General features: G+C 73.2%; 49 protein-coding genes, 3 tRNA genes and 1 pseudogene. 28 read left to right on the top strand and 25 right to left on the bottom strand.

Annotation, left to right across the window (positions count from 1 at the left end; translation table 11 throughout):
- Window positions 1–153: 153 nt before the first annotated feature.
- Entirely contained in the window at window positions 154–558 is a 405-nt protein-coding gene (locus ACFWWQ_RS04080; RefSeq protein ID WP_384589707.1) for a peptidase inhibitor family I36 protein, read from the bottom strand.
- 554 nt (window positions 559–1,112) lie between these two features.
- On the bottom strand, window positions 1,113–2,714 hold the full coding sequence (locus ACFWWQ_RS04075) for an MFS transporter (protein ID WP_384589704.1): 1,602 nt from the start codon (window positions 2,712–2,714) through the stop codon (window positions 1,113–1,115).
- A 115-nt stretch (window positions 2,715–2,829) separates the two neighbouring features.
- On the opposite strand from ACFWWQ_RS04075, the gene ACFWWQ_RS04070 reads away from it, so the two are divergent.
- The 6 genes from ACFWWQ_RS04070 to ACFWWQ_RS04045 all read left to right on the top strand — a co-directional run bounded on the left by ACFWWQ_RS04070 (window position 2,830) and on the right by ACFWWQ_RS04045 (window position 9,587).
- Complete coding sequence (locus tag ACFWWQ_RS04070; protein ID WP_384589701.1) at window positions 2,830–3,489, top strand: TetR family transcriptional regulator; 660 nt, start codon at window positions 2,830–2,832, stop codon at window positions 3,487–3,489.
- A 241-nt stretch (window positions 3,490–3,730) separates the two neighbouring features.
- Complete coding sequence (locus ACFWWQ_RS04065; protein ID WP_384589698.1) at window positions 3,731–4,954, top strand: alpha/beta hydrolase; 1,224 nt, start codon at window positions 3,731–3,733, stop codon at window positions 4,952–4,954.
- Between the two features lie 91 nt (window positions 4,955–5,045).
- Window positions 5,046–5,924 carry a DUF4429 domain-containing protein gene (locus ACFWWQ_RS04060; protein ID WP_384589695.1) on the top strand — a complete coding sequence of 293 codons (879 nt, stop codon included), beginning with the start codon at window positions 5,046–5,048 and terminating at the stop codon, window positions 5,922–5,924.
- A 114-nt stretch (window positions 5,925–6,038) separates the two neighbouring features.
- A complete protein-coding gene (locus ACFWWQ_RS04055; RefSeq protein WP_384589692.1) occupies window positions 6,039–7,394 on the top strand; it encodes a sensor histidine kinase in 1,356 nt (451 codons plus the stop codon).
- On the top strand, window positions 7,391–8,071 hold the full coding sequence (locus ACFWWQ_RS04050; protein ID WP_384589689.1) for a response regulator: 681 nt from the start codon (window positions 7,391–7,393) through the stop codon (window positions 8,069–8,071). Before ACFWWQ_RS04055 ends, ACFWWQ_RS04050 begins: the two co-directional genes overlap by 4 nt.
- Window positions 8,072–8,423: 352 nt before the next feature.
- Window positions 8,424–9,587: an alpha/beta hydrolase gene (locus ACFWWQ_RS04045; RefSeq protein WP_384589686.1), complete on the top strand. Its 1,164-nt coding sequence runs from the start codon at window positions 8,424–8,426 to the stop codon at window positions 9,585–9,587.
- Between the two features lie 72 nt (window positions 9,588–9,659).
- On the opposite strand, the gene ACFWWQ_RS04040 is transcribed toward ACFWWQ_RS04045, so the two are convergent.
- A complete protein-coding gene (locus ACFWWQ_RS04040) occupies window positions 9,660–10,676 on the bottom strand; it encodes an aldo/keto reductase (protein WP_384589683.1) in 1,017 nt (338 codons plus the stop codon).
- Between the two features lie 6 nt (window positions 10,677–10,682).
- Window positions 10,683–11,207 (bottom strand): MerR family transcriptional regulator, encoded by a 525-nt coding sequence (locus tag ACFWWQ_RS04035; protein WP_384589680.1) that lies wholly within the window; start codon window positions 11,205–11,207, stop codon window positions 10,683–10,685.
- Between the two features lie 286 nt (window positions 11,208–11,493).
- Here ACFWWQ_RS04035 and ACFWWQ_RS04030 point away from each other — a divergent pair, with 286 nt between their 5' ends.
- On the top strand, window positions 11,494–12,324 hold the full coding sequence (locus ACFWWQ_RS04030) for a serine hydrolase domain-containing protein (RefSeq protein ID WP_384589677.1): 831 nt from the start codon (window positions 11,494–11,496) through the stop codon (window positions 12,322–12,324).
- Window positions 12,325–12,431: 107 nt separating this feature from the next.
- On the opposite strand, the gene ACFWWQ_RS04025 is transcribed toward ACFWWQ_RS04030, so the two are convergent.
- Window positions 12,432–13,103 carry a pirin family protein gene (locus ACFWWQ_RS04025; RefSeq protein WP_384589674.1) on the bottom strand — a complete coding sequence of 224 codons (672 nt, stop codon included), beginning with the start codon at window positions 13,101–13,103 and terminating at the stop codon, window positions 12,432–12,434.
- Between the two features lie 57 nt (window positions 13,104–13,160).
- Here ACFWWQ_RS04025 and ACFWWQ_RS04020 point away from each other — a divergent pair, with 57 nt between their 5' ends.
- From ACFWWQ_RS04020 to fabF, 5 genes are all read left to right on the top strand, one after another.
- Window positions 13,161–14,345, top strand: a complete 1,185-nt coding sequence (locus ACFWWQ_RS04020) for a PucR family transcriptional regulator (protein ID WP_384589671.1) — start codon at window positions 13,161–13,163, stop codon at window positions 14,343–14,345.
- Between the two features lie 89 nt (window positions 14,346–14,434).
- Window positions 14,435–15,406, top strand: coding sequence for an ACP S-malonyltransferase (locus ACFWWQ_RS04015; protein WP_384590280.1), 972 nt, complete (start codon window positions 14,435–14,437; stop codon window positions 15,404–15,406).
- Window positions 15,403–16,449, top strand: coding sequence for a ketoacyl-ACP synthase III (locus tag ACFWWQ_RS04010; RefSeq protein ID WP_384589668.1), 1,047 nt, complete (start codon window positions 15,403–15,405; stop codon window positions 16,447–16,449). The genes ACFWWQ_RS04015 and ACFWWQ_RS04010 overlap by 4 nt, the downstream gene beginning before the upstream one ends.
- 99 nt (window positions 16,450–16,548) lie before the next feature.
- A complete protein-coding gene (locus ACFWWQ_RS04005) occupies window positions 16,549–16,797 on the top strand; it encodes an acyl carrier protein (RefSeq protein WP_384589665.1) in 249 nt (82 codons plus the stop codon).
- A gap of 75 nt (window positions 16,798–16,872) precedes the next feature.
- Window positions 16,873–18,138 carry a beta-ketoacyl-ACP synthase II gene (gene fabF, locus ACFWWQ_RS04000; RefSeq protein WP_384589663.1) on the top strand — a complete coding sequence of 422 codons (1,266 nt, stop codon included), beginning with the start codon at window positions 16,873–16,875 and terminating at the stop codon, window positions 18,136–18,138.
- A 70-nt stretch (window positions 18,139–18,208) separates the two neighbouring features.
- On the opposite strand, the gene ACFWWQ_RS03995 is transcribed toward fabF, so the two are convergent.
- The gene (locus ACFWWQ_RS03995; RefSeq protein WP_384589659.1) at window positions 18,209–19,084 is read right to left on the bottom strand and encodes an NAD(P)-dependent oxidoreductase; all 876 of its coding nucleotides are present in this window, start codon (window positions 19,082–19,084) and stop codon (window positions 18,209–18,211) included.
- 52 nt (window positions 19,085–19,136) lie between these two features.
- Window positions 19,137–19,631 (bottom strand): DUF3145 domain-containing protein, encoded by a 495-nt coding sequence (locus ACFWWQ_RS03990; protein ID WP_384589654.1) that lies wholly within the window; start codon window positions 19,629–19,631, stop codon window positions 19,137–19,139.
- A 335-nt stretch (window positions 19,632–19,966) separates the two neighbouring features.
- Here ACFWWQ_RS03990 and ACFWWQ_RS03985 point away from each other — a divergent pair, with 335 nt between their 5' ends.
- The 4 genes from ACFWWQ_RS03985 (at window position 19,967) to ACFWWQ_RS03970 (ending at window position 23,973) form a co-directional block, all read left to right on the top strand.
- Entirely contained in the window at window positions 19,967–20,950 is a 984-nt protein-coding gene (locus ACFWWQ_RS03985; RefSeq protein WP_384589651.1) for an SGNH/GDSL hydrolase family protein, read from the top strand.
- A gap of 74 nt (window positions 20,951–21,024) precedes the next feature.
- A complete protein-coding gene (locus ACFWWQ_RS03980) occupies window positions 21,025–21,765 on the top strand; it encodes a DUF4097 family beta strand repeat-containing protein (protein WP_384589648.1) in 741 nt (246 codons plus the stop codon).
- A 145-nt stretch (window positions 21,766–21,910) separates the two neighbouring features.
- Window positions 21,911–23,311: a nitrilase-related carbon-nitrogen hydrolase gene (locus tag ACFWWQ_RS03975; RefSeq protein WP_384589645.1), complete on the top strand. Its 1,401-nt coding sequence runs from the start codon at window positions 21,911–21,913 to the stop codon at window positions 23,309–23,311.
- Window positions 23,308–23,973 carry a hypothetical protein gene (locus ACFWWQ_RS03970; RefSeq protein WP_384589642.1) on the top strand — a complete coding sequence of 222 codons (666 nt, stop codon included), beginning with the start codon at window positions 23,308–23,310 and terminating at the stop codon, window positions 23,971–23,973. The genes ACFWWQ_RS03975 and ACFWWQ_RS03970 overlap by 4 nt, the downstream gene beginning before the upstream one ends.
- On the opposite strand, the gene ACFWWQ_RS03965 is transcribed toward ACFWWQ_RS03970, so the two are convergent.
- From ACFWWQ_RS03965 to ACFWWQ_RS03950, 4 genes are all read right to left on the bottom strand, one after another.
- Window positions 23,906–24,832 (bottom strand): ribokinase, encoded by a 927-nt coding sequence (locus ACFWWQ_RS03965; protein ID WP_384589639.1) that lies wholly within the window; start codon window positions 24,830–24,832, stop codon window positions 23,906–23,908. The genes ACFWWQ_RS03970 and ACFWWQ_RS03965 overlap by 68 nt on opposite strands.
- A gap of 154 nt (window positions 24,833–24,986) precedes the next feature.
- Entirely contained in the window at window positions 24,987–25,817 is an 831-nt protein-coding gene (locus tag ACFWWQ_RS03960) for a substrate-binding domain-containing protein (RefSeq protein ID WP_384590277.1), read from the bottom strand.
- Between the two features lie 233 nt (window positions 25,818–26,050).
- Window positions 26,051–26,509: an organic hydroperoxide resistance protein gene (locus ACFWWQ_RS03955; RefSeq protein WP_384589636.1), complete on the bottom strand. Its 459-nt coding sequence runs from the start codon at window positions 26,507–26,509 to the stop codon at window positions 26,051–26,053.
- Window positions 26,510–26,822: 313 nt separating this feature from the next.
- On the bottom strand, window positions 26,823–27,842 hold the full coding sequence (locus tag ACFWWQ_RS03950) for an NADP-dependent oxidoreductase (RefSeq protein WP_384589633.1): 1,020 nt from the start codon (window positions 27,840–27,842) through the stop codon (window positions 26,823–26,825).
- 88 nt (window positions 27,843–27,930) lie between these two features.
- Between ACFWWQ_RS03950 and ACFWWQ_RS03945 the strand changes: the two genes are divergently transcribed.
- The 4 genes from ACFWWQ_RS03945 (at window position 27,931) to ACFWWQ_RS03930 (ending at window position 31,034) form a co-directional block, all read left to right on the top strand.
- Window positions 27,931–28,362 carry a MarR family winged helix-turn-helix transcriptional regulator gene (locus ACFWWQ_RS03945; protein ID WP_384589630.1) on the top strand — a complete coding sequence of 144 codons (432 nt, stop codon included), beginning with the start codon at window positions 27,931–27,933 and terminating at the stop codon, window positions 28,360–28,362.
- A 110-nt stretch (window positions 28,363–28,472) separates the two neighbouring features.
- The gene (locus ACFWWQ_RS03940; RefSeq protein WP_384589627.1) at window positions 28,473–29,126 is read left to right on the top strand and encodes a disulfide bond formation protein DsbA; all 654 of its coding nucleotides are present in this window, start codon (window positions 28,473–28,475) and stop codon (window positions 29,124–29,126) included.
- A gap of 132 nt (window positions 29,127–29,258) precedes the next feature.
- Complete coding sequence (locus ACFWWQ_RS03935) at window positions 29,259–29,852, top strand: hypothetical protein (RefSeq protein WP_384589624.1); 594 nt, start codon at window positions 29,259–29,261, stop codon at window positions 29,850–29,852.
- Window positions 29,853–30,002: 150 nt separating this feature from the next.
- On the top strand, window positions 30,003–31,034 hold the full coding sequence (locus tag ACFWWQ_RS03930; protein WP_384589620.1) for a rod shape-determining protein: 1,032 nt from the start codon (window positions 30,003–30,005) through the stop codon (window positions 31,032–31,034).
- A gap of 83 nt (window positions 31,035–31,117) precedes the next feature.
- Here ACFWWQ_RS03930 and ACFWWQ_RS03925 read toward each other — a convergent pair whose 3' ends face one another.
- The 5 genes from ACFWWQ_RS03925 to ACFWWQ_RS03905 form a co-directional block, all read right to left on the bottom strand.
- The gene (locus ACFWWQ_RS03925) at window positions 31,118–31,708 is read right to left on the bottom strand and encodes a histidine phosphatase family protein (protein WP_384589617.1); all 591 of its coding nucleotides are present in this window, start codon (window positions 31,706–31,708) and stop codon (window positions 31,118–31,120) included.
- Complete coding sequence (gene trxA, locus ACFWWQ_RS03920) at window positions 31,705–32,088, bottom strand: thioredoxin (RefSeq protein WP_384589614.1); 384 nt, start codon at window positions 32,086–32,088, stop codon at window positions 31,705–31,707. Before trxA ends, ACFWWQ_RS03925 begins: the two co-directional genes overlap by 4 nt.
- A 377-nt stretch (window positions 32,089–32,465) precedes the next feature.
- Window positions 32,466–32,539, bottom strand: a tRNA-Ile gene (locus ACFWWQ_RS03915).
- 179 nt (window positions 32,540–32,718) lie between these two features.
- Window positions 32,719–32,791 (bottom strand) — tRNA-Asn (locus ACFWWQ_RS03910).
- Between the two features lie 5 nt (window positions 32,792–32,796).
- Window positions 32,797–32,869, bottom strand: a tRNA-Asn gene (locus ACFWWQ_RS03905).
- A 273-nt stretch (window positions 32,870–33,142) separates the two neighbouring features.
- On the opposite strand from ACFWWQ_RS03905, the gene ACFWWQ_RS03900 reads away from it, so the two are divergent.
- Window positions 33,143–33,442: a YtxH domain-containing protein gene (locus ACFWWQ_RS03900; RefSeq protein WP_384589611.1), complete on the top strand. Its 300-nt coding sequence runs from the start codon at window positions 33,143–33,145 to the stop codon at window positions 33,440–33,442.
- An 81-nt stretch (window positions 33,443–33,523) separates the two neighbouring features.
- Entirely contained in the window at window positions 33,524–35,008 is a 1,485-nt protein-coding gene (locus tag ACFWWQ_RS03895; protein WP_384589608.1) for an FGGY family carbohydrate kinase, read from the top strand.
- 5 nt (window positions 35,009–35,013) lie between these two features.
- Here the strand turns inward: ACFWWQ_RS03895 and ACFWWQ_RS03890 are convergent, their stop codons facing one another.
- The 8 genes from ACFWWQ_RS03890 to cutA form a co-directional block, all read right to left on the bottom strand.
- Window positions 35,014–36,345, bottom strand: a complete 1,332-nt coding sequence (locus tag ACFWWQ_RS03890; protein ID WP_384589605.1) for an RNA polymerase sigma factor — start codon at window positions 36,343–36,345, stop codon at window positions 35,014–35,016.
- 395 nt (window positions 36,346–36,740) lie between these two features.
- Window positions 36,741–38,645, bottom strand: a complete 1,905-nt coding sequence (gene dnaG, locus ACFWWQ_RS03885; RefSeq protein WP_384589602.1) for a DNA primase — start codon at window positions 38,643–38,645, stop codon at window positions 36,741–36,743.
- A 48-nt stretch (window positions 38,646–38,693) separates the two neighbouring features.
- Window positions 38,694–39,719, bottom strand: coding sequence for a pyridoxal-phosphate dependent enzyme (locus ACFWWQ_RS03880; protein WP_384589599.1), 1,026 nt, complete (start codon window positions 39,717–39,719; stop codon window positions 38,694–38,696).
- 9 nt (window positions 39,720–39,728) lie between these two features.
- Entirely contained in the window at window positions 39,729–40,991 is a 1,263-nt protein-coding gene (locus ACFWWQ_RS03875) for an NAD(P)/FAD-dependent oxidoreductase (protein ID WP_384589596.1), read from the bottom strand.
- A gap of 275 nt (window positions 40,992–41,266) precedes the next feature.
- Window positions 41,267–42,658 (bottom strand): deoxyguanosinetriphosphate triphosphohydrolase, encoded by a 1,392-nt coding sequence (locus tag ACFWWQ_RS03870; RefSeq protein WP_384589593.1) that lies wholly within the window; start codon window positions 42,656–42,658, stop codon window positions 41,267–41,269.
- Between the two features lie 303 nt (window positions 42,659–42,961).
- Complete coding sequence (locus ACFWWQ_RS03865; RefSeq protein WP_384589590.1) at window positions 42,962–43,972, bottom strand: adenosine deaminase; 1,011 nt, start codon at window positions 43,970–43,972, stop codon at window positions 42,962–42,964.
- A 235-nt stretch (window positions 43,973–44,207) separates the two neighbouring features.
- Window positions 44,208–45,266, bottom strand: a complete 1,059-nt coding sequence (locus tag ACFWWQ_RS03860) for a hypothetical protein (RefSeq protein WP_384589587.1) — start codon at window positions 45,264–45,266, stop codon at window positions 44,208–44,210.
- 1 nt (window position 45,267) lies between these two features.
- Window positions 45,268–45,624 carry a divalent-cation tolerance protein CutA gene (gene cutA / locus ACFWWQ_RS03855; RefSeq protein ID WP_384589584.1) on the bottom strand — a complete coding sequence of 119 codons (357 nt, stop codon included), beginning with the start codon at window positions 45,622–45,624 and terminating at the stop codon, window positions 45,268–45,270.
- Window positions 45,625–46,120: 496 nt separating this feature from the next.
- On the opposite strand from cutA, the gene ACFWWQ_RS03850 reads away from it, so the two are divergent.
- On the top strand, window positions 46,121–46,501 hold the full coding sequence (locus ACFWWQ_RS03850; RefSeq protein WP_384589581.1) for a cupin: 381 nt from the start codon (window positions 46,121–46,123) through the stop codon (window positions 46,499–46,501).
- Between the two features lie 29 nt (window positions 46,502–46,530).
- On the opposite strand, the gene ACFWWQ_RS03845 is transcribed toward ACFWWQ_RS03850, so the two are convergent.
- Window positions 46,531–47,319 (bottom strand): sulfite exporter TauE/SafE family protein, encoded by a 789-nt coding sequence (locus tag ACFWWQ_RS03845; protein ID WP_384589578.1) that lies wholly within the window; start codon window positions 47,317–47,319, stop codon window positions 46,531–46,533.
- Window positions 47,320–47,554: 235 nt separating this feature from the next.
- Here ACFWWQ_RS03845 and nirB point away from each other — a divergent pair, with 235 nt between their 5' ends.
- From nirB to ACFWWQ_RS03820, 5 genes and pseudogenes are all read left to right on the top strand, one after another.
- The gene (nirB, locus tag ACFWWQ_RS03840; RefSeq protein WP_384589575.1) at window positions 47,555–50,182 is read left to right on the top strand and encodes a nitrite reductase large subunit NirB; all 2,628 of its coding nucleotides are present in this window, start codon (window positions 47,555–47,557) and stop codon (window positions 50,180–50,182) included.
- A 5-nt stretch (window positions 50,183–50,187) separates the two neighbouring features.
- Entirely contained in the window at window positions 50,188–50,604 is a 417-nt protein-coding gene (nirD, locus tag ACFWWQ_RS03835) for a nitrite reductase small subunit NirD (protein WP_384589571.1), read from the top strand.
- Window positions 50,605–50,773: 169 nt separating this feature from the next.
- Complete coding sequence (locus ACFWWQ_RS03830) at window positions 50,774–51,724, top strand: oxidoreductase (protein ID WP_384589568.1); 951 nt, start codon at window positions 50,774–50,776, stop codon at window positions 51,722–51,724.
- 235 nt (window positions 51,725–51,959) lie between these two features.
- Window positions 51,960–52,778: a putative protein N(5)-glutamine methyltransferase gene (locus ACFWWQ_RS03825; RefSeq protein WP_384589565.1), complete on the top strand. Its 819-nt coding sequence runs from the start codon at window positions 51,960–51,962 to the stop codon at window positions 52,776–52,778.
- A gap of 222 nt (window positions 52,779–53,000) precedes the next feature.
- A pseudogene (locus ACFWWQ_RS03820) lies at window positions 53,001–53,429 on the top strand (hypothetical protein); the annotation flags it as partial.

Below are 53,429 nucleotides of genomic sequence, written 5' to 3'. Positions count from 1 at the left end.
CGGCGGGCGCCCCGCGCGGCGGCGGGGGGGGGGGGGGGGGCGGCCCCCCCGCCCCCCCCCCCGCCCCGCCCCCCCCCCCCGGCCGGGGGGCGGGGGGGGGCGGGCGCCGCGTTTCCGGGCACGGCCGTGTCCGATGCGCGGGTCATCGGCCGGTCAGTGCTCCCAGATCTTCACGGCCCGGAAGCGGTACGGCGAGCTGGGCACCCAGCTGCCGCCGCCCGGGTAGGTGTCGAACTCGCCGGTCTCGGCGCATTCGGCGCTCTGGTACGTGGTGACCGGGCGGCCGGTGCGGTTGGCGAGCGAGGCGGCCGTGGTGCCCTTGGGCAGCGGGATACAGCTGTCGATGTCGGTGTCGGCCAGTTCGAAGGTCCGGCGCTTGCCGCCGAACTCTGCCGCGGGCCAGACGCAGAGCTGGCCGTTGGAACAGTCGCCGGAGGTGGCGCTCTTCCCGCCGGGCGCCGCGTGGGCGGCGGGTGCGGTGAGGACGGCGGGTGCGGCGAGCGTGGCGGCCAGCGCGGCGAGGCCGGTGACGAGCGCGGTGCTGCGGTGCGTACGCATAAGGAATCTCCCCCGTGGATACGGTGATGGGTCCGCCGTCGGCCGGTTGCCCGCGGCGGTTCACTGCCGAGCTTCGGCGTCGGCCGGGGCGGCTGCCAAGGCCCTGGCGGCAGCACCACCCGGTGGGGCGATGTGGACGGAGCGTAGGGCTCGGGGCCAAACTTCGCGGCGTCGGGTTGACGCACCGACAGCGGCCGCGCGGGGCCGCAGAAACCGTTCCTCCCGCCTGTGCCAAGGGGCCCGCACGCAGACCGTGCGGGAGGCGCCGTGGTGAGTTCCCCTGCGGGACTCATCCGAAGGAGCGAAACGGGGCGGAAGCCGGGGCCGGGCGCGGCAAGGCGTCGACGGTTGCGGCCCGAAGTGGCGCGTACGGCGGGGAGTTGACGCGTAAGGCGGGGGGAAATGCGCGGGGCGGCCCCCGTAGCCACGGGGCCGCCCGGCACAGGCGTGGCGCGGGGCCGGTGAGGGGCGACCATGGGCCCGGGCAGCGCAACGGCGCGCGGCCGGACCGGAGTTGACCGGTCCGGCCGCGCGCCGTCGGGGGTGCGAGCGGCTCAGATGTGGCCGACGCCCGCGCCCGCCTCCGCGTTCTCGCCGCGCTTGGTGAACAGCGCGACCACGGCGGCGACGACCGCGACACCGCAGGCCACGGTGAAGGCGAGGCCCATGCCGGAGACGAAGGTGTCATGGGCGACGGCGACGATCTTCTGGCCGATCGCCGGCGGGGTGTGCGGCGGCACCGGCGCGAAGCCCGCCGAGACCGCGTCGGACGCCTGCGACAGCTGCTTCGGGTCGACCGCGGGCAGCCCCGCGTCCTTCCAGTTGCCCGGCAGGTCGTTCTCCACGCGGGACGCCATCACCGCGCCCAGGACAGCCGTACCGAGGCTGCCGCCGACCTGCATCGCCGCCTGCTGGAGACCGCCCGCCACGCCGGACAGCTCCAGCGGGGCGTTGCCGACGATGACCTCGGTGGCGCCGACCATGACCGGGGCGAGGCCCAGACCGAGCAGGGCGAACCAGATCGACATCGGGGCCGTACCGGTCTCCGTGTCCAGACCGGACATGCCGTACATCGCGACGGCGGTCAGGACCATGCCGCCGACCAGCGGGATACGCGGGCCGAGCTTGGTGATCAGGGCACCGGCCAGCGGCGAGCCGACGATCATCATGCCGGTGAGCGGCAGGAGGTGCAGACCGCTGTCGACGGGGCTCATGCCGTGAACGTTCTGGAGGTAGAACGTCACGAAGAACAGGCCGCCCATGAACGCGAAGGCCATCAGGACCATCAGGACCGTGCCCGCGGTGAGCGGCACGGAGCGGAACATCCGCAGCGGGATGAGCGGCTCGCGCACCTTCGTCTCCAGGAGTGCGAAGAGCGCGAAGAGCACCACCGAGCCGATCAGGAAGCCCCAGGTCTGCATCGAGCCCCAGCCCCACTCGGACGCCTTGATCAGCGGCCAGATGAGGCAGAACATCGCGCCGGACAGCAGCATGATGCCGGGGATGTCGAAGGAACGCGGGGCGTTGGCCGCGCGGTGGTCCTTGAGGATCACCAGGCCCAGGACGAGGGCCAGCACGCCCACGGGGACATTGATGAAGAACACCGACTGCCAGCTGACGTGCTCGACGAGGAGACCGCCGACGATCGGGCCACCGGCGGTGGAGGCGCCGATGACCATGCCCCAGATGCCGATCGCCATGTTGAGCTTCTCGGCGGGGAAGGTCGCGCGCAGCAGACCGAGCGCCGCGGGCATCAGCAGCGCGCCGAACAGTCCCTGGAGCACGCGGAAGACGACGACGAAGGTGACTTCCTTGGAGAAGCCGATGGCCCCGGAGGCGGCGGCGAAACCGACGATGCCTATCAGGAACGTCTGACGGTGGCCGAAGCGGTCACCGAGCTTTCCGGCCGTGATCAGCGCGATGGCCAGCGCGAGCATGTAGCCGTTGGTGATCCACTGCACGTCGGCCAGCGAGGCGTTCAGATCCTGCTTGATGGCCGGGTTGGCGATGGCCACGATCGTGCCGTCGAGGGCGACCATCATGACGCCGATCGCGACGGAGAAGAGAGTCAGCCACGGATGGCCGCGCAACCCCTTACGGGGCTCCGGTACGGGAAGTTCCGGCGCGCTCTGGGCAACCGGGGTCTGGGAACTCATACTCAGACACTAATGTCAGCCACTGACAGTTGACAAAGTAATTCGTGAGCCGGTAACTGTCATTTCGCTCACAGCTATCCTGAGCAGCGAGAACACCATGGAAAGGCGGCGCAGCATGGCCCCGTCGACGCCGCACGAAGCGGCTCTGTGCGGACTGCGCGCCCGCAAGAAACAACGCACCCGGGACTCCCTGATCCGCGCGGCGCTCGAACTGTTCACGGCCCAGGGCTACGACGCGACGACCGTCGACGAGATCGCCGCCGCCGTCGACGTCTCACAGCGCACCTTCTTCCGGTACTTCAGCAACAAGGAAGACGTCACCTTCGCCGCCCAGGAGATGGTCGAGGCGCGCTTCCTGGAGGAGTTGCGCCACCGGCCCGCCGACGAGGCGCCGCTGACCGCGCTGCGCAGCTCGGTGATGGCCGCCTGGGACGACATCGCCGCCTCGATCGAGCCGATCATCCCTGTGGAGCTGCACATGCGCGCTTACCAGATGATCGAGTCGACGCCCGCGCTGATCGCCGCGCACATGCGGCGCTCCTCCGATCTGGAGGAGGAGATCACCCGGCTCCTCGCCCGGCGGGAGGGGCTCGACGCGGACCGGGACCCGCGCCCCCGGGTGCTGGTCGGGGCGTTCAACGGCGTGATGCGCGCCGCCGGGAAGGCGTGGAGCGAGGGCGATGAGGTCACTGTCGCCTCGATCCGTGAGCTGACCCACTCGTATCTCGATCACATCGGGCCCGCCCTCGACGACAACTGGCGCGAGGAGCGGTGACGCGCGCCCGGCGCGTACGGTCCGCCCGCGCGCCGGGGACGTACCCCGCCCCACCCCGGGACACACCGTCACCTGGTATCGGCGGGGTGCGACGCGCCGATTCCGGATGAGTCCGGTGCCGCACTCCTGAGCGCGGTCACGCGGTTTCGAATGTCCGCTTTGTTCGAATTACCCGCCGTGAAACGTGACATGACTCACCCGCGGAGCAGGCATGCTGTCGCGTCTCCTAGGGTGGCCCGCGGTGACTTCTTTCTCTGGGCTCGGCCCCTCCTTCGGTTCCTTCGGATTCCTGCAGTCCACCGCCTGGCGTGCGGCACTCGCCCTGGTGGTGGTGTTCGTCATGCTCACCCTCACCGGCTGGACGGCGGTCAGAGGCCACCAGGAGGACGCCAACCCACTGGCCACGGCGAGGGCCGACTGGCGGCACAGCACGTTCCACGGTGACCGGCTGCCCGACCCGGACGCCGCACCGGCCCGGCTCCGCGCCTTCTTCGCCACCCTGGACCGCGCCGGTCGCCGCGACCTCGCCGACCGGTATCCGCTGGTCGTCGGCAACATGAACGGCGCGCCGGCGGAGCTGCGCTACCGCGCCAACCGCACCGCGCTCGACCAGGCACGCGCCATCGAGGAGCGGCGCTCCACCGACCGCCGCCTGACGCCCGTCGGCCGCCAGGACGCGGGCCGTCTGATGCACCGCTTCGAGTCGATGATGTCCAAGGGCCGCCAGATCCTGGCGTTCGACCCGGCGGGCGGCGGCCGCGCCGCGGAGGTCTTCGGCGACCTCGACACGGCCCGCCGGGTCTCCGTGGTCGTCCCCGGGGTGGACACCAACCTGACGAACTTCGAACGCACCACCCGCGCCACCAGCGCCCCCGTGGGCATGGCCGAAGCGCTCTACGGCACCGAGCGTGCCGTGCGGCCGCACACCAGGACCGCCGTGATCGCCTGGGCCGACTACACCGCCCCGGCCGGTCTCGGGGTGGAGGCCGCCACCGGGCAGCTCGCCGCGGGGGGCGCCATCCGCCTGCAGGCGCTGACCCGCGCGCTGCCCTCGGCCGACGCCGTCGCGCTGTTCTGCCACAGCTACGGTTCGGTGGTCTGCGGCCTGGCCGCGCGCGATCTGCCGTCGAACGTGCGGGACATCACGGTGGCCGGCAGCCCCGGCATGCGCGCGGCCAACAAGGCGGCGCTCGACACCCGGGCCCGGCTCTGGGCCATGCGGGACTCCGACGACTGGATCCAGGACGTGCCGTACATGGAGGTCGGCGGGCTGGGGCACGGTCCCGACCCGGTCGACCCGGCGTTCGGCAGCCGTCTGCTGTCGGCCGAGGGCGCCGTCGGCCACGCCGGGTATTTCACGCCCGGCACGGAGAGCCTGCGCAACTTCGCAAAGGTCGGTGTGGGCGCGCTCTCGGACGTGCGCTGCGCGGCCGACGACGCCGGCTGCGACGCCGGGCTCGCCTGATCCGCCGCGACGGCCGGGGGTCGTCGGCCACGGACGGTACAAGGTGTCCATAAGGGGGACGGGCGGGCAACCGCCGCATACGATGAGCCGCATGGGTGATGTGCTGGCCGGTTTTCACGCCGTCTGGGAGTTCGGAACGGACTCCGTACTCATCCGCTTCGAACGGGGGATCCGCAGGCCGAAGCTGTTCCAGGCGCTCGGCGAGCGGCGCATTCCGTACGAGGCGCTGAGCGCCGTCGAGCTGTCCGAGGGCAGACGCGGCACCATCGTGCTGCACGCCGTGCCACGACCGGGCGCCGACCCCCTGATGGAGGCGGCCGCCGGACAGCTCAAGGAGGACGCCGACCCGTACCGCCTGGTGCTGCCCGCCGAGCACGGGGCCCCGGCGGCGCGGTACGCCGACGAGCTGCGCCGTCTGCTGGGCCCGGGCGCCGGGGAGCCCGCCGACCGCCATCTGGTCGCGCCGCCCGAGGGCCCGCTGCACTTCAAGGCGTACGACGGCAAGGCGTCGTTCGACGGGAGCGCGGTGACGTTCCGCTGGTTCTGGACGGGTGCGTCGTCCGCGAAGTGGAAGTGCGGCGACCAGAGCTTCGGCATCGGCAAGTTGAGCGGTGTGGAGTGGCGTTCGCCGGAGCTGGTCACCGGCCATCTGCGGCTCCTGGAGCGCACCGCCCTGGACGAGGCGCCCGGGGAGGCCGATCAGGACCCGGCGGCCGTGGTCTTCGGCCTCGGGTACGGGCCCGTCCACGAGTCGCTGCCGTTCGCCGCGGCGGTGCTCGCGGCGGTGCGGACGGCACAGTCCGGGCCGGAGCCGACGGCGTGCGAGCCGGTGCGCCGGGCCGGGGACGCCGGGCGGAATCCGGCTGATATCGCCGACCGGATCCGCCATCTCGGCGAGTTGCACGGCGCCGGACTGCTGACGGACGGCGAGTTCAGCGCGAAGAAGGCCGAACTCCTCGCGGAGTTGTAGCCGCTGCGCGCAGCCGCGGCGCGAACAGCCATGGGTCATACCGTGGTAGGGGGTGCAGCTCCGCACTGCGGTATGACGTTCGGTTCATCGCAGTCCACTTACATTGACTGCGCGATGACCCGAGACCTTTCCTCTTCCTCGACCGGCACCGGCGCGGCGCGCGCACCGGCCCGGGAGCGCGCCCTGCACACGGCCCGCCGGGGCCTGGCCGCGCTCAGCGGGCTGGGGGACCGGCCCGGCGCGCCGCTGCTCGGATCGGCCCGCAGCACCTGGGCCCGCCGCCTCCCGTACGTCCTCGCCATCCTCCTCACCACCGTGCTGATGCCGGTCGCCGCGCACAACCTCAGGGAGAGTTACGGCATGAGCGGCGCTCCCGCCGGGCTCCTGGGGGCGGCGCAGACGCTGCCGTTGCTGATGGCGGTGGTCCGGCCGCTGTCGGCGTGGTGGGTGATCTTCGGCTCCGACGTGCTGTGCGCACTGCTGCTCTCCGCATCCCCACAAACACAGCCCTGGCCGTGGCCACCGGCGGCGGTCATCGGCTATCTGGCGCTGATGGTGCCGCTGTCACAGCGGGAGAGCCGCCGCACCCTGGCCTTGGTCTGGGCGACGACGGGCGTGGTGGGCGTCTTCCTGGAGCCGCTGACGCCCCGCGGCAGCGACAACACCTGGATGCTGCTGTTCGTGCTGGCGGGCGTGTTGCTGCTGGTCGGCCTCGCCGTACGGGAACGCGGCGACGCCAAACGGAAGTTGCGGGAGCAGGAGACGATCAGCGAGGCGGAGCGGGCCCGCCGCACCCTGCTGGAGGAGCGGGCCCGGATCGCGCGCGAACTGCACGACGTGGTCGCCCACCACATGTCGGTGATCACCGTCCAGGCCGACAGCGCGCCGTACCGCATCGAGGGCATACCCCCGCAGGCACGGGAGGAGTTCGCCGCCATCGCGACGACGGCGCGGGAGTCGCTGACGGAGATGCGGCGGCTGCTCGGAGTGTTGCGCAGCGCGGAGGCGGAGCGGGACGCGGGTCCGGAGAAGGCCCCGCAGCCGGGTCTGGACGAGCTGCCACGGCTGGTCGAGGCCACCATACGGGCCGGCGTGCCGGTCGAGTTGGCGCTGCCCGAGGAGCCGGTGGCGCCGGAGCCTGCGGTGGCTCTCTCGGCCTACCGCATCGTGCAGGAAGCCCTGGCCAACGTGGTGCGGCACGCCCCCAGGGCCCCCACCCAGGTATCGGTGGCGCGGTCCCCGGACGGCATCCGGCTCACGGTGGTGATCCTCAACGGCCCGCCCCCGACGCCGTCCACCGCCTGGGAGACCTCCGGCACCGGGCACGGCCTGGTGGGGATGCGAGAGCGGGTGCGGCTGGTGGAGGGTTCGCTGAAGACCGTGCCGCTACCGGGCGGCGGCTTCATGGTCGCCGCCCAACTCCCTTTGCCGTTGCCGTATCCGATCGATAAGGACGCCGACTCCTCATGACCACACGGGTGATCATCGTCGATGACCAGGCCATGGTGCGGGCGGGTTTCGCCGCGCTGCTCGCCGCGCAGAGCGATATCGACGTGGTCGGCGACGCTCCGGACGGCGTCCAGGGCGTCGAGCTGAGCCGCCGGACGCACCCTGACGTGGTGCTGATGGACGTACGGATGCCGGAGATGGACGGCCTGGAGGCGGCACGGCAGTTGCTGTCCCCGCCGCAGGGCGTCACGCATCGCCCGAAGGTGCTGATGCTGACCACCTTCGACGTCGACGACTACGTCTACGAGGCGCTGCGCGCCGGTGCCTCGGGGTTTCTCCTCAAGGATGCACCGCCCGCCGATCTGATCGCGGCGGTGCGGATCGTCGCCGCGGGTGAGGCCCTGTTGGCGCCGTCCGTGACGCGTCGGCTGATCGCGGATTTCGCACGCCAGGGACCGGCGCCCCGCAAGGAGAGCACCGCACTGCGGCTCAACGGCCTCACCCCGCGGGAGACGGAGGTGCTGAAGCTGATCGCCCGCGGCCTCTCCAACCAGGAGATCGCGGACGCACTGATCCTCGCCGAGCAGACCGTGAAGACCCACATCGGGCGCGTACTGGCCAAGTTGGGGCTGCGTGACCGCGCCCAGGCGGTCATCTTCGCGTACGAGTCGGGGCTGGTCACGCCCGGCGAACGCTGAGGCGCCGCAGAGTTCGCGTCCTCGGCGGGGCGGCTACGGGCTCGCGCGATACGGGTTCCGTTGCGTCGGCATGCGGCAGGGCGTTCCCGGCGTGCCGACGCAGCCCTCGGTCCGGTTTCCGGTGACCTCTGCGAGCGGTCGGGGCGCTGCCCCGGCCGGTTCGCACCGCGATATGACCGCAGGTCAGCCGCCACTCCCCCGCCATGGTGAGGCCGGGTGGTACTCAGGTGGGACCCGGCGTCACTACCCCCTACTGCGGTATCACTCAGGAGTTGGCCCCGAGGGGTGACGCCGTCTCACCCGACGCCTTTCTACGTTTCCTTCCATCGCACCACTGCACGAGGGAGACACCATGGCACTGCTACGAGCCGCCACCCGGCGCGGCCGACGCGCGCTGATCACCGCCGCGCTCGTCGCGCTCGTCGCCGGGGGCACGGGCGGCTGGGCCGCCGGCTCCGCGGAGACCGCCGTGACCGGGCCCGCGCCGGACGCCGCCGCCTGGCGCGCGGACCATTCCTTGGGCATCCGGCTGCCGGATCCGGCGACGGCGCCCCCGGCCGAGGTGGCCCACTTCTTCGACGGGCTGACCGCGGCCCAGCGGTACGCCCTCGCGGTGCGGCACCCCCTGACCGTCGGCAATCTCGACGGTGCCCCCATAGCACTGCGCTACCAGGCCAATTCCCTTGCGCTGAAAGCCGAGCGAGACCGTCAGCGGGCGCTGTCGACCGACTCCGGCGGCACCCTTGAGGACCATCGTGCGGCGCGCCAGGCGGCCGACCGCCACACCGAACTGCTCGCGCCCGGACGCCACATCCTCGCCTTCGACCCGCGTGGTCGCGGTCAGATTGCGGAGGTGCACGGCGACTTGGCAAGGGCGGAGCGCACCGCCGTCGTCGTCCCCGGCTCCGACATCGATCTGACCACCTTCGACCGCGACCTCGATCCGTACGGCACCCCGACGGGGATGGCGACGTCGCTGCGCGCCCGGATGGCCACCGACGCCCCCGGTGTCCGGACGGCCGTGATCGCCTGGACGGGGTACACCACCCCGGTCGGTCTGGGGCCGGACGCCGCGACCGGGAGGCTCGCCGAGGCCGGTGCCCCCCGGCTGGTGCGCTTCCTGTCCGGGCTGGCAGCGGTCGGCTCCCCCGCACCGGCGTTGCTGTGCCACAGCTACGGCTCGGTCGTCTGCGGTCTCGCCGGGCCGGTTCTGGGCCACACCGCGAGGGATCTGATCATCTTCGGCTCCCCCGGCATGCGTCGGCCGTCGGCCGCCGCGGTGGACGGCTACGCCCAGGTATGGGCCGCGCGGGATGCCACGGACTGGATAGGCAACGTTCCCCATGTCGATGTGCTGGGGCTGGGCCATGGCGAGGACCCCACCGACCCGGCGTTCGGGGCACGGCAGGTCTCCGCGATACGGGCCGAGGGCCACACGGGCTATCTCGCCCCGGGCACCGACTCACTCCGCAATTTCGCCGCCATCACGCTCGGGCGCTACGCGGCCGTCAGCTGAACCGGGCCCGGTCCGGCCCCCTGCCCGCCCTCCCGAAGGGTCCGGGCACCCGCCCCCCAAGGCTCCCGTCCGTCACTCCCGTCCGGCAGAGGTGAACGTCATGTCCGCGTACCGGCCCCCTGCGACCTTCTCCGCGATGGGTTCCAGCAGTGCCAGCTCGTCCCCGGTCAGCCGGATGCGGGTGGCGGCAGTGTTCTCCTCGATACGGGTGCGCCTGCGGGTTCCGGGGATCGGCACCACGCTCAGGCCGTGGGTCTCGGCCCGCTGCTGGACCCAGGCCAGCGCGATCTGTCCGGGCGTCGCGTCGTGCGCGGCGGCGAGAGCGCGGACGGGTTCCAGCAGCGCGGCGTTGGCGGCGGCGTTGTCCCCGGTGAAGCGCGGCTGCTGGCGGCGGAAGTCGTCGCTGCTCAGCTCCTTCTCCGCATGGACGAAGGAGCCGGTCAGGAATCCCCGGCCGAGCGGCGAGTACGGGACGAAGCCCACTCCCAGCTCGGCCGCGGCCGCGACCACGCCGTTCTCCACGTCACGGCTGAAGAGCGACCACTCGGACTGGACGGCGGCGATCGGGTGCACGCCTTGGGCGGAGCGCAGTTCGGAGGCGGTCACCTCGCTGAGCCCCAGGTGCTTGACCTTGCCTTCGGCGACCAACTCGGCCATCGCGCCGACGGTTTCCTCGATCGGGAAGGACGGGTCTCGGCGATGCATGTAGTAGAGGTCGATCGTGTCCACGCCGAGTCGCCGCAGACTGCCCTCGACGGCCTGCCGGATGTAGGGCGGGTCGTTGCGGATGACGCGTTTGTTCGGGTCGGCGGGATCGATGGCCAGCGCGAACTTGGTGGCCAGCACGACCTCGTCGCGGTGGTCGCGGAGGAAGGGACCGAGGAACTTCTCGTTCTCGCCGTTCCCGTAGAGGTCGGCGGTGTCGTAGAGGGTCACGCCCAGTTCCAGGGCGCGTTCCAGGGTGGCGCGTGCCTCGTCGGTGTCGGTCGGGCCGTAGGCGAAGCTCATGCCCATGCAGCCCAGGCCCTGGACTCCGACGCGCGGGCCGCCGGTGCCCAGCTCCACGGTGTCGATCTTCTCGCTGCCCATGTCGGCTCAGCCCCTCTCGGACGCCCGGCGTCGGGCGTCGGCGTAGATGTCGATCTTGTAGTCGAGCACGGCGAGGGTGCTCTGCAGTTCCCCGATGCGGTGCCGTACGTTCTCGCGGTGCGCGGTCAGCAGCCGTTCCCGCTCGGCGAACGTCGCGTCGCCACTCCTGACCAGTTCGGCGAAGCGCACCATGTCGGCGACCGACATACCGGTCAACCGCAGCTTGCCGACGAACGCCAGCCAGTCCAGGTCACGGTTGGTGAAGCGCCGTTGTCCGGTGTGGCTGCGGTCGACGTGCGGCATCAGACCGATCCGCTCGTACCAGCGCAGGGTGTGGGCGCTGAGCCCGGTGTGAGCCGCCACCTCGCTGATCGAGTAGCAGTCCCGGCCGGTCGGGCGCGGGTGGAGCACCTCCTGCGCGCAGCTCCGCGCCGCCCACTGCGGACCGTCCGGTGTCCATTGTGTGGATACCGCTCCGCCACACGTCACCACCGTTTCCTCGATCACCATCTCGCTCCGGGTCACCGTCATGCCACGTCTCCCCTGTTCGGCTGTCGCCCCCGTCGACGTCACTCAACGCTAGAGAGTTGGAGTGCACTCCAAGCAAGCGCGGTCTTGACCGGGATTTGGCAAGTACCCCACGCGGCCCGGAGCGCCGCTGGCCCGTCTCCCGATGCTGCCCCGGCCGCCGCCCCGCCTCCGGCCCGGCTCCCGGCGCGACCTGCCCGATCCGGTCCGAGCGAGCACCCCGTACCGGGCAGGAGCCCTGCACCGACCGGCCTGCGGCCCCCGGATAGGCGGCCTTTAGGCTCGTCCCATGCAGAGCCTGCGGATGATCGAGAACTGGCCGGTGCCGACCGCTGCGGCTGCCGTCGTACGAGCCGACGGCGGCGTGGCCGGAGCCTACGGGCCTCAGGAGCACCGTTTCCCGCTGGCCTCGGTGACCAAGCCACTGGCCGCGTACGCCGCACTGGTGGCGATCGAGGAGGGCGCGGTCGAGCTGGACGAACCGGCCGGGCCCGAGGGCTCCACCGTGCGCCACCTCCTCGCCCACACCTCCGGCCTCGCCTTCGACGAGCAGCGCGTGATGGCCGCCCCGGGCACCCGCCGGATCTACTCCAACGCCGGTTTCGAGGCGTTGGGCGACCACATCGCCGAGGCCACCGAGATCCCCTTCCCGCAGTATCTGCGGGAGGCGGTGCTGGAGCCGCTCGGGATGGCCGCGACGGAGCTGGCCGGTTCCCCCGCCAAGGACGGTGTCTCGACCGTTGCCGACCTGATCCGGTTCGCCACCGAACTGCAGGCACCGCGGCTGCTCGCGCCCGAGACCGTCACTGCCGCGACCTCCGTGGTCTTCCCCGGGCTCACCGGCGTACTGCCCGGCTACGGTCACCAGAAGCCGAACGACTGGGGTCTCGGGTTCGAGATCCGCGACGGGAAGTCGCCCCACTGGACGGGCGCCTCGTCGTCGGCGCGGACGTTCGGGCACTTCGGTCAGTCCGGGACGTTCCTGTGGGTGGACCCAGAGGCAGCGGGCGGCACCGGCGCCGCCTGCGTCGCGCTCACCGACCGCGCCTTCGGCCCCTGGGCCATCGACGCCTGGCCGCCGCTGGCCGACGCGGTCCTGGCCGAGCTCCACTCCGCCTGACCCCCGGCGGCCGGGCCCACACGGATCCCGGCCGCCCACCGCCCGGCCCTGCGCCCGGCCCGGCACCCGGCCCGGCGCCCGCCGCAGCCCTCACCCGCGCACCGTCCTCACACGTACCGCGGCTCGGCCCCCATCTCCCAAACCAGGCACTCGGCAGGCCCCTCCGCCCGCAACAGCGCACCACGTTCCTCCGTGAGCCGCACGGCATCACCAGGTACCAACACGTCCTCGCCAAGCCGCAATTCACCGCGTACCACCTGCACATACACCCGCGGTGCGGCCGGTACCCCGGTGCTCTCGCCGGGGGCGAGGCGGCGGACGTGCAGCGTCGCGCCGGCGCGCGGGACGGCATACGGGGCGTTGTCGGCGAGGCCGCGCACCACGTCGTACGAGGGGGTGCCGCCGAATTCCGTCGGTGCGAGCCACATCTGGACGAAGCGCAGCGGTTCGGGGCCGTCGTTGCGTTCGATGTGCCGGACGCCGTCGGCGGCGGTCAGCCGGGCCAGGTCGCCGGGCCCTACCGTCGCCTCATGGCCCGTGGAGTCGCGGTGGGTCAGTTCACCCTCGACGACCCAGGTGACGATTTCCGTGTCGCGGTGCGGGTGCTCGTCGAAACCGGCGCCCGGTGCGAGCCGCTCCTCGTTGCAGGCGATCAGCGCGCCGAACCGCAGATTGGCGGGGTCGTAATGAGGGCCGAAGGAGAACGCGTGCAGCGTCTCGATCCCGGCTTCCGGATCGCCGCCCCGATAGCGTTCCTCGCCCGCGTGCACCTGAATCATGCAGTCACCGTAGCCCCGCCGCGCCACCTGCCCGCCCCGATAAGGCAGTCTTGTCCCGTGTCTGAACCCGCATCGCGCGCCCCTCATCCGCACCAGGCGACCCTCCGCAGGCTGGAGCAGTCGTCCGGCAAACTCGCCGCGGCAGCCATCGCCCGCATGGACGCGCAGCTGCCGTGGTACCGCGCAATGCCACCGGAGAACCGCTCCTGGATCGGCCTCGTGGCGCAGGCCGGTATCGCGGCGTTCACCGAGTGGTTCCGGCATCCCGAGACCCCGCAGGCGATCAGCACCGACGTCTTCGGCACCGCGCCGCGGGAGCTGACCCGGGCGATCACGCTGCGCCAGACCGTGGAGATGGTCCGGACGACCATCGAGGTCATGGAGTCGGCAATCGACGAGGTCGCGGCTCCCGGTGACGAATCGGTCCTGCGGGAGGCGCTGCTCGTCTACGCCCGCGAGATCGCCTTCGCCACGGCGCAGGTCTACGCCCAGGCCGCCGAGGCCCGCGGCGCCTGGGACGCCCGCCTTGAATCGCTGGTCGTCAACGCGGTGCTCTCCGGAGAGGCCGACGAGGGCGCGATCTCCCGGGCCGCGGCCCTGGGCTGGAACTCCCCCGAGCACGTCTGCGTCGTCCTGGGCACCGCCCCCGACGGCGACAGCGAACTGACCGTGGAGGCGATCCGCCGAGCCGCCCGGCACGCCAAGCTCCAGGTGCTCACCGGCGTCCTGGGCAGCCGCCTGGTGGTGATCGCCGGTGGCTCCGACAACCCGCTCAAGGCGGCGAAGGCGCTGATCGGGCCGTACGCGGCGGGCCCCGTGGTGGCCGGTCCGATCGTCGCCGACCTGCTGGCCGCGACGCGGTCGGCGCAGGCCGCCGCCGCGGGTCTGCGGGCCTGCGCCGCCTGGCCCGACGCACCGCGGCCGGTGCTCGCCGACGATCTGCTGCCGGAGCGCGCGATGGCGTCGGACCCGGTGGCGCGCGACCAGCTGGTGGAGGAGATCTACAGGCCGCTGGAGGAGGCGGGCTCCGCGCTCCTGGAAACACTGAGCGTCTATCTGGAACAGGCCAGCAGCCTGGAGGGCGCGGCGCGGATGCTGTTCGTGCACCCGAACACCGTGCGCTATCGGCTCCGACGCGTGACGGACGTCACGGGATGGTCCCCTTCTGATGTCCGCTCAGCCTTCACCCTGCGTATCGCACTGATCCTGGGGCGTCTGGCTGACGGAGAATCGCAGCTCTAGACTTTTGTCGGACACCAACAATTCCCCCGATGGTTCTTCGTCCCTGTCCCCACGGGCGGGCGGGACCTCCCACAAGAGAGAGTGTGAGGGTGCTCGTACTCGTCGCTCCTGGCCAAGGCGCTCAGACGCCCGGCTTCCTGACCCCCTGGCTCGACCTCCCCGGTGTCGAAGACCGGCTCCGTGAGTGGTCAGCGGCCATCGATCTGGATCTGATCCACTACGGCACGCAGGCCGACGCGGACGCGATCCGCGACACCGCAGTGGCGCAGCCGCTGCTGGTGGCGTCCGCGCTGATCTCCTCCCGACAGCTGTTCGCCACGCCCGAGGAGTTCACCGCGCACGTCGGCGCCGCGGCCGGGCACAGCGTCGGCGAGCTGGCGGCCGCCGCGCTGGCCGGCACGCTCACCGACGCGTCGGCGATGACGCTGGTCCGGCACCGCGGCCAGGCGATGGCCGAGGCCGCCGCCGTTACCGAGACCGGTATGGCGGCGCTGCTCGGCGGCGAGGAGTCCGTCGTCGTCCCGCATCTGGAGAAGCTGGGGCTGACCCCGGCGAACGTCAACGGCGCCGGGCAGATCGTCGCGGCGGGCACCGCCGAGCAGATCGCGGCGCTCGTCGCGGACAAGCCGGAGGGCACCCGGCGGGTCGTCCCGCTGAAGGTGGCCGGTGCGTTCCACACTCACCACATGGCCCCCGCCGTGGCGGCGCTGGAGTCCGCGGTCGGCGAGCTGACCGCCACCGACCCGCACACCCGCTACGTCTCCAACAGGGACGGGCGGATCGTGACCACCGGCGATGAGCTGGTGCGGCGTCTGGTGGGCCAGGTGGCGAACCCGGTGCGCTGGGACCTGTGCATGGAGACGTTCAAGGAGCTGGGCGTCACCGCGCTCATCGAGGCGGCGCCGGGCGGCACGCTGGTCGGCCTGGCCAAGCGCGCCCTGCCCGGGGTGAAGACGCTCGCCCTGAAGACACCCGACGACCTCGACGCGGCCCGCACCCTGATCGCCGAGCACAGCTCTCCGGTCGCCGACCCGTCGGCCGAAGAAGGAGCCCGCGCATGACCGCGAAGATCAAGCCCGCGAAGGGCGCACCCTACGCACGGATCATGGGTGTCGGCGGCTACCGCCCGACCCGTGTGGTGCCCAACGAGGAAATCCTCAAGCACATCGACTCCTCGGACGAGTGGATCCGCTCGCGGTCGGGCATCGCCACCCGTCACTGGGCGGGCCCGGAGGAGACCGTCGCCGTCATGTCGGTCGAGGCGGCGGGCAAGGCCATCGCCGACGCGGGCATCTCGCCCGAGCAGATCGGCGCGGTCGTCGTCTCCACCGTCTCGCACTTCAAGCAGACCCCGGCCGTTGCGACCGAGATCGCGCACCGCATCGGCGCGGGCCGTCCGGCCGCGTTCGACATCTCGGCCGGCTGCGCGGGCTTCGGTTACGGCCTGACCCTGGCCAAGGGCATGGTCACCGACGGTTCCGCCGAGTATGTGCTGGTCATCGGCGTGGAGCGGCTGTCGGACCTCACCGATCTGGAGGACCGTGCGACGGCCTTCCTGTTCGGTGACGGTGCGGGCGCGGTCATCGTCGGCCCCGCAAAGGAGCCCTCGATCGGCCCGACCGTCTGGGGCTCCGAGGGCGACAAAGCGGAAACGATCAAGCAGACCATCGCCTGGGACGCGTACCGCACGACGCCGGTGCCCGGTGGCGACGGCCCCGAGGAGCGGACGGCCCCCGAGGCGATCCGCTACCCCGCCATCACTCAGGAGGGCCAGGCGGTCTTCCGGTGGGCGGTGTTCGAGATGGCGAAGGTCGCCCAGCAGGCGCTGGACGCGGCCGGGGTCAGCCCGGACGACCTGGATGTCTTCATTCCGCACCAGGCGAATATGCGGATCATCGACTCGATGGTGAAGACACTGAAACTGCCGGAGAGCGTCACGGTCGCCCGTGACGTGGAAACCACCGGCAACACCTCCGCCGCCTCCATCCCGCTCGCCATGGAGCGGCTGTTGGCGACCGGTCAGGCCAAGAGCGGCGACACCGCGCTGGTCATCGGCTTCGGGGCGGGTCTCGTTTACGCGGCTACGGTCGTTACCCTCCCCTAGGCAAGATCTGCGCAGCGCCGTCCGTCCCCCTGATGTGCCGGTCGCTGCGCGCCTAGCTTCACCCTGTCAGTTACCACTAGAGCACCAAGGAGCGCCATCATGGCCGCCACCAAGGAAGAGATCGTCGCCGGTCTCGCCGAGATCGTGAACGAGATCGCCGGGATCCCCACCGAGGACGTCCAGGTGGAAAAGTCCTTCACCGACGACCTCGACGTCGACTCGCTGTCCATGGTCGAGGTCGTCGTCGCCGCTGAAGAGCGCTTCGACGTGAAGATCCCCGACGACGACGTCAAGAACCTCAAGACCGTCGGCGACGCGACCGATTACATCCTCAAGCACCAGAGCTGATCCAGCTCCTGCGCATGTCGCCACCCCGCGGTGGCGCCGTATTCAGACCCCTCTACCCGTGGAGTAAGAATTCCCGTGAACGCGACCAATCGCACCGTGGTCGTCACCGGTATCGGCGCAACCACACCGCTGGGTGGCGACAGCGCTTCGACCTGGGACGCCCTGCTCGCCGGCCGGTCCGGTGTGCGCGCCCTGGAAGAAGACTGGGCAGCCGACCTCCCGGTCCGCATCGCCGCCCGTGCGGCGGTCGACCCCGGTGAGGTCATCCCCAAGCCGCAGGCCCGCAAGCTGGACCGCTCGGCGCAGTTCGCGCTGATCGCGGCCCGCGAGGCGTGGGCCGACGCCGGTTTCACCGCCAAGGCGGGCGAGGACACCACCGTCGACCCCGACCGGCTCGGCACCGTCATCGCTTCCGGCATCGGCGGCGTGACGACCCTGCTCGACCAGTACGACGTGCTGAAGGAGAAGGGCGTACGCCGCGTCTCCCCGCACACCGTGCCGATGCTGATGCCCAACGGCCCGTCCGCCAACGTCGGCCTGGCCGTGAACGCCCGCGCGGGTGTGCACACCCCGGTCAGCGCCTGCGCGTCCGGCTCCGAGGCAATCGGCTACGCCATCGAAATGATCCGTACGGGCCGTGCGGACATCGTCGTCGCGGGCGGCACGGAGGCGGCGATCCACCCGCTGCCGATCGCCGCGTTCGGCAACATGATGGCGATGTCGAAGTCGAACGACGACCCGCAGGGTGCCTCGCGCCCCTTCGACACCGCACGCAACGGCTTCGTCATGGGTGAGGGTGCCGGCGTCATCGTCCTGGAGTCCGCGGAGCACGCCGCCAGGCGCGGTGCGCGGGTCTACGCCGAGGCCGTCGGCCAGGGCATCTCCGCCGACAGCCACGACATCGTGCAGCCCGAGCCGTCCGGCAACGGCATCGCGCACGCGCTGCAGAGCCTCCTCGACAACAGCGACCTGGACCCGGCCGAGATCGTGCACGTCAACGCGCACGCGACGTCAACGCCGCAGGGCGACCTCGCCGAGCTGAAGGCGCTGCGCAAGGTCTTCGGCGACGACACCGACCACATCGCCGTCGCCAGCACCAAGTCGATGACCGGTCACCTCCTGGGTGGCGCCGGCGGTATCGAGTCCGTCGCGTCGATCCTGGCGGTGTACCACCGGGTGGCCCCGCCGACGATCAACGTCGAGAACCTCGACCCCGAGGTCGATGTGGACATCATCCGCGACGAGGCCCGCAAGCTGCCCGCCGAGGGCCGTATCGCGGCGCTGAACGACTCGTTCGGCTTCGGCGGTCACAACGTCGTACTGGCGTTCCGCACGGTCTGAACACACCGCTGACGCACGCGTGCCCGCCCGGTCATGGCGACCGGGCGGGCACGCGGCGTACATGGCCGGGTCAGGCGCCGAAGGAGGCGTGGTAGGCGGCGGCCGCGTCCTCGTCGCCGTGCCCCTGTTCCTCCGCCCGGCGCAGCCGTTCGGCGGCGGCCGCGGCCAGGTCGGTGCGGACACCGGATGCCGCGGCGGCCTCCGCGATCAGCCGGGCGTCCTTGCGGGCGGCGGAGACGGTGAAGCTGGGCCGGAGATCGCCGGAGAGGATGGCCTCGGCCTTCATCCGCAGGTAGGGCAGGTCCAGCGGGCCGCCGTCGACGGCAGCGAGGAAGTCGCGCGGGTCGACGTCCAGCCCTTCGGCGAGCGCCACGGCCTCGCCGACGCCGTTGATGATGGTCAGCACCCAGCTGTTGAGGACGAGCTTGAGGCGGCTGGCGCGGCCGTCCGTGCCGTCGTCGCCGACCCAGCGGGTGGTCCGCCCGATGACGTCGAAGACGGCGGCGGCCCGCTCCCGTACGTCGGCGGGTCCTGCGGCCAGGACGGTCAGTTGGCCCTGTTCCGCGGGGGCCTTGGTGCCCAGGACGGGGGCGTCGACGTAGCGCAGGCCGTGGGCGGCGGCGAAGGCGGCCAGTGGGGCGGTGCCCTCGATGCCGACGGTGCTCGTCTGGAGCCAGAGGGTACCGGGGACGAGGTGCGGGGCCGCCGCTGTCATCGCGCCGAGGACGGCGGGCCCGTCGAGGAGCATGGTGAGGACGGTGTCCGCGCCGTCGACGGCCTCGCCCGGAGTGTCCGTGACGCGGATGCCGTCGGCGGTGAGGGGTTCGGCCCGGGCGCGGGTGCGGTTCCAGGCGCGGACGTCGTATCCGGCGCGGGCGAGGTTGCGGGCCATCGCCGTGCCCATGATGCCGGTGCCGAGCACCGCCACAGAGATCTGATCAGCCATGTCCGCACGTTAAGACTTCGAGCGCACTCGAAGGCCAGGCGCGGCGGGGCGGTCAGACAACTTGATGCAGCCAGCGGACGGGGGCGCCTTCCCCGGCGTGACGGAAGGGCTCCAGTTCGTCGTCCCAGGGTTTGCCGAGGAGGCGTGCGATCTCGGCGGCGAGTTCGCTCTCGCCGCCCTCGGCGCGGACGACGGCGGCGCGCAGCCGGTCCTCGGGGATGAGGATGTCGCCGTGGATTCCGGTGACGGCGTGGAAGATGCCCAGGTCAGGGGTGGAGCTGTAGCGCTCGCCCTCGGCCGTGGCGCAGGGTTCGGCGGTGACCTCGAAGCGCAGCAGATGCCAGCCGCGCAGCGCGGAGGCGAGCTTGGAGGCGGTGCCGACGGCGCCCTGCCAGGAGAATTCGGCTCTCCAGGTGCCGGGGGCGACGGGCTGGGCGATCCAGTCGAGGGTGACGCGTACACCGAGAACGCCCGCGACGGCCCATTCGACGTGGGGGCAGAGCGCGCGCGGTGCGGAGTGGACGTAGAGAACTCCACGGGTCGTCACCGGGACCTCCAGTGCGGTTCGAGGTTCGCCTTCCCCGGCGGCCTCGCGCCCGCCTCGTCGGCGGCCGGGACGAGTGCCGGCGGTCCGCCCCGGTGAGCGTTTCGGCACCGGCCTGCCAGGTGACCTACAGTAAACACCATTGGGTCCAATATGGCGCAATCTGCCACAAAAGGACAGAAAATGACGGGTGGTCAGAGGTTTACGCCGACTGCGTGCACCCGTTCGGGCCATGGCGCGGCAACCCCGGAACGGGGCTGTCCCACGGTCCCGGCCGAGGGGTGACGTACCGTCGGCACCTCGAAGAGATATCACCCACGCGCCGGAGGGGACAGGGGATGACAGAGATCGACCGGTCGTTCCCCTCTCGGCGTACGACTTCGTTCCGGATGTGGTCCGCCGAGGCGGCTCCCCCAGGGCGGAACGGCGCGTCGGGGGGCGTGCGGCGCCGCGCGGGCGCCGCCCTCGTCGCCGGTGCGCTGCTGCTGTCCGTGACGGCGTGCAGCGAGGACGGCTCCGACGCACCGTCGGCGCGGCCGAGCCCGAAGGTCTCCGCGCCGTCCGTCAAGCCCACTCCGGTATGGCGCACCGCCCCGGCGTCGATCGCGGCGCTCGGCGACTCCATCAGCGTCGGCTTCGACGCCTGCACGGTGCTGTCCGACTGCCCCGAGGTCTCCTGGTCGACGGGCACCTCGCCCAAGGTCGACAGCCTCGCGAGGCGGCTGTTGGACCACCCGGCGGGGCACAGCTGGAACCACGCCCGCACCGGCGCGCTGATGAGCGATCTGCCGGATCAGGTCGACGCGGCCAAGGCCCACCGGCCCGAGCTGGTGACAGTGCTGATCGGCGCCAACGACGCCTGCCGCAGCGAGGTCCGCGCGATGACCCCGGCTGCCGCCTTCCGCGCCGACTTCACCCGGGCGATGACGAAGCTGCGGCGGTCGCTGCCCCGGACGCAGGTGTACGTCGCGGCGGTACCCGATCTGCTGCGCCTGTGGTCGGAGGGGCGCAAGAACCCGCTCGGCAAGCAGGTGTGGCAGCTGGGGATCTGCGGCTCCATGCTGCGCGACCCGGACGATCTGACGGAGCGGGCGGCCGAGCGCCGCGAGAAGGTGCGCGACCGCGTCAAGGCGTACAACACGGCGCTGGAGGAGGTCTGCGCCGAGGACTCCCTCTGCCGCTTCGACCCGAGGGTCTTCGACTACCGCTTCACGGAACGGCAGTTGAGCAGCTGGGACTGGTTCCATCCCGGCGTCCGCGGCCAGGGGGAGCTGGCGGAGATGGCGTTCCGGACGATCACCCGTAAGGGATCGGCGGCCTGACCTCGGGGGCGTCCTCCGGGTCCGGTCGTCCTGTGGCATGAGGCGCCCCGGGGAGCCGTGCCGGAGGATTCTCGGTGACCGGTATCGCCGTCGACTCCTGGGGGAACCTCGCCATGACCCGTCTCCGTACCGTCTGCCTCGCCCTGACCTGCGCGGGAGCGGCCGCCTTGACGACCGGCTGCTCGGGCGTGCTCGGGCCGTCGAAATCCGCGGAGCGGACGTACTCCGTGCCCGGTGACGTCCGGACGGTGACGGCCACCACGGCGGGCGGCTCCATCGAGGTGGTGACGGTGGACGGCGGCGGCCCGGTACGCGTCACGGAGAAGTACACGTACCACGACAGCCGCCCGGCCCCGACCCATTCCGTCGCAGACGGCGGGCTGACGCTGGACGCCTCGGTGTGCCGGGGCCTGGGCAACAACTGCTCGGTGAGCTACCGGGTGCAGGTGCCGCGGGCGACCGCGGTCGATCTGCACACCAGCGGCGGGAACATCACGGTGCGCGGCACGACGGGTTCCGTCGCCGCGGAGACCAGCGGCGGGGACGTCACCCTGGACGCCGTCGCGGCGCGCAAGGCCCGGGCGAAGACCAGCGGCGGCTCCGTGAGCGCCACGTTCACCACCGTGCCCGATGACGTGTCGGGCACCACCAGCGGCGGCAACGTCACGATCCGGCTGCCGCGGAGCAGTTACGCCGTGGAGGCCACGACCAGCGGCGGCGACCGGAAGGTCTCGGTACCGACGGATCCGGCCGCCCGGCACCGGGTGGTGGCGCACACCAGCGGCGGGGATGTGTCGGTGCTGGCGACTTCCTGAGATGCGAGCGGGGGGGCTGCAATCGGCGGGCGGTCGATGACCGGTCTGCCGGTCTGTGGCCTGTGGCCTGCCGGTCTGTGGCCTGCCGATCGGGAGTTATCCACAGGCTCTGCGCGGGTGAGTTGCGCGGATGCATGATGACGTCATGTTGATCGCCGCCGCTCAATTCCCGTCCCGCCGCCACGACATCGCGGCCAACGCCGCACGCATGGCCGCCCTCCTCGCCCGCGCCGCCGACCTCGGCGTGGCCCTGGTCGTCTTCGCCGAGCTGGCGCTCACGCAGTACGACCTCGACGCCCTCGCAGCGGATCCCGGCCTCGCCCTCACCCCGGACGACGCGCGGCTGGCGCCGGTGCGGGAGGCGTGCCGGGCACACGGCGTCGGGGCGGTGGTCAACGTCCCCGCGCGGGAGCCCGGCGACGGCCCGGCGGGCATACCGGGCCTCACCTCGTTCGTCTTCGGTCCGGACGGGGCGCTGCTGACCCGCTATATGAAGCGTCATCTGTCCGGCCGGGAACGCGACCTCTTCACCCCGGGCCACGCCGAGGGCCGTTTCCGCCTCGGCGGTGTCCTGTTCTCCGTCTCCACGTGCTACGACACCTCCTTCCCGGAGCTCGCCGAGCGGGCCGCGGCGGACGGCTGCCGGGTGTACCTCGCCAGTTCGTTCCACAGCTCGGCGGAGAGCCTGACGAAGTACCCGGACCGGGCGCGGGACAACGGCCTCCACGTCCTGCTCGCCAACGGCGCGGGCATGGGCAGCGGCACCTCCGGCCCGGGATGCGGGCTCAGCGGCGCCTGGCTGCCCGACGGGCGGCAGGTGGCGTCGGCCGGTCCGGGGGCGGACTGCCCGGAGGAGGGCGAGCTGGTGCTGACCGACGTACGCGAGGCCGTCGTGCTGATGGCGGACCCGGCGGTGGCCACGATGCCGGTCCGCGAGTGCGGGGAGCCCCTGCTGGACGTACGGGAGGCGGCGCCGGGCCTGCTGGCGGCCGCGGCCGATACGGAGGAGGGGACGGCGGACGGCGCCGGCGCCCATCTGCGGGCCGGGGTGCTGGAGCGACTGCTGGCCGCGGAGCGGGCGCTCCCCGAGGGTCTGCGGCTCCGGTTGGTCGAGGGGTACCGCCCGCCGGCCCTCCAGCGCCACTACTTCGAGAGGTACGCCGACACGCTGCGCGGACTGCACCCCGACTGGTCGCCGGACCGGGTGCACTCCGCCGCCTCCCGGTTCGTCTCGCCGCCGGAGATCGCCCCGCACAGCGCGGGTGGCGCCGTGGACATCACCCTGATCACCGCCGACGGCTCACCGGTCGACATGGGCACCCCTGTGGACGCCTCGCCGGAGGAGAGCGACGGCGCCTGCTATACCGCCGCGCCCCGCATACCGGTGGCGGCACGTCGGGCCCGGCGCACACTGAGCGCCGCGCTGACGACGGCCGGGCTGGTGAACTACCCGACCGAGTGGTGGCACTGGTCGTACGGCGACCGCTACTGGGCACTGGAGACAGGCGCGGACGCCGCGCTGTACGGACCGACGGAGCTGGCGTGAACGAAGACCGCGACGACGGGGAAGCGTTGACCGGGCCGGTGCTGCTGGGCGACGCCGAGGTACGGGAGTCGCTGGACGCGACGTGCGCGGTACGGGCGGTGCGGCGCGCGCTGCTGGAACACCACGCGGGCCGGTTGGTCGCACCGCCCCGCCTCCGGGCCGAACTGGGCGGGCAGGAGCTCGTGTTCACCGCCGGCCGGTTGGCCGGTGAGGGGCTGCACGGCTTTCGCGCGTACGGCACCGGGGGCGGCAGCGACCAGGTGGTGGCGGTCTGGGACACCGCGAGCGGCGCACTGCTGGTGGTGGTGCACGGCACGGAGCTGGGGCCGCGGCGGACCGGCGCGATCGGGGCGGCGGCGGTCGAGACCCTGGCCCGGCCCGACACGGTCCGGTTGGGACTGATCGGCACGGGCCCGCAGTCCTGGGCCCAGCTCTGGGCGGTGACGGCGGGCCCGCTGCGGCCCGAGGCGGTCACGGTCTGCGGGCGACGCGCGGACCGCGCCGAAGCTTCACGCGCGGACTGCGCCGAAGCTTCACGCCCGGCCCGCACGAGGCGCACGCCGTGCCCCCACACGCCGCTCGCCCCACCACCGTTCAGCTCCCCGGCAAGGCGTCCAGGTCAGCCAGAGTCGGGTAGGACGGCTGGGCGCCCGGCTTGGTGACGGCGGCGGCGCCCACGCGTACCGCGAAGCGGGCGGCGGCGGGCAGGGTGTCGCCGCGGGCCAGGCGGGTGGCGAGGGCGCCGGTGAAGGCGTCGCCGGCGCCCGTGGTGTCGACCGCGTCGACCGTGACGCCGGGCACCTCGTGCAGGCCCGCACCGTCCAGGATCAGCGCGCCGTCGCCGCCGAGGGTGACGACGACGGAGCGGGCGCCCAGCTCGTGCAGGGCGTGCGCCCAGTCCCGCGGGGTGCCGTCGGCGGCGCCGGAGAGGCGGCGGGCCTCATGCTCGTTGACCACCAGCGGGTCGGCCGCCGCCAGGAGTTCGGGTGCCAGTCGCTCCGGCACCGGGGAGGGGTTGAGGACGACGCGGGTGCCGCACTCCTCGGCGGTCACGGCGGCCGCCCGCACGGTCTCGGCCGGAATTTCCAGCTGAAGGGAGAGAACGGTGGCAGCGGCGACGGTCTGCCGGGCGGCGGCGACATCCCGCGGGGTGAGGGCGGCGTTGGCGCCGGGAGAGACGACGATGCTGTTGTCGCCGTCCGGGCCAACGATGATCATGGCGGTGCCGGTGCGGGCCGCCTCGTCGACGACGACCGACGTCACATCGGTCCCGGCCTCGCGCTGCGCGGCGAGCAGCAGATCGCCGTACGCATCCTTGCCGACCCGTGCCAGCAGGGCGGTCCGCCCGCCGATCCGGGCCGCCGCCGCGGCCTGGTTGGCGCCCTTGCCACCGGCCGATTCCACCAGATCGGTGCCGAGCACCGTCTCCCCCGCACCGGGCCGCCGGTCCACCCGTACCGTCAGATCCGCGTTGGCCGAACCGACCACCAGGACGTCGTACACGCGCCCCTCTCCGCTCATCACCTTCGCCGCTCCCCTCTCTCGTGTCTGTCGTGAAACTCTTGCCTGTCGCGTCCGGCGCGGCTGCCACGTCACCCGTCGGCGCTTCACAGGCCACTTGGCACGCACGGCTCGTACCGCCCGTATGGCACAGGCGGCGTGGGCCGCGGCCCGTTCAGCCGTCGAACGACGCCGCGTTGTCCGACGTCACCAGGACGACCGGCACCTTGACCGAAGCGGGCAGCTTCTCACCGCGGGCGGCCTTCAGCGCCCAGTCCACCGCCTTCTTGCCGAGCAGTTTGGGCTGCTGGGCGACGGTCGCGGTCAGCGTGCCTCTGCGCACCGCCGTCACACCGTCGGGGGTGCCGTCGAACGCGACGACCTTGACGTCCTTGCCGGAGCGGGCCCCGAGGGCCTTGGACGCGCCGAGCGCCATCTCGTCGTTGGCGGCGAAGACCCCGCCGATGTCGCGGTGGGCCTGGAGCATGTTCGCCATCACGTCCATGCCCTTGGTCCGGTCGAAGTCGGCGGGCCGGCGGGCCACGACCTGGATGCCGGGGTACTTCCTGATGCCTTCCTCGAAGCCCTGGCCGCGCTCGCGGGCCGCGGACGTCCCGGGCTGGCCCTCCAGGAACGCGACCTTGCCCCTGCCCCCCAGCGATTCGGCGAGCGTCTTCGCGGCCAGGCGGCCGCCCATGACGTTGTCGGAGGCGATCGTGGAGCCGGCCTTGCCGCCGTTGACGCCCCGGTCGATGGAGATGACCGGTACGTTCACCCGGTTGGCGACGCCGACGGCCGGAACCGCCGCATCCGAATCGACCGGGTTGATGACGGCGGCCCGGACGTCCTGGCTGGTGAACGTCTCCATCTGGTTGATCTGCTGGGTCCGGTGCGCCGATCGTCCGGCTGACCGATCGCCGGTGTCGCCGTCGCCAGTGTCACCGTCGACGGCGACAGGGCAGCCAGGCCCGGGTGGCCTGAACCACGGCTGGCCGAGACAAGTCAGTGACAGTTACAGCCAGTCAGGGTGACGCATGAAGCAGCACCTTGAATGCACCTTGAATGCCAGTCACTCACTCCCCCGTCGAAAGGCCCTGACAACACGCCAGCCCACCTCCCCGACACCCACAACCCCCGAAGGCCGCCTCCCATCGGAAGCGGCCTTCGGGTTCAACTGCCCTACCACCTTGTGGTGTCAGCCAGTTGCGGGTTCACGGCTGACGGCGCCGGCCCCGTGGGTCAGGCGACGGTAAGCGTGACCTCGATGTTGCCGCGGGTGGCGTTCGAGTACGGGCACACCTGGTGGGCCTTCTCGATGAGGTCCTTGGCGGTGGCGGCGTCGACGTGGGCGATCGACGCGGAGATCTCGGCCTTGAGGCCGAAGCCACCGGCCGGGGTCTTGCCGATGTCGACATGGGCCGTGACCCGGGAGCCCGAGACGTCGGCCTTCTCCTGCCGGGCGACGACGCCGAGCGCGCCCTGGAAGCAGGCGCTGTAGCCCGCGGCGAACAGCTGCTCCGGGTTGGTGCCCGCGGCGAACAGCTGCTCCGGGTTGGTGCCCGCGCCGCTGCCGCCCTGCTCCTTGGGCGGGTTGACGATGACGTCGAGCTTGCCGTCGTCGCTGGAGACGCGGCCGTCGCGGCCGTTCTCTGCGGTGGCTACGGCGGTGTAGACGACGTCGACCGGCTGGAGGAACATGTGAATCCTCCTGCGGTTCGCCGCGACTCGCGCCCACGATCGCGACGGCTCGCCCCGAGCCTGACGGTCCACCCGTACGCATGGCGCGGCGAGCCGGTGAAGCCAGGCCCACCCGGCGACGCCGACCGGCACCGACCGGCCCGACCGACGGCAGGACGACTGACGACACCGCCGCCCGCCGCCCGCCGCCCGCCGCCCGCCGCCCGCCATCGGACGCCGGACACCGCCCATCGGCTTCCGAGTTCGCAGGCCCCGGGCCCGTACGCCGTCCCCCTCGGCGCGCAGCCCCGGCGCTCTCCACGACGGAGGCGGGTCAGTCCGCCAAAGTCACGATCATCTTCCCGGTGTTCTCGCCGCGGAGGAGGCCGAGGAACGCCTCGACGCCGTTCTCGATGCCGACGGCCTCGGTCTCGCGGTACTTCAGCGCACCGGAACGGATCCAGCCGGAGACCTCCTCGACGAACTGCGGCTGCAGCGCGCTGTGATCGGCCACCAGCAGGCCCTGGAGGCGGAGCCGCTTGCCGATGACCAGCGCGAGGTTGCGCGGGGCCGGGGTGGGCTCGGTGGCGTTGTACATCGAGATCATGCCGCAGATCGCCGCACGGCCATGGACGTTGAGGGAGCTGATGGCCGCTTCGAGGTGGTCGCCGCCGACGTTGTCGAAGTAGACGTCGATGCCGTCCGGTGCGGCTGCCTTGAGCTGCTCGGAGACCGGGCCGTTCTTGTAATTGAACGCCGCGTCGAAGCCGTACTCCTCCACGAGGAGCTTGACCTTCTCGTCGGAACCGGCCGAGCCGATCACTCGGGACGCGCCCTTGAGCTTGGCGATCTGACCGACCTCGCTGCCCACCGCACCGGCCGCACCGGAGACGAAGACCGCGTCCCCCTCCTTGAAGGAGGCCACCTCCAGCAGGCCCGCGTAGGCGGTCAGGCCGGGCATGCCCAGCACGCCGAGGTAGGCGCTCAGCGGGGCCAGCGAAGGGTCGATCTTCGCGGCGCGCGCGGCGTCGAGCACCGCGTACTCCCGCCAGCCGAGACCGTGCAGCACATGGTCGCCGACGGCCACGTCGGCCGAGCGCGAGGCGATGACCTCGCCGACCGCGCCGCCGTCCATGGGGCGGTCCAGCTGGAACGGCGGGACGTAGGACTTCACGTCGTTCATCCGGCCACGCATATAGGGGTCGACGGAGAAGTGCCGCGTGCGGACGAGGATCTGGCCCTCGCCGACCTCGGGCACCGCGGCCTCGCGCAGGGCGAAGTCATCCGGCGTGGGCCAGCCGTGCGGACGGGCGACGAGGTGCCATTCACGGCCGGTCGTGGGCAGTACGGACATGACGCGATCCTTCCTGATGCTTCAGTAGCTGAAACAACCATGCCTCTGAATATTTCATCCTGTCAAGCAATTGGGTATCCTGGTGGACATGACTCCGCGCGCAGACCACCTGACCGTCGAGGTCGTCGATCTCATCGGCACCGTCGTCGCCCGTTACCACGAGGAGTACGAGCACGCGGCGTCGCAGCACTCCCTCACGGGCGCGCAGGCCCGGGTGCTCGGCCTGCTGGCCGCCCAGCCGCTCCCCATGCGGCGGATAGCGCAGCGCCTGAAGTGCGAGCCGTCGAACATCACCGGCATCGTCGACCGGCTGGAGTCCCGCGGGCTGGTCGAGCGGCGGCCCGACCCCGCCGACCGCCGGGTGAAGCTGGCTGCCCCGACGGACGAGGGCAGACGCACCGCCGAGGCGCTGCGCGGCTCGCTGAACTTCGCGCGCGAGCCGCTGGGCCGCCTGACGGTCACCGAGCGGACCCTGCTCAAGGAGCTGCTGCAGCGGATGCTCGGCACCACCCCGGAGTGAGCGGCCACGGCGCCGGACCGGCTCCGGCCGGGTGGTGGCGCCCGGTGGCCGACCGCCGCGGACGGGAAATGGCCCGGACACTGCGCCTCATCCCGGCATAGCCTGAGCCCATGACCGAGATCACCGCCCCGGAAGACCGCACCTCGCAGCCCGGGTCCGCCCGCCACACCGTCGACTTCTACTTCGACCCCATCTGCCCGTTCGCCTGGATCTCCTCCCGGTGGATCCTGGAGGTCGAGCGCCACCGCGACCTGGATCTGCGGTTCCGGGTCATGAGCCTGTCCGTGCTGAACGAGGGGCGTGAGGACCTGCCGGAGAAGTACCGGGCGCTGCTGGACGAGGGATGGGGCCCGGTGCGGGTCTGCATCGCCGCGGCCGCCGGGCACGGCGAGGAGGTGCTGCGCGATCTGTACACCGCGCTCGGCACCCGGCTGCACAACGAGGCCCGCGAGGACACCGAGAACGTGATCCGGGAGGCGCTGGCCGAGGTGGGACTGCCCGCCGCGCTGGCCGGGGCGGCCGAGACCGACCGCTACGACGAACTGCTGCGCCGGAGCCACCACGAGGGCATGGACCCGGTGGGCGAGGACGTCGGCACGCCGACGATCCACATCGACGGGGTCGCGTTCTTCGGACCGGTCCTGATGTCGATTCCGCGCGGCGAGGACGCGGTGCGGGTCTTCGACGGCGCCCGGCTGCTCGCGGGCTACGACCGCTTCTTCGAGCTGAAGCGGACCCGCACCGGGGAGTTCGACTTCAGCTGACGGACCGCGTGCGGGCGGGGTGACGGCCGGGTCGTCGCCCCGCTGCTCCCCAACTCCCCTACCGCCCCGGCCCGGTGGCGCGCCCGATGCGGCCCGCACCGCCCACCACCACCGTGCACAACGATGTCCACCATGAACCCACCCCACGCCCCCGGCCCCTCCGACGCGCTGCCCGGCCCGCTCGCGTTCCAGCTCGTGCTGTTGCGGCGGATGGCCGACCACCAGCCCGGTCTCGTCGAGGCGGCGCTACGCGAACTCGGCGTGTCCCGGGCCCAACAGCGTGAGGCGAACAACCGGTGGCAGGCCCGGCTGCACGCACCCGGGGCGCGCACCGGGGCGCGGCCCTACCGTGCGCTGCTCGGTACGCCCGAGACCGTCACGGCCCGGCGGGTCGGCGATCTGACCTGCGAGGCGCTGCGCTGGCCGGTGCCGCTCTGGCCCGATCTGCGGTTCGAGGTGCTGACCGCGCCGGGCGGCGCCGTCTGGAACGCCTGGCTGGTCCGCGCGCCCGGAGCCCCCGCCCCGCGGCTGCGCACCGCCGACGACCTCACCCCCTGGGCCTGCACCGTCGACGAGGCCGCCCGCGCCTTCGCCCCGGCCCGCCCCGTGGAGGGCGACGCCCCCAACCGCTGGAACCTGCGGGCCACGCTCCCCGGCCCGGCGGGTGAACTCCACTCCGCCGTCCTGGAGTTCACCTGGGGCCTCTTCCAGCGCCGGCTGAGCTGACGCCGCCCCGGGGCCCGTTCCGGGCGGGCGTCGGTACATCCCCCGACCGGACCTCCTCAACGCGCAGTGGGCGGACGGCCGCCGCAGGATGGCCGGGAGTGCTCCTCGCGACGCTCCGTCCGCACCCGGCCCACAGGGGAGGAATCTTCCATGACCACCAGCCTCGCCCAGCTGCGCCGTTGTTCGGTGGCAGTCGACATCGGGGCGTCCCGGACCCGCATCTATCTCAAGAACCAGGGGCTGATCGTCGACGAGCCGACGGTGGCCGCCGTGAACGTCCGTACCGGCGCGCTGCTGGCCGTCGGCAGCGACGCCGCGGTGATGGACGGGCGTACGCCGGAGTACATCCGGGTCGTACGGCCGGTCGCCAACGGCACGGTGGTCGACATCGACATGGCCCAGCGGCTGCTGCGGCAGCTCGTCGGCAACAAGCTGCGCCGGACCTGGCGGCGGCGGCCGACGATGCGGGCCGCGATCTGCCAGCCGTTCGGCAGCGAACCGCTGGCGCAGCGCGCCGCGGTGGAGACGCTGAGCGGGCTGGGGGCGCGGCGCGTGGAGCTGGTCGACACGCTGGTGGCCGCGGCGGTCGGCTGCGGACTGCCCGTCGAGCAGCCCGAGGCGACCATGATCGTGGTGTGTGGGGCGGGCACCACGCAGATCGCGGTGCTCTCCCTGGGATCGATCGTGGCGGCGGAGACCGTGGCGGTGGGCGGCAACGCCATCGATCACGCCGTCGTCCAGCATCTGCGCCAGCACCACGAGGTGCACCTGGCGAGCCGCGCGGTACGGCCGCTGCATCTGATGCTCGCCAGCACCGGCGGGCTCTCCGCGGGGCCGGCGGAGGTGCACGGCCGCGATGTGGTCAGCGGGACGACGCGGTGCGTGCAGGTCGACACCGACCGGGTCCGGCACGCCATCGCGACACCGCTGACGGCGATCCTGGACGGCATCGGTTCGGTGCTGCGCCGCTGCCCGCCGGACCTCGTCGCCGACCTCGGCGAGCGCGGCATCATGCTGGCCGGGGGCAGTGCGCTGATCCCGGGCCTGGAGTCGATGATCCGGGAGGCGACCACCGTGCCGGTGCACATCGCCGACCGGCCCGACACCTGCGCCGTCCAGGGGCTCGGCGCCATGATCGAGGGCAAGGTCGAGCCGATGTACCTCGACCCGATGGCGCCCTGACGCCGGGGCGCCCGCCGACGGCACGGTCCGCCGCCCTCGAACATGCCCGTGGGGCAACACCGCCGCCGCTCACGGCCGGGCGGCTACCGCGCGTTCCACGCCACCACGGCGGGCCGGTCGTGCTCGGTGCCGAGGATGCCGACGGCGCCGGTCCCGAACGTGAACAGCGCCCCCGCGGACGGCGGCAGACCGAGCCTGCGGGCGGTCAGCACCCGCAGGAAATGCGCGTGCGCGACGAGCGCGACGTCCCCGTCGTCCGCCGCCAGCAGCGGCAGTACGCGCGCCAGGACGGCGTCCGCGCGCGCCCCGACCTCCTCGGGAGACTCCCCGGGATGCCCGTCGGGGCCGGGAACGGTGCCGTCGGTGAAGAGGAACCAGTCCGGCCGCTCCCGCTGGATGTCCGGCGTCGAGACGCCCTCGTAGCCTCCGTAGTCCCATTCGCGCAGACCGTCATCGGTCCGCGCACCGTCCAGCCCGGCGAGCTCCGCGGTGCGCCGTGCCCGCGCCATCGGGCTGACGCGGACGGCGGCGATCCGCCGGTGGGTGAGGAGGGGCCGCAGGGCGCGGGCCTGCTCCTCGCCCGCGGCGGTGAGCGGCAGATCCGTCCAGCTGGTGTGCCGGCCGTCCCTGCTCCACTCGGTCTCGCCGTGCCGGATCAGCAGCAGCTCGCTCACTTCTTCTGCGCCTGCTCGGCCTGCTGCGCCTCAGCGATCGAGGCGCGGACCTCGTCCATGTCCAGGCCGCGGGCCTGCCCGATGACGTCCTCCAGGGCGGCCTCCGGCAGCGCCCCGGGCTGGGCGAACACGGCGATGTTGTCGCGGACGATCATCAGCGTGGGGATCGACTGGATCTCGAACGCGGAGGCCAGCTCGGGCTGCGCCTCGGTGTCCACCTTGGCGAAGACCAGATCGTCATGCTTGTCGGAGGACCGCTCGAAGACCGGGCCGAACTGCTTGCACGGGCCGCACCACTCGGCCCAGAAGTCGATGAGGACGAAGTCGTTGCCGGAGACGACCTCGTCGAAGTTTTCCTTGGTCAGCTCTACGGTGCTCATGCGGGCTCCCTGCTTGCGGGTCTGTCGTGTGTGTCCGGTCCGTATCCAGCTGCGGCAACGGGATCGCCCCGCACCGTATTCCGTGCGCCGGACCGTCCCGCTCCCCTGCCCACGGCGCGGCGTCCTAGACATCCCGGTGACACGCGGTCGACGTGGCGCTCAGCACACCCGGCGGGCGCCCCGGGACGGGCCGCCGAGGGCCTGTGCGGGGCGGTCCCGCCGCCGATCGGGCGACGGCCGGGGGGCGTTCGGGTGCCACCGGGGAGGCACGGGCCGCGCCGGGGCTCGTGTGCCCCGTCCGCGCATAGAGTGAGGGCCCTCACAGTCGACTGTGAGGGCCCTGTTACGTGCCTCCCAGGCAAGATGCCTGGCCTGTGTGGGGCAGGTGGGGCTCGAACCCACGACCGACGGATTATGAGTCCGCTGCTCTGACCGGCTGAGCTACTGCCCCCACACGGCGCGCCGCGCACATGTGTGCGCGCCGTCTGCCGCAGCATAGCCGCTCATACGATCTGCTGCCCGTGTGGGCTGCCGTCCGGCGGCTGTGCACGGTCAACAGGACTTCACCCGTGGGGCTTTCGGTTCCCCACACACGGAAAAGGACCCCTTTCGGGGCCCTCTTCGCTATTGCTCCCCCGACTGGACTCGAACCAGTAACCGTTCGGTTAACAGCCGAATGCTCTGCCAATTGAGCTACAGGGGATCGCGCTCCCCCGACTGGACTCGAACCAGTAACCTGCCGGTTAACAGCCGGCTGCTCTGCCAATTGAGCTACAGGGGAATGCTACGTGTGCCTCGAATGCTTCGTCTGCCGGAACTCCGGACGGCGTGCGCTCGCTGCGACACATACATTAGCGCAAGCAGGGGGGTGCTCCGCCAATCGGTATCGCCACAGGTGATCACCGGCCCCACAGGGCAGGCGCGCGGCACAGCCCGCAGGTCCGGTGCACCGGTGCCGGACGCGACCGAACGCCATCGGCGGGCGGCACCGCGGCGGAGGCGGCACGGCCCCTCCCCGGCGGACGCGCCGCCGACGACAGGAAAGGGTGGAGCGATGCGCTACCGGCTCACGTTCATCGCGGGACTGGCCGTCGGATACGTGCTCGGCACACGGGCCGGACGGGAGCGGTACGAGCAGCTGCACAAGGCGGCCCGGCGGGTCGCGGAGAACCCCGCGGTCCGCAACACCGCCGAAACCGCCGCACTGGGCGGCCGGGAGGCGGCGACGAAGGCGTTCGACAAGGTTTCGGCCAAGGTCGGCGACCGGATGCCGCAGGCGGTCACCGACCGGGTCCGTTCGCTGCGTGAGCAGCGCGATGCCGACCCGGATGACTGGGGTACGAGCAACACCTGACGCCGCCCGGCCGTGCCCTGTGGCGGCCGTCGTAAACCCTGGGGCATCCCGGGCCCGTCGGATGGGGCATCATCTGGGGCCATGGGGAAAGTCGCCGGGTTGGACAGTTCTTCCGAGTGCACACGGATCGTGGTCTGCGATACCGATACCGGTGCCGTCATCAGGCGTGGGTACGCGCCGCACCCCGTCGAGAAGGGGCCCGAGGTCGACCCTCAGGCGTGGCTGATGTCACTGGGTGAGGCCGCCGGGAACGGGCTGCTCGAAGGTGTCCAGGCGATCGGGGTCTCGGCGCAGCAGCACGGGCTGGTGCCGCTGGACGCCGAGGGCGGGCTCGTCCGCCCGGCGCTGGTCGGCAACGACAAGCGGGCACAGAGCGCCGCGGCCGATCTGGCGGACTCGCTCGGCGGACGGGCGGCGTGGGCGCAGGCCATCGGGGCGGTGCCACAGGCGGCACACCCGGTGACCAAGCTGCGCTGGCTGGCGCGGAGCGAACCGGCGAACGCCGCCCGGATCGCCGAGGTCATGCAGCCGCACGACTGGCTGGCCTGGCAGCTGCTGGGCCGCCCGGCGCGGCGGACGACGGACCGGGGCGGCGCCTCGACCACCGGGTTCTGGTCGGCGGCCGCCGAGGCGTACCGGCCGGACCTGGTGGAGATGGCGCTCGGACACCAGGTGCGGCTGCCGGAGGTGCTGCGCCCCTGGGGGACGGCGGGCTTCACCCCGGAGGGGCTGCTGATCTCCGCGGGCACGGGCGAGACGATGGCGGCGGCCTTCGGGCTCGGCGTGGGCGTCGGCGACGCGGTGATCTCGCTGGGCGCGTCGGGTTCGGTGTTCAGCATCCACCGCGAGGCGCTGGTCGACGCCGAGGGCACCATCACCTCGTTCGCCGATGCGACAGGCCGCCATCTGCCGGTGGTGCACACGAGCAACGCGGTGCGGGTGCTGCGCGGCACCGCCGAGATGCTCGGTACGGACCTGGAGGGGCTGTCGGAGCTGGCGCTGACGTCGACGCCCGGCGCGTACGGCATGGTGCTGCTGCCATATCTGGAGGGCGAGCGGACGCCGCATCTGCCGCACACCGCGGGGTCGTTGCACGGGATGCGCCGGGAGAGCATGAAGCCGGAGCATCTGGCGCGCGCCGCGGTCGAGGGGATGCTCTGCGGGCTCGCCGACGCGCTGGACGTGCTGCGCGGCCGGGGCGTGACGGTACGCCGGGTCTTCCTGCTGGGCGCGGCGGCGGAGCTGACCGCGGTGCAGGCGGTGGCGCCGGCGCTGTTCGGCGTGCAGGTCGTGGTGCCGCAGCCGGCCGAGTACGCGGCGCTGGGCGCGGCACGGCAGGCGGCGTGGGCGCTCGGCGCGGCGCACGGCACACTGCCCACCGCCGAGCCGGGCGGTCCGGCGGAGCCGCCGCAGTGGCCGGCGGCCGCGAGCCAGGTCTTCGAGCCGGGCGAGGAGCTGCCGGTGGGGCAAGCGGTGCGCCAGCAGTACGCGTCGGTGCGGGACGAGGCGTACCCGGGGGCGTTCACTGCGGCGCCGCCCGCGGAGGCGTTCGTACCGGAGGGGTGACGGCGTCAGTCGAGGTAGCCGCGGAGCTGGTCGGCGTAGGCGTGGTCGCGGAGCTTGCCTAGGGTTTTGGACTCGATCTGGCGTATGCGTTCGCGGGTGACGCCGAAGAGGCGGCCGATCTCCTCCAGGGTGCGGGGGCGGCCGTCGGCTAGTCCGTAGCGGAGCTGGACGACGCGGCGTTCGCGTTCGCCGAGGGTGGACAGGACGGCGTCGAGGTGTTCGCGGAGCAGGAGGAAGGCGGCGGATTCGGCGGGTGAGGGGGCGTCGCCGTCCTCGATGAGATCGCCGAAGGAGACGTCGTCCTCCTCGCCCACGGGGGCGTGCAGCGAGACCGGTTCCTGGGCGAGGCGCAGGACCTCCTCGACGCGTTCGGTGGTGAGGCCGAGGTGGACGGCGACCTCGCCGTGGGACGGTTCGCTGCCGGTCTCCTGGAGGATGCGGCGCTGGGTGCGGACCACGCGGTTGATCAGTTCGACGACGTGCACCGGAACGCGGATGGTGCGGGCCTGGTCGGCGAGGGCGCGGGACATCGCCTGGCGGATCCACCAGGTGGCGTAGGTGGAGAACTTGAAGCCGCGGGCGTAGTCGAACTTCTCGACGGCGCGGATCAGGCCGAGATTGCCCTCCTGGACGAGGTCGAGCATGGTCAGGCCGCGGCCGAGGTAGCGCTTGGCGACGGAGACGACGAGGCGGAGGTTGGCCTCGATCAGACGGCGTTTGGCCATCCGGCCGCGGACCACCAAGGTGTCGAGATCACCGGCGAGTTGGGAGCCGAGGTCCGGGGTGCGGGCCAGTTTCTCCTCGGCGAAGAGCCCGGCCTCGACGCGGCGCGCGAGGTCGACCTCGTCGGCGGCGGTGAGCAGCGGGATGCGGCCGATCTCGCGGAGGTACTGGCGGAAGAGGTCGGCGGACGGGCCCGCCGCCTCGGAGCGCAGCGGCGGGCCGGGGACGCTGTCCGCCTCGTCCTCGGGGGCGCCGTCCGCCTCCTCGCCGGGGACGGCCGGCGACTCCTCCGGGAGGTGTCCGGCGTCCGGCGGGGCGGTGCGGGCGCGGCCGGCGGGCTGCACGGGGACGCGGAACGCGCCGGGGGCCGGGCGGTGGCCGACCGGGCCGCGGGCCGGGGTCTCCTCTCCCTGCGGCAGGGTCTTCCCGGTCGCGGCCTGCGGGGCGCCGGGCGCCCCGGGGAGGATCTGGCTCTGCACGGGGGCGACCTCCAGGGGGTTCGCTACGCGGGCGGCAGAGTCCGGGAGCGGCGGCGGGCCGGCCGTCGTACCGCGAGGGGCCGCGGGCGGGAAGCGGGTGCGCGGGAGCGGATGGAGCGCGGCGGGCTCGCGCACCGCTTCTCAGTGTGGAGTACGACACAGGGCGGCCACGAGGGGCGTGCGGGCACTTTCTGAGTTCGTTCCGTGACCGTCCGGCTACGCCGGGGCGTCGGGCGGAGCGCGGCGATCGGGTGTGCGGGACGCGGGGGTGTTCCTGGGGTCGACGGGGCGGAGCCGGGCTGCCGCAGTGGCGCTGTCCCGGGGCCGGGCGGCCGGAACGGGGAGCCGGGCCCGAGGCCGGGCAGCCGGGGAGCCGGGCCCGAGGCCGGGCAGCCGGGCCCGAGGCCGGGCAGCCGGGCCCGAGGCCGGGCAGCCGGAACGGGAGCCGGGGCAGCCGGAACGGGAGCCGGGGCCGGGGCAGGCCCCGCGGCCGGGCGGCATGAACGGGGCCCGCGCCCGGCCCGCCCCGCCTACAGCGCCGCGTACCCCTGTTCGCGCAGGGACTGGCCGTACTGCTGGAGGACCCAGAGTTCGTTCTGGACGGCGGAGAGGTGGTCCGGGTCGGCGCGGGGGCCGAGGCGCTGGAGGGTGCCGCGGATCTCGGTGATGCGCTGGTTGACGGCGGCGAGGCGGACGGCGACGAGCTGGACGCCCGCGTATGCCGCGTCCGGGTCGCGGCGGGTGTGCAGCGGCTCGACGATCAGCTCGGTGACCATGGCGCGGACGGTGTCGTCGGGCGCGGCCTCGCGGACCCGCTGGACGTAGCCGTCGTCGTGCGCCGCGGCGCCCCCGGCGTCCTCGATGCAGCGGTGGACCACGGCATACGGCGGGGCGGTGAACTCGTCGACGCCGTACGCGTCGAAGGCCGGGGAGACCAGCTCGGGGCGTTGGAGGGCGAGCTTGAGGAGTTCGCGCTCGACGCGGTGGGCGGGGCTGCGGAGGTTGAGCGCGGGGCCGCGCAGGCCGGGGACGGGCGCCTCGGGCCCCGGGGCCTGGCCACGGGGGGCTCTGCGAGGCTGGTCGGCGCCGCCGTCGCGGCCGCGCTCGCGGGCCCAGCGAGCGAGCTGGCCGACGCGGCGGACCACGAACTGGGTGTCGAGGATGCCGAGCATCCCGGCCAGCTGGACGGCCACTTCGTGCTGCGCGCCGCTGTTCTTGATGCGGGCCACGACGGGCGCCGCCTCGTCGAGGGCGGCGGCGCGGCCCGCAGGGGTCTCCAGCGCGTAGCGGCTCACGATCTGGCGGAGGGCGAACTCGAAGAGCGGGGTGCGGGGTTCGGCCAGGTCAGCGACGGCCGTGTCGCCCTTGGCAAGGCGCAGATCGCAGGGGTCCATGCCGTCGGGGGCGATGGCGATGTAGGTCTCGGCGGCGAACTTCTGGTCGTCCTCGAAGGCGCGCAGGGCGGCCTTCTGGCCCGCCGCGTCGCCGTCGAAGGTGAAGATCACCCGGGCCGAGCCGTTGTCCATCAGGAGTCTGCGGAGGATCTTGATGTGGTCGCCGCCGAAGGCGGTACCGCACGTGGCGATGGCGGTGGTGACCCCGGCGAGATGGCAGGCCATGACGTCCGTGTACCCCTCGACGACGACCGCGCGGGAGGACTTGGCGATCTCCTTCTTGGCCAGGTCGATGCCGTACAGGACCTGGCCCTTCTTGTAGATCGGGGTCTCGGGGGTGTTGAGGTACTTGGGGCCGTTGTCGTCGTCGCGGAGCTTGCGGGCGCCGAAGCCGACGACCTCGCCGGAGATGTCGCGGATCGGCCACATCAGGCGGCCGCGGAAGCGGTCGATGGGGCCGCGGCGGCCGTCCTGGGAGAGACCGGAGAGGATCAGCTCCTTGTCGGTGAAGCCGCGGCCGCGCAGGAAGCGGGTGAGGTGGTCCCACCCGGCGGGGCTGTAGCCGACGCCGAAGTGCTGGGCGGCGGCCTGGTCGAAGCCGCGCTCGGCGAGAAAGCGGCGGCCGATCTCGGCCTCGGGCGAGTCGAGCTGCTCGATGTAGTAGCCGGCCGCGGCCTTGTGGGCCTCGACCAGGCGGGTGCGTTCGCCCTGCTGGCGGCCAGGGGTGTAGCCGCCCTCCTCGTAGCGCAGGGTGATGCCCGCCTGGGCGGCGAGGCGTTCGATGGTCTCGGCGAAGGAGAGGTGGTCGATCTTCATGATGAAGTCGACGGTGTCGCCGCCCTCCTGGCAGCCGAAGCAGTGGTAGAGCCCCTTGGCCGTGCTGACGTGGAAGGACGGGGACTTCTCGTCGTGGAACGGGCACAGGCCCTTGAGGTTGCCCCCTCCGGCGTTGCGGAGCTGGAGGTATTCGGACACGACGGCGTCGATCGGGACCGCGTCCCGTACCGCCTTCACGTCGTCATCGTTGATCCTGCCTGCCACGCGTGAATTCTACGGCCGGGCGCCGACAGTCCCGTCCGGGCCGCCGCGTCAGAGGGCGTCCGGGGCCGTGCCCATCACCTCCAGGAAGCGGTCGAGGGCGATGTTGCCGCCCGAGACGACCACGCCGACGCGCGGCGGGAGCGCGGCGATACGGCCGCTGAGCAGGGCGGCGAGGGCGCAGGCACCGCTGGGCTCGGTGACGATCTTGAGGCGTTCGAAGGCGAACCGCATGGCGGCGCGGATCTCGTCGTCCGTGACGAGCACGACGGAGTCGAGGAGCCGGCGGTTGATCGCGAAGGGCAGTTCGCCGGGGATCTCGACGGCCTGTCCGTCGGCGATGGTCCGCGGCACGGGGACGGCGACGCGCTCCCCGGCGGCGAGCGAGCGCGCGGTGTCGTCGCCGGTCTCCGGCTCCACGCCGATCATGCGGATACCGGGGACGAGGGCGGTGGCGGCGGTGGCGCAGCCCGCCATCAGGCCGCCCCCGCCGACGGGGGTGAGCAGCGCGCCCAGCGGCCCGGTCTCCTCGATCAGCTCCAGGGCGGTGGTGCCCTGGCCCGCGATGACGTCCGGGTGGTCGTAGGGCGGGATGAGGGCCAGCCCGCGCTCCTCGGCCAGTGCGCGGCCGAGGGCGGTGCGGTCGCCGGTGTAACGGTCGTACGTGACGATCTCGGCGCCGTAGCCCGCGGTGGCCTCGCGCTTGGAGCGCGGGGCGTCCTCGGGCATGAGGATGACGGCGGTGGTGCCCAGTTCGCGGGCGGCGAGGGCGACGGCCTGGGCGTGGTTGCCGGAGGAGTAGGCGGCGACGCCGCGGCGCCGCTGCTCGGGGGTGAGGCGGGCGATGGCGTTGTAGGCGCCGCGGAACTTGAACGCGCCGACGCGCTGGAAGGACTCGCACTTGAGGTGGACCTCGGCGCCCACCAGCGCGTCCAGGGTGCGCGAGCGCAGCACCGGGGTGCGGTGCGCGACGCCCGCCAGCCGGGCCGCGGCGTCACGGACGGAGTCGAGGGTGACGGCCGCGGCGGGGCCGGCAGGCGGCGTGGGGCCACTGGGGCGGGAGATGCTGGCGCTCATATCGGCACGCTACGGGAGCAGGCTCTCCAGCGGAACCTCGGGATCGGCCAGGGCGGCGGGGTCCAACGGGTGCCCGGAGCGGATGAGTTGCTGGATCGGCTCGGTGACGTCCCAGACGTTGACGTTCATCCCGGCGAGCAGCCGCCCCTCGGACAGCCAGAAGGCGATGAACTCGCGCTTGGCGACGTCACCACGGCAGACGACCTGGTCGTACGAGCCGGGCGGGGCGTAGCCGGAGTACTCCATGCCGACGTCGTACTGGTCGGAGAAGAAGTACGGGACGCGGTCGTAGGCGACGTCCTGGCCGAGCATGGCGCGGGCCGCGGCGGGGCCGCCGTTGAGGGCGTTGGCCCAGTGCTCGACGCGGATGCGGGTGTCCAGCAGCGGATGGTCGGCGGCGGCGACGTCGCCCGCGGCGTAGACGTGCGGGTCGGAGGTGCGCAGGGCCGCGTCGACGGCGATGCCGCCGCCGGCGGAGCGGTCGGCGAGGGCCAGTCCGGCCTGTTCGGCGAGGGAGGTACGGGGCGCGGCGCCGATGGCGGCGAGGACGGCGTGGGCGGGGTGCTCCTCGCCGTCGTCGGTGCGGGCGGCGAGCACCATGCCGTCCTGGCCGACGATCTCGGTGAGGCGGGCGCCGAAGTGGAAGCGGACGCCACGTTCGCGGTGCAGGTCGGTGAAGAGGCCGCCCAGCTCGGGGCCGAGGACGGTGTGCAGCGGCGTCGGCGCGGTCTCGACGACGGTCACCTCGGCGCCGTACGAGCGGGCCGCGGCGGCGACTTCGAGGCCGATCCACCCGGCCCCGGCGATGACGAGGTGGCCGTTGTCGCGGCCCAGGGAGGTGAGGACGCCGCGCAGCCGCTCGGCGTGGGCGAGGCGGCGCAGGTGGTGAACGCCCGCGAGGCCGGTGCCGGGGATGTCGAGGCGGCGCGGTTCGGCGCCGGTGGCCAGCAGCAGCTTGTCGTAGACGATGAGGGTGCCGTCGCCGAGGCGTACGGTCCGGGCGTCCGGGTCCAGGTGGACGGCGGGCTGGCCGAGGTGCAGTTCGATGTCGGCGCCCGCGTACCAGGCGGGTTCGTGGACGAAGACGCTGTCGCGCTCCTCCTTGCCGAGCAGGTATCCCTTGGACAGCGGCGGGCGTTCGTACGGGTGGTCGCGCTCGTCGCAGATGAGGATCACCCGTCCGGTGAAGCCCTCCGCACGGAGGGTCTCGGCGGCTTTCGCCCCGGCCAGGCCACCCCCGACGATGACGAACGTCTGGTGTGCTTCGACCACTTGCTTCCTCCTCGTTGTCGGTGCCGTACGTCCGCTTCCGCGGCCGTGCACGTCGCCGATCGTTCCCCCGCTGTTCGGTCCCCCGTGTACGCTCCCCCGTTCTCCGTCCTCGTTACCGTGTTTCGCGGCCGGGCACCGGTGCGGGTGTCGCGCCCGGCGACACCCGCGTGGTGCACGCGCCCCGGATGCGGCTGGCCGCGCGCCGTCCGAGCCTCCCGCACCGCGGGGGCGGACGGAAGGGTCCGGTCCGGTGCGGCGCGTCCCGGGTGGCGCGGTCAGGGCGTCCCGGGGGCGCGGGTGAGCCGGGCGTGGAGGCTGCGGGCCGAGGCGTCGGTGAGGGCGGCGATCTGATCGATGACGACGCGCATCCGGGCGGTGTCGCCGGCGGTGGCGCCGGCTTCGTCGAAAAGCGACCGGAACTGCGGGTCGAGGCCGTCGGGGGCGCGGCACAGCAGGGCCTCGGCGAGTTCGGCGAGGACGACGCGCTGGTCGGCGCGGAGCGCCTCCTGGTCGGGGCGCTGCATGACGTAGCGGTCGGCGACGGCTTTGAGGACGGCGCACTCCAGCCGGGTCTCCTCCGGGACGACGAGGGAGGCGCCGTACCGGGTGAGGCGGCCGGTGCCGTACGCGGCGCGGGTGGCGGCCTCGGCGGCGGTGCAGAAGCGGCCGATGAGCTGGCTGGTGGCGTCCTTGAGGCGGGCCTGGGCGAGGGCGGAGCCGTCGTAGCCGTGCGGCCACCACTCCTGGTCGAGGAGGCGGTCGAGGGCGGCGGCCAGTTCGGCGGGCCCGGCGCCGGGGGCGTAGCGGCGGGCGGCGACGGCGAAGATCTCGGCGCGTTCGGCGTCGGCGAGCAGGAGGTTGGGGTCGAGGTGCCCGGCGTGCAGGCCGTCCTCGACGTCGTGGACGGAGTAGGCGACGTCGTCGGACCAGTCCATGACCTGGGCCTCGAAGCTGCGGGCGGCGGCGGGGGCGCCCTGGCGGAACCAGGCGAAGACCGGCAGGTCGTCCGCGTAGACGCCGAATTTGGGCGAGCCGGGGTCGGTGGGGTGGCCGCCCCGGGGCCAGGGGTATTTGGTCGCGGCGTCCAGGGCAGCGCGGGTGAGGTTGAGGCCGACGCTGACGGGGGCGCCGTCGGCGGTGGTGCGGAAACGTTTGGGTTCCAGGCGGGCGAGGAGGCGGAGCGACTGGGCGTTGCCCTCGAAGCCGCCGCAGGGCGCGGCGACCTCGTTGAGGGCCTGCTCGCCGTTGTGCCCGAAGGGCGGGTGGCCGAGGTCGTGGGCCAGGCAGGCGGTCTCGACGAGATCGGGGTCGCAGCCGAGGGCGGCGCCCAGTTCGCGTCCCACCTGAGCGCACTCCAGGGAGTGGGTGAGGCGGGTGCGGGGGCTGGCGTCCCAGAGGTGGGTGCGGGTCCCGGGCGTGACGACCTGCGTCTTCCCGGCGAGGCGGCGCAGGGCCGCGGAGTGCAGGACGCGCGCCCGGTCGCGCTGGAAGGCGGTGCGGCCGGGGCGTTTGTCCGGTTCGGTGACCCAGCGGTCGGCGTCCGCCGGGGCGTAGCCGGGGATGGCGGACGGCGGACCGGCCGGTGCCTCGCGGCCCGGGTGCGCCTCGGCCGGTCCGTCGCTGTCCTCGTGGCCGGTACGGCCGGTGTGTGCAGGAATGCCCGTCATACTGCGACGGTAGCCGCCCCGGTGGAGTCCCGAACGGAAGCACCGCCTCCGGCAGCACCTCCACCTCCGGCAGAACTTCCGCCTCCGACACGCCCGGACCCGCGCCAGCAGCGCGCGGACGACGGGCAGGGCGCGCGGGTCGCGGCTGCCGTGGGCTACGGCGACGAGGGTGGGGGCGGCCCGACCGGGTCCGGGGCCCCGCCGCGGCCGGGTACGCGATCCGGCCCCGCACCGGGCACCGGCCCGGCCCCCAGGCCCCGCACGTGCCGGCCCCCAGGCCCATGGCCTGGAGGCCGGCACCCCCTAGCCCTGGTGCGCGTCGAGCTCCTTGAGGTACTCCTCGCGGGTCGCCTCGTCCAGGAAGGCCGCGCGGAACGAGTTGCGGGCCAGGGTGCGGAGGGTCGCGTCGTCCAGGTGGAGGGCGTCGCGTACGGCGGTGAAGTTGTCGTCGGCGTAGCCGCCGAAGTAGGCGGGGTCGTCGGAGTTGACGGTGACCAGCAGTCCGGCGTCGAGCATGGCGGGCAGCGGGTGGTCGGCGAGGTCGTCGATGACGCGCAGCCGGACGTTGGAGAGCGGGCAGACGGTCAGCGGCACCTGTTCGGCGGCGAGGCGGGCCACCAGCCGCTCGTCCTCCATGCTGCGCACGCCGTGGTCGATGCGGTCCACGCCGAGGATGTCCAGCGCCTCCCAGACGTACGCGGGCGGGCCCTCCTCACCGGCGTGGGCGACGCACTTGAGCCCCGCCTCGCGGGCCAGTTCGTAGACCTCGCGGAACTTCGACGGCGGGTGGCCGACCTCGGCCGAGTCGAGGCCGACGGCGGCGATGCGGTCGAGGTGCGGGCGGGCCGCCTCGAAGGTGGCGAGGGCCGATTCGGCGCTCTCGTCGCGCAGGAAGCACATGATCAGGCGGGTGGTGATGCCGTGCCGCTCCGGGGCGGCGTCGAGCGCCCGGGCCAGGCCGTTGATCACGGTGGCGAGGGGGACGCCGCGGGCGGTGTGGGCCTGCGGGTCGAAGAAGATCTCGGCGTGCCGGACGCCCTGGGCGCGGGCGCGGGCGAGGTAGGCGTCGGCGAGGTCGTGGAAGTCGTCCTCGGTGCGCAGGACGGCCATCAGCGCGTAGTAGAGGTTCAGGAAGGACTGCAGGTCGGTGAAGGAGTAGGCGCGGCGCAGCTCGTCGCGGGAGGCGTACGGCAGGGTGACGCCGTTCCGCTCGGCGAGGGCGAAGGCCAGCTCGGGCTCCAGGGTGCCCTCGATGTGCAGATGCAGTTCGGCCTTGGGGAGCGGGGCGGGGGCGGCGGGCGGGGAGGAAGGCACGGTCACACCTGTTCTGCGGTACGGATCGGTGGTCGGTCGGCGGATTCGCCCAGGTTACGGCCTGGGGATCCATAGTCCTCGGGAGAAGGAGCGGTGTCCCGTGCGGTCGATCGCAAGGCGCCGGGCCGCCCTGCGTCGCTGCCGGTGCCCCCGGCCGGACCGCAGCCCCGGGGCACGCGGCCGTGCAACCGTCCCACGGACGGACACCCGGCCAGGTGCCCCCGGAGCCCCTTGCTCACCCGCTGATCGCCCGAAGGTAGAGCATGAGGATGTCCGCGCCGTAATAGGGGCTGTAGGAGGTGCGGTCGGCGTGGGGGCCGCTGGGGCCGCCGCCGTTGAGGCCGCCGATGTTGCCGATGACGCGGCCGGTCCCGGTCCGCTCGTCGAAGTGGGTCAGCCAGGGGCTGCCCGAGGTGCCGCCGTGGAACCCGTTGCATTCCATGCGGAGCTGGCGGTATCCGTCGAGCCGCCGGGTGCTGGTTTCGCAGCGTACGGCGCGGTCCTGGGGGTCGTTGCGGACGCTCGGGTAACCGATGACGGTGACGTTGTCGTGGGTGTAACCAGGGGTCGGGGTGAGGGTGTTGCCCCCGGTGAGCGATTCGACGGAGCGGCCGCGCCGGTCGGGGGCGACGGTGGCGAACGCGAAGTCCAGGTCGGAGGCGTCGCCCGTGGTGCCGTGCCCCGGATACGTGAACGACTTGGTGATCGCCCACAGCCCGTACGGCTGGGTGGTCGCCCCGGAGCGGTACTTCGGAACGAACGCGGCGTGCGTACCAGGATTGCAGTGGCCCGCGGTGAGCAGGAGGTTGCGGCGCGGGCTGGTGACCACGCTCGCGGTGCAGTAGTGCGCGCGGGCGTCCTTGTCGACGGAGAAGAGGACCCCGACGGACGGGATGCCGTCGATGTGCCGGGCGGTGGGCACGGACGCCGCGGCCGGGGTGACGGACGAGGTCATCACCTCCGGGCCGCCCGGCGCGGTCCTGCGGGGGAACGCCGCGGCCATCTTGGCGGGCGTCCAGAAGTCGGCGGCCGCCTCGGTCGTCCAGGAGGCGGCGGCGGAGGTGATGGTGATCCGGGGGGTGTGGCCGTCGCCGGTGGCGGACGGCCCCGGGGGCGCAGAGGGGTCGCCGCCCTCGGGGGCGCCGGGTGCCGCGTGCCCCCGAGGGCGGTTGTCGGAGCCGGCGGTTCCGGCGTGGCCGACCGTTGCCGTGGTCAGCCAGGCGGCCAGGCCGAGGCCCGCGCCGAGCGCGGCCACCACCGCTTTCCCACGGTGCTTCCTGCCGTGTCGTCGCATGTCAGCGGGTCTCCTTCACGATCCAGTCCAGATAGTCCGCCGAGCCGCGCACCACGGGCGTCGCGATGATCTCGGGGGTGTCGTAGTCGTGCGCCGCCCTGATATGGGCCTCCAACGCGTCGTAGCGGGCTTCGGTGGTCTTGAACAGCACCTGCACCTCGCGGCTGGTCTCCACGGTGCCCGCCCAGCGGTAGACGGACGTCACCGGGGCGCTGACCTGCGCGCACGCCGCCACCCGCGCCGCAATCGCACCGCGCGCCAGCTCCTGCGCCTTCGCCTCGTCGTCGGTGGTCGTCAGCACGGTCAGACAGCGGGCCGGACCCTCGGCGGGTTCCGGGGGGTCGTACGGGTCGGTCACGGATGCGCACCTTTTCGGGTCGGGCGTCCCGGGCCAGGACGGTTCCCGGTCGGAACGGTTCATGGCGGGACGATTCCTGGGCGGAGAGGCCGAGTTGATCTCCGGACGGCATGGTACGGACGCGGACGATCATGGTGGACCAGGACGGCGGCACCGGGCGGGAGCGGGGCACCGGCCGGAGTGCGGCCCGGGGCATGTGCTCGCGAACGCGCGCCCCCGACTGCGTCTCCCCCGCCCGATCCGCCCGACCCGCCCACCTCGTCCCCGTCGGCCCGGCTTGCGCCCCGCGTACCAGCAGCCAGGATGGAACGGGAGGGACCGCACACCGCCCGCCCCGGGGCCCGTGGGCCGCGGCACCCGGCGTATCCGGCGTATCCGGCAGTCGCAACGACCGGGTCGGCCCGGTGACGGGCGGACGGGGAGGCCGGAAGCGGGACGGCCGGACGCCCGGGTGGCCGGAAGGCCGAGGGCGGCGGCGGAAAGGGCAGGGCACGGCATGGACAACGACGTCAACGACCTCAAGGCCCTCGTCCGCGATCGGCTCGACGACGCCCGCGCCTCGGCGCACGGCCGCAGCGCCCATCTGTTCCTGCACGACGGACCGCTGCGCCAGACCGTGATCGCGCTGCTGGCGGGCCGCGCGCTGGAGGAGCACAACGCGCCGCCCGCGGCCAGCCTGGAGGTGCTGCGCGGCCGGGTCCGGCTCACCGCTCCCGGCGGCAACCGCGAACTGGTCGCCGGGCAGATCGCCCGCATCCCCCAGGAACGCCACGCCCTGCACGCCGTCGAGGACTCCGCGGTCCTGCTCACCGCCGTCACCGCCGTACCGGAGACGCCTCACCCCGCCCCGGCGGGGTCGGCGACGGCCCAGGGGTGAGGAGCCCGGGGCGCGCGGGACGCAGCGGCTCAGGCCCCGTACCACTGGTCGTACGCCAACTTGCAGAGCAGCCCGACGACCACGACCACCAGCACCCCGCGGACGAATCCGGCGCCCCGCTTGAGCGCCATGCGAGCGCCCACCATGCCACCGATGAGGTTGAACAGGGCGAGCACCGCGCCGAGTTGCCACAGGACGGCGCCTTGGAGGGTGAAGACCGTGAGCGCGCCCACGTTGGTGCACACGTTGACGATCTTGGCGGTGGCGGAGGCGGCCACCAGGTCCATGCGGAGCACGGCGGAGAGCGCGACGATCAGGAACGCCCCGGTGCCGGGCCCGATCAGCCCGTCGTAGAAGCCGATGCCGAGGCCCACCAGGAGTATCGCCGCCAGCACCCGGCGCCGGGTGACCGGGCCGGACGGCGCGGGTGCGGTCCCGAAGGCCGGGCGGAGGAGGACGAACGCGAGCACGCCGAGGAGGATCACCATGATCAGCGGGCGGAGCACCGCGCTGTTGATCCCGGCGGCGAAGAAGGCACCCCCGAGCGATCCGGCGAGGGCGGCGAGCCCGATCCGCAGCGCCGCCCGCACGTCGACGGGCGTCTTGCGGACGTAGGTCACGGCGGCGGCGGTGGTGCCGACAACGGCCGTGGACTTGTTGGTGCCCAGGACCTGGACGACGGGCGTGTGCGGCAGACCGACCAGCAGTGCGGGGAGCAGCAGCAGCCCGCCGCCGCCCACGACGGCATCGATCCAGCCCGCGGCGAGCGCCGCCAGGCAGAGCAGGGACAGGACGGTGAGGGATATGTCAGCGGGCACCGTGCGATCTTACGAACGCGCCGCCCCGCCACCGACGTTGCCGGCCACGGCCTCGACGCCCCGCGCACGCCCGCCGTTCTGGTCCCGCCGCCCCCTCACACCCCCACCTCCCGCCCGCTGAGCGCAGCGTTCCGTACGGGAAACAGGCAGGACCCCTACGGGTAACAGCGGCGGCGGACGCTGAACGACGCCCGCTCCCCCCGCTGCGCCGTTCCCCCGTGATGGAGGCACCGACATGGCCCCAGCCACCGCCCGCCCCTCTGCCGCAGCGCCCCCGGCGCACCGCCCGGCCCTCGTGCTCATCGGGCACGGCATGGTCGGCCAGCGGTTCCTGGAGGAGTTGGCGGACCGGGGCGTCACCGGGCGGACCCGGATCGTGGTGCTGGGCGAGGAGCCCCGGCCCGCGTACGACCGCGTCCAGCTGACTTCGTACTTCGCCGGCCGCAGCCCCGAGGAACTCTCCCTCACCGACCCGGACTTCCTCACCCGCCACGGCATCGAACTCCGCCTGGGCGACCCGGCGACGGCGATCGACCGGCGGACCCGCACCGTCACCGCCCGCTCCGGCCGCACCGTCCGCTACGACACCCTCGCACTGGCCACCGGCTCGTACCCGTTCGTGCCGCCGGTGCCCGGGCGGGACGGCGCGGGGTGCTTCGTCTACCGCACCGTCGAGGATCTGCTCGCCATCGAGGAGTACGCGGGCAGATCCCGCACCGGTGCGGTGATCGGCGGCGGGCTGCTGGGCCTGGAGGCGGCCGGTGCGCTGAAGGGACTCGGACTGCGCACCCACATCGTGGAGTTCGGCCCCCGGCTGATGTCCCTCCAGGTGGACGAGGGCGGCGGGCGCGCCCTGGGCCGTACGGTCGAAGGGCAGGGGCTGCGGGTGCACACCGGGGTCGCCGGGAAGGAGATCGTCACGGACGCGTCCGGCGCGGTCACCGCGCTGGAGCTGTCGGACGGCAGCCGGATACCGGCGGACCTCGTGGTGTTCTCGGCGGGGGTGCGGCCGCGCGATCAGCTGGCGCGCGCGTGCGGGCTGCCGGTCGGGGAGCGCGGCGGGGTCGTCGTCGACGCCCGGTGCCGCACCGACGACCCGGCGGTCTACGCGATCGGCGAGTGCGCGCGGGCCGCCGACGGCCGGGTGTACGGCCTGGTGGCGCCGGGGTACGAGATGGCCCGCACCGCCGCGGCGGCGATAGCCGGGCAGGACGCACCGGCGTTCACCGGGGCGGACCTGTCCACCAAGCTGAAGCTGCTCGGGGTGGACGTGGCGTCGTTCGGCGACGCGCACGGCACCACGGAGGGCAGCCTGGACGTCGTCTACGCGGACGCCCGCGCCGGGATCTACAAGAAGCTGGTGGTGGGCGCGGGCGGGGAGTTGCTGGGCGGCGTGCTGGTCGGCGACGCCGAGGCGTACGGCATGCTGCGCCCGCTGACCGGTTCGGTGCCCCCGGTGGCGCCCGAGGAGCTGGTGGTGCCCGCCGGGGCGGGTGGCGCCGCGCTCGGCCCGGGGGCGCTGCCCGACGACGCGGTGCTGTGCAGCTGCCACCACATCACCAAGGGCACGGTCCGCGCGGCCGTCACCACGCACTCCTGCACCTCCGTGCCCGAGGTGAAGAAGTGCACCAAGGCCGGCACCGGGTGCGGCAGTTGTGTCCGGACGCTGACCGCCGTCGTCCACGACGAGCTGGCCGCGTCGGGCGCCGTCGTCGACACCGGGCTGTGCGGCTGCTTCCCGCACACCCGCGCGGAGCTGTACGAGATCGTCCGGACGCTGCGGTCGCCGTCGTACGCCGCGCTGCTGGAGTCGTACGGACGGCCGCGGGCGCGGGGCGGTGAGGGGTGCGAGATCTGCAAGCCGGTGATCGGTTCGGTCATCGCGTCGCTGGCGCCCACGGTCGGCGCCGACGGGTACGTCCTCGACGGCGAGCAGGCCGCCCTTCAGGACACCAACGACCACCATCTGGCGAACCTCCAGCGCAACGGCTCGTACTCGGTCGTGCCGCGGATCCCCGGCGGCGAGATCACCCCGGAGAAGCTGATCGTCATCGGGGAGGTGGCCCGCGAGTTCGGGCTCTACACGAAGATCACCGGCGGGCAGCGGATCGATCTGCTGGGCGCCCGTGTGGAGCAGCTGCCGCGGATCTGGGCGCGGCTGGCGGCTGCCGGTTTCGAGTCGGGGCACGCGTACGGCAAGGCGCTGCGGACGGTGAAGTCCTGCGTGGGGCGGACGTGGTGCCGCTACGGCGTGCAGGACTCCGTACGGATGGCGATCGCGCTGGAGCTGCGCTACCGGGGGCTGCGCGCGCCGCACAAGCTGAAATCGGCGGTCTCCGGGTGCGCCCGCGAGTGCGCGGAGGCGCGCGGCAAGGACTTCGGCGTCATCGCCACCGCGGGCGGCTGGAACCTCTACGTGGGCGGCAACGGCGGTGCCACGCCCCGCCATGCCGATCTGCTGGCGCAGGACCTGTCGGACGCCGAACTGGTGCGGATCATCGACCGGTTCCTGATGTTCTACATCCGCACCGCCGACCGGCTGGAGCGCACCGCGGCGTGGCTGGAGCGGATCGAGGGCGGTCTCGGCCACGTACGGGACGTGGTGGTGCACGACTCCCTGGGGCTCTGCGCGGAGCTGGAGTCCCTGATGGCGGCGCATGTCGACGGCTACCGGGACGAGTGGGCGCTCACCCTCGCCGACCCGGAGCGGCTGGCCCGCTTCGCCTCCTTCGTCAACGCGCCGGACGCACCGGACCCGTCGGTCCGCTTCGTCCCCGAACGCGACCAGATCAAGCCCGACCTGCCCCTGCTGGCCGGGCCGGACCTGCCCGTACGCACACCGGAAGGGACCTTTGCACGATGACTTCCATGGACGCGAGGGCCACCACGGGTGCGGCGGGCTCGGGGTGCGCGCCCGGCGTGCGGTCCGCCGCGGGCGCCCCGGGCGCGACGGCGGGCGTCATCGAGGTGTACGGGCCCGACGGCTGGTTCCCGGTCTGTGCGCTCACCGCGCTCACCCCCGGGCGCGGGGCCGCCGCGCTGCTGCCCGACGGCGGCCAGGCAGCGCTCTTCCGCGACCGGTCGGGAGCGGTGTACGCGATCGGCAACCGCGACCCGTTCACCGGCGCGCAGGTCCTCTCCCGCGGCCTGACCGGTTCGGCGGCGGGCCGCCCGTACGTCGCCTCACCGCTGCTCAAGCAGCGTTTCGACCTCGCCAGCGGGGCCTGCCTGGACGATCCGGGGGTGGCGGTACCGGTGTACGCGGTACGGGTGCGGGAGCCGTAGCGGGGCGCTCCCGGGGGCCGGCCCCGGGGCGGCTTCGGGGAGGCCCGGGACCGTATCGAGCGGGAGATCACCCTCGCATCGCCCTGAGCGCCCCGGGTGCGGCCCCCGCGCCCGTCCGGTTCCGTGCGCCCCGGGCGTACGCTGATGTGTCCCCGACGGAGGAGGCGCAGTGCCCCGGTGGAACCCCAGCAACATCCCGGACCAGACGGGCCGCTGCGCCGTCGTCACGGGCGCCAACAGCGGTATCGGCTACGCCACCGCGCGGGAGCTCGCCCGGCGCGGCGCCCGGGTGGTGCTGGCCTGCCGCAATGTGGCGCGCGGTGAGGCGGCCCTCGCCGAGCTGCGGCGCGAGGTGCCCGCCGCCGAGGCGGAGTTCCGCCGTCTGGACCTGGCGGACCTCGCGTCCGTCCGCGACTTCGCCGCCGGGCTCGACAGCTTCGACGGCGTCCGCCTCGACCTGCTCATCAACAACGCGGGCGTGATGGCGCTGCCCCGCGGCACCACCGTCGACGGCTTCGAGCGGCAGTTCGGCATCAACCACCTGGGCCACTTCGCCCTCACCGGCCTTCTGCTGCCCCGGCTGCTTGCCACCCCGGGCGCCCGCGTCGTGACCGTCTCCAGCTTTCTCCACGTCCTCGCCGGGATCGACCCGGACGACCTCAACAGCACGCGTCCTTACCGGCGTTGGCGTGCCTACGCCCGTTCCAAGAGCGCCAACCTCCTCTTCGTCCACGAGCTGGCGCGGCGGCTGGCGGCGGCCGGCTCCCCCGTCGTCGCGGCCGCCGCGCATCCGGGGTACGCCGCCACCAACCTGCTGACCACAGCGCCCCGTATGGAGGGCCGCCGGTCCACGGAGCGCCTGATGGAGCTGGGCAACCGCCTCATCGGGCAGAGCCCGGAGGGCGGCGCGCTGCCCGTCCTGTGCGCCGCCACCGCCCCGCGCATGGAGCCGGACACCTTCGTCGGCCCCCGCGCCCTGCTCCGCGGCGCCCCGGCCCCCTCCCCCCGCGCCCCCTGGGCGCGCGATGACGCGGCCGCCGCCCGCCTCTGGGAGGCGTCGGAGGAACTCACCGGGGTGCGCTACGACTTCACGGCGCGCGGCGGCCGGAAACCGGCCTGAGCCGGGGCCCGCACCGGCCTGATCCCGGAGCCCGCCGCGCCCCGGGCCGCGACCGGCGCGCGGGTCCCCGTCGCGCGCCCCCCCGGGGTAGAGTGACGGCGCATTCGCAGTGGACGAGACGAGGAGGTGGGACCCATCACCGCTGTACCAGGTGGGTGCTCTCGCCCCGACACCGCGCGGTTCACCAGGCAGAGGTGACCGGAGGGCGCCCTTTTCGGCTCCCCGAAAGGCCCTCATGCCCGCGCGTCACCCCGCCGCCCCCTCCTCTGTACCGCCGTCCTCTCCCGGCCTCGTCGCGCGCCTGCGCGCCGCCGGATGCGTCTTCGCCGAGGACGAGGCGGAACTGCTCCTCGCCGCCGCCCGTACGCCCGCCGAACTCGCCGCCATGGCGCGGCGCCGCATGGACGGCCTGCCCCTCGAACACGTCCTGGGCTGGGCCGAGTTCTGTGGCCACCGGATGCGCGTCGGGCCGGGTGTCTTCGTCCCCCGGCGACGCAGCGAGTTCCTCGTCCGCCGGGCCGCCCGGCGCACCCGCCCCGGCGCGGTCGTCGTCGACCTGTGCTGCGGCTCGGGCGCGCTGGGCGCGGCCCTGGCCGCCGCTGCCGGGCCGGTCGAGCTGCACGCCGCCGACATCGACCCGTCGGCGGTGCGCTGCGCCCGCGTCAATGTCGCCACGGCGGGCGGCCGGGTCCATGAGGGCGACCTCTTCGCCGCGCTCCCCCAGGAGTTGCGCGGCCGGATCGACGTCCTGCTGGCCAACGTCCCGTACGTCCCGACCCAGGAGGTCGGGCTGCTGCCGCCGGAGGCGCGGGACCACGAACCGCGGGTGGCGCTGGACGGCGGCGCCGACGGCCTCGATGTGCTGCGCCGGGTCGCCGAGGCGGCCCCGCGGTGGCTCGCGCCCGGCGGCAGCGTGCTGAGCGAGACCAGCGAACGGCAGGCACCGGCGGCCCTCCGCGCCCTGACCGGCAGCGGCCTGGATGCCCGTACGGAACGCTGCGAGGAACGGGCCGCCACGGTCGTCATCGGCGCCCGCCCCGCAAGCGGCACGTAGCACCCGCCGTCCCCGGGGCGCGCGGGGCGTGCGGCGCGCCCCGGGCGCCCCCGCCGCGCACCCCGGGGCGCCCCGGACGGGCCGTCACCTCACCGCTCACCGTCCGGATTCGTCCAGTTGCCATGCGGTGGTCACGCGCGTACGGCACAGTGGTCGGGCACCACGCGGTGATCGTCGGTCACCGTCAGCAGGCACCGAGCAGCGGACGCAGGGGGCGAGGCCATGACGGGCACCGGCACAGGCATCGGCAGAAGGGGGCTGCTGGCCGCCTCCGGGGGGCTCGCGCTCACCGGCCTGCTGGCCGCCTGCGGCTCCCACACCGGGCGGGACGGCGGCGGTTCGGGGCCCGGGATCAGCCAGTGGTACCACCAGTACGGTGAGCCCGGCGCCGAACGGGCCGTGAGGCGCTATGCCGACGCGTACAAGAAGGCGCACGTCACCGTCCAGTGGCGGCCCGGCGACTACGACCGGCAGACCGCCGCCGCGCTGCTGACCGACTCCGGACCGGACGTCTTCGAGGTCAACGGCCCGACGCTGGACCAGATCCGCGGGGGGGGGTGTGGGGCGTGGGGGGCGCCCGCCGGCGCGGGGCGCCGTGGGCGGGCAGACGCCGGGGGGGGGGCGCCGCCCGGGGGGGGGGGGACCGACTGT

Source organism: Streptomyces sp. NPDC059080 (genome assembly GCF_042739975.1).
Classification (GTDB): Bacteria; Actinomycetota; Actinomycetes; order Streptomycetales; family Streptomycetaceae; genus Streptomyces; species Streptomyces benahoarensis.
Note: the sequence above shows the minus strand (reverse complement) of the source record. Positions and strands in the feature narration are given on the sequence as shown.

What these genes read in the sequence shown, in the direction of transcription:
- ACFWWQ_RS04025 (WP_384589674.1), bottom strand. Translation starts at nt 13,103, where the DNA reads ATGATTCAGGTGCACGCGGGCGAGGAACGCTATCGGGGCGGCGATCCG.
- ACFWWQ_RS04070 (WP_384589701.1), top strand. Translation starts at nt 2,830, where the DNA reads ATGGCCCCGTCGACGCCGCACGAAGCGGCTCTGTGCGGACTGCGCGCC.
- nirD (WP_384589571.1), top strand. Translation starts at nt 50,188, where the DNA reads ATGGACGCGAGGGCCACCACGGGTGCGGCGGGCTCGGGGTGCGCGCCC.
- ACFWWQ_RS03945 (WP_384589630.1), top strand. Translation starts at nt 27,931, where the DNA reads ATGACTCCGCGCGCAGACCACCTGACCGTCGAGGTCGTCGATCTCATC.
- ACFWWQ_RS03850 (WP_384589581.1), top strand. Translation starts at nt 46,121, where the DNA reads ATGGACAACGACGTCAACGACCTCAAGGCCCTCGTCCGCGATCGGCTC.
- ACFWWQ_RS03870 (WP_384589593.1), bottom strand. Translation starts at nt 42,658, where the DNA reads ATGACGGGCATTCCTGCACACACCGGCCGTACCGGCCACGAGGACAGC.
- ACFWWQ_RS04045 (WP_384589686.1), top strand. Translation starts at nt 8,424, where the DNA reads ATGGCACTGCTACGAGCCGCCACCCGGCGCGGCCGACGCGCGCTGATC.
- ACFWWQ_RS03955 (WP_384589636.1), bottom strand. Translation starts at nt 26,509, where the DNA reads ATGTTCCTCCAGCCGGTCGACGTCGTCTACACCGCCGTAGCCACCGCA.
- ACFWWQ_RS04080 (WP_384589707.1), bottom strand. Translation starts at nt 558, where the DNA reads ATGCGTACGCACCGCAGCACCGCGCTCGTCACCGGCCTCGCCGCGCTG.
- ACFWWQ_RS03825 (WP_384589565.1), top strand. Translation starts at nt 51,960, where the DNA reads ATGCCCGCGCGTCACCCCGCCGCCCCCTCCTCTGTACCGCCGTCCTCT.
- ACFWWQ_RS04075 (WP_384589704.1), bottom strand. Translation starts at nt 2,714, where the DNA reads ATGAGTTCCCAGACCCCGGTTGCCCAGAGCGCGCCGGAACTTCCCGTA.
- ACFWWQ_RS04050 (WP_384589689.1), top strand. Translation starts at nt 7,391, where the DNA reads ATGACCACACGGGTGATCATCGTCGATGACCAGGCCATGGTGCGGGCG.
- ACFWWQ_RS04055 (WP_384589692.1), top strand. Translation starts at nt 6,039, where the DNA reads ATGACCCGAGACCTTTCCTCTTCCTCGACCGGCACCGGCGCGGCGCGC.
- ACFWWQ_RS03940 (WP_384589627.1), top strand. Translation starts at nt 28,473, where the DNA reads ATGACCGAGATCACCGCCCCGGAAGACCGCACCTCGCAGCCCGGGTCC.
- ACFWWQ_RS03930 (WP_384589620.1), top strand. Translation starts at nt 30,003, where the DNA reads ATGACCACCAGCCTCGCCCAGCTGCGCCGTTGTTCGGTGGCAGTCGAC.
- ACFWWQ_RS04060 (WP_384589695.1), top strand. Translation starts at nt 5,046, where the DNA reads ATGGGTGATGTGCTGGCCGGTTTTCACGCCGTCTGGGAGTTCGGAACG.
- ACFWWQ_RS03995 (WP_384589659.1), bottom strand. Translation starts at nt 19,084, where the DNA reads ATGGCTGATCAGATCTCTGTGGCGGTGCTCGGCACCGGCATCATGGGC.
- ACFWWQ_RS04030 (WP_384589677.1), top strand. Translation starts at nt 11,494, where the DNA reads ATGCAGAGCCTGCGGATGATCGAGAACTGGCCGGTGCCGACCGCTGCG.
- ACFWWQ_RS03935 (WP_384589624.1), top strand. Translation starts at nt 29,259, where the DNA reads ATGAACCCACCCCACGCCCCCGGCCCCTCCGACGCGCTGCCCGGCCCG.
- ACFWWQ_RS03985 (WP_384589651.1), top strand. Translation starts at nt 19,967, where the DNA reads ATGACAGAGATCGACCGGTCGTTCCCCTCTCGGCGTACGACTTCGTTC.
- ACFWWQ_RS03860 (WP_384589587.1), bottom strand. Translation starts at nt 45,266, where the DNA reads ATGCGACGACACGGCAGGAAGCACCGTGGGAAAGCGGTGGTGGCCGCG.
- ACFWWQ_RS03895 (WP_384589608.1), top strand. Translation starts at nt 33,524, where the DNA reads ATGGGGAAAGTCGCCGGGTTGGACAGTTCTTCCGAGTGCACACGGATC.
- ACFWWQ_RS03900 (WP_384589611.1), top strand. Translation starts at nt 33,143, where the DNA reads ATGCGCTACCGGCTCACGTTCATCGCGGGACTGGCCGTCGGATACGTG.
- ACFWWQ_RS04010 (WP_384589668.1), top strand. Translation starts at nt 15,403, where the DNA reads ATGACCGCGAAGATCAAGCCCGCGAAGGGCGCACCCTACGCACGGATC.
- trxA (WP_384589614.1), bottom strand. Translation starts at nt 32,088, where the DNA reads ATGAGCACCGTAGAGCTGACCAAGGAAAACTTCGACGAGGTCGTCTCC.
- ACFWWQ_RS03880 (WP_384589599.1), bottom strand. Translation starts at nt 39,719, where the DNA reads ATGAGCGCCAGCATCTCCCGCCCCAGTGGCCCCACGCCGCCTGCCGGC.
- ACFWWQ_RS04040 (WP_384589683.1), bottom strand. Translation starts at nt 10,676, where the DNA reads ATGGGCAGCGAGAAGATCGACACCGTGGAGCTGGGCACCGGCGGCCCG.
- ACFWWQ_RS03975 (WP_384589645.1), top strand. Translation starts at nt 21,911, where the DNA reads ATGTTGATCGCCGCCGCTCAATTCCCGTCCCGCCGCCACGACATCGCG.
- ACFWWQ_RS04035 (WP_384589680.1), bottom strand. Translation starts at nt 11,207, where the DNA reads ATGACGGTGACCCGGAGCGAGATGGTGATCGAGGAAACGGTGGTGACG.
- ACFWWQ_RS04005 (WP_384589665.1), top strand. Translation starts at nt 16,549, where the DNA reads ATGGCCGCCACCAAGGAAGAGATCGTCGCCGGTCTCGCCGAGATCGTG.
- ACFWWQ_RS03950 (WP_384589633.1), bottom strand. Translation starts at nt 27,842, where the DNA reads ATGTCCGTACTGCCCACGACCGGCCGTGAATGGCACCTCGTCGCCCGT.
- nirB (WP_384589575.1), top strand. Translation starts at nt 47,555, where the DNA reads ATGGCCCCAGCCACCGCCCGCCCCTCTGCCGCAGCGCCCCCGGCGCAC.
- ACFWWQ_RS03965 (WP_384589639.1), bottom strand. Translation starts at nt 24,832, where the DNA reads ATGAGCGGAGAGGGGCGCGTGTACGACGTCCTGGTGGTCGGTTCGGCC.